The sequence below is a fragment of the Pseudolactococcus raffinolactis NBRC 100932 genome (assembly GCF_001591765.1).
GTDB classification, from domain to species: Bacteria; Bacillota; Bacilli; order Lactobacillales; family Streptococcaceae; genus Pseudolactococcus; species Pseudolactococcus raffinolactis.
Genome location: NZ_BCVN01000006.1, coordinates 1 through 57,671, shown reverse-complemented (window position 1 = coordinate 57,671; position 57,671 = coordinate 1). Strand labels below are relative to the sequence as shown.

Annotated in this window: 51 protein-coding genes, 2 pseudogenes, 1 riboswitch and 1 other annotated feature (1 of these 55 running past the window's edge); of the genes and pseudogenes, 16 read left to right on the top strand and 37 right to left on the bottom strand. The window is 40.3% G+C overall.

Annotation, left to right across the window (positions count from 1 at the left end; genetic code table 11):
* Positions 1-1,077, bottom strand: the 5' portion of a protein-coding gene (murT, locus tag LRA01S_RS03600; RefSeq protein WP_061774272.1) for a lipid II isoglutaminyl synthase subunit MurT. It extends 270 nt beyond the left edge of the window; 1,077 of the gene's 1,347 nt are visible here — the first part of the coding sequence; it begins with the start codon at positions 1,075-1,077; its stop codon lies off the left edge, out of view.
* Positions 1,078-1,135: 58 nt separating this feature from the next.
* Between murT and LRA01S_RS03595 the strand changes: the two genes are divergently transcribed.
* From LRA01S_RS03595 to rnhB, 12 genes and pseudogenes are all read left to right on the top strand, one after another.
* Positions 1,136-2,002, top strand: a complete 867-nt coding sequence (locus tag LRA01S_RS03595; RefSeq protein ID WP_174519818.1) for an NAD(P)-dependent oxidoreductase — start codon at positions 1,136-1,138, stop codon at positions 2,000-2,002.
* 88 nt (positions 2,003-2,090) lie between these two features.
* Positions 2,091-2,594, top strand: coding sequence for a GNAT family N-acetyltransferase (locus tag LRA01S_RS03590; protein WP_061774270.1), 504 nt, complete (start codon positions 2,091-2,093; stop codon positions 2,592-2,594).
* A 238-nt stretch (positions 2,595-2,832) separates the two neighbouring features.
* Positions 2,833-3,589 (top strand): annotated as a pseudogene (locus tag LRA01S_RS03585) (ABC transporter ATP-binding protein); the annotation flags it as partial.
* Positions 3,590-3,825: 236 nt separating this feature from the next.
* On the top strand, positions 3,826-4,644 hold the full coding sequence (locus LRA01S_RS03580; protein WP_061774269.1) for an ABC transporter permease: 819 nt from the start codon (positions 3,826-3,828) through the stop codon (positions 4,642-4,644).
* A gap of 2 nt (positions 4,645-4,646) precedes the next feature.
* A complete protein-coding gene (locus LRA01S_RS03575) occupies positions 4,647-5,432 on the top strand; it encodes an ABC transporter permease (protein WP_061774268.1) in 786 nt (261 codons plus the stop codon).
* 43 nt (positions 5,433-5,475) lie between these two features.
* Positions 5,476-6,345: a putative PEP-binding protein gene (locus tag LRA01S_RS03570; RefSeq protein WP_061774267.1), complete on the top strand. Its 870-nt coding sequence runs from the start codon at positions 5,476-5,478 to the stop codon at positions 6,343-6,345.
* 36 nt (positions 6,346-6,381) lie between these two features.
* Positions 6,382-7,101 carry an HAD-IIB family hydrolase gene (locus LRA01S_RS03565; protein ID WP_061774266.1) on the top strand — a complete coding sequence of 240 codons (720 nt, stop codon included), beginning with the start codon at positions 6,382-6,384 and terminating at the stop codon, positions 7,099-7,101.
* A 22-nt stretch (positions 7,102-7,123) separates the two neighbouring features.
* On the top strand, positions 7,124-7,435 hold the full coding sequence (locus tag LRA01S_RS03560) for a DUF3784 domain-containing protein (RefSeq protein ID WP_061774265.1): 312 nt from the start codon (positions 7,124-7,126) through the stop codon (positions 7,433-7,435).
* A 95-nt stretch (positions 7,436-7,530) separates the two neighbouring features.
* Positions 7,531-8,043 (top strand): GNAT family N-acetyltransferase, encoded by a 513-nt coding sequence (locus LRA01S_RS03555; protein ID WP_096824035.1) that lies wholly within the window; start codon positions 7,531-7,533, stop codon positions 8,041-8,043.
* A 231-nt stretch (positions 8,044-8,274) separates the two neighbouring features.
* Positions 8,275-8,802 carry a flavodoxin domain-containing protein gene (locus LRA01S_RS03550; protein ID WP_061774264.1) on the top strand — a complete coding sequence of 176 codons (528 nt, stop codon included), beginning with the start codon at positions 8,275-8,277 and terminating at the stop codon, positions 8,800-8,802.
* Between the two features lie 300 nt (positions 8,803-9,102).
* Complete coding sequence (gene ylqF, locus LRA01S_RS03545; RefSeq protein ID WP_061774263.1) at positions 9,103-9,978, top strand: ribosome biogenesis GTPase YlqF; 876 nt, start codon at positions 9,103-9,105, stop codon at positions 9,976-9,978.
* Complete coding sequence (rnhB, locus tag LRA01S_RS03540; protein ID WP_061774262.1) at positions 9,965-10,735, top strand: ribonuclease HII; 771 nt, start codon at positions 9,965-9,967, stop codon at positions 10,733-10,735. Before ylqF ends, rnhB begins: the two co-directional genes overlap by 14 nt.
* On the opposite strand, the gene LRA01S_RS03535 is transcribed toward rnhB, so the two are convergent.
* Positions 10,732-11,487, bottom strand: coding sequence for a mechanosensitive ion channel family protein (locus LRA01S_RS03535; RefSeq protein ID WP_061774261.1), 756 nt, complete (start codon positions 11,485-11,487; stop codon positions 10,732-10,734). The two genes, rnhB and LRA01S_RS03535, sit on opposite strands and share 4 nt — an antisense overlap.
* A 143-nt stretch (positions 11,488-11,630) precedes the next feature.
* Here LRA01S_RS03535 and LRA01S_RS03530 point away from each other — a divergent pair, with 143 nt between their 5' ends.
* Together LRA01S_RS03530 and brnQ are read left to right on the top strand one after the other, a co-directional pair.
* Positions 11,631-12,662 carry a branched-chain amino acid aminotransferase gene (locus LRA01S_RS03530; RefSeq protein ID WP_061774260.1) on the top strand — a complete coding sequence of 344 codons (1,032 nt, stop codon included), beginning with the start codon at positions 11,631-11,633 and terminating at the stop codon, positions 12,660-12,662.
* 158 nt (positions 12,663-12,820) lie between these two features.
* Positions 12,821-14,170, top strand: coding sequence for a branched-chain amino acid transport system II carrier protein (brnQ, locus tag LRA01S_RS03525; RefSeq protein ID WP_061774259.1), 1,350 nt, complete (start codon positions 12,821-12,823; stop codon positions 14,168-14,170).
* Positions 14,171-14,237: 67 nt separating this feature from the next.
* Here brnQ and LRA01S_RS03520 read toward each other — a convergent pair whose 3' ends face one another.
* From LRA01S_RS03520 to LRA01S_RS03365, 32 genes and pseudogenes are all read right to left on the bottom strand, one after another.
* Entirely contained in the window at positions 14,238-14,879 is a 642-nt protein-coding gene (locus tag LRA01S_RS03520; RefSeq protein WP_082785373.1) for a VTT domain-containing protein, read from the bottom strand.
* A 138-nt stretch (positions 14,880-15,017) separates the two neighbouring features.
* The gene (gene xerS, locus LRA01S_RS03515) at positions 15,018-16,088 is read right to left on the bottom strand and encodes a tyrosine recombinase XerS (RefSeq protein WP_061774257.1); all 1,071 of its coding nucleotides are present in this window, start codon (positions 16,086-16,088) and stop codon (positions 15,018-15,020) included.
* A gap of 118 nt (positions 16,089-16,206) precedes the next feature.
* Positions 16,207-16,551 (bottom strand): MazG nucleotide pyrophosphohydrolase domain-containing protein, encoded by a 345-nt coding sequence (locus LRA01S_RS03510; RefSeq protein WP_061774256.1) that lies wholly within the window; start codon positions 16,549-16,551, stop codon positions 16,207-16,209.
* Positions 16,552-16,698: 147 nt separating this feature from the next.
* Complete coding sequence (locus LRA01S_RS03505; RefSeq protein ID WP_061774255.1) at positions 16,699-16,986, bottom strand: hypothetical protein; 288 nt, start codon at positions 16,984-16,986, stop codon at positions 16,699-16,701.
* Positions 16,987-17,389: 403 nt separating this feature from the next.
* Positions 17,390-18,844 (bottom strand): helix-turn-helix domain-containing protein, encoded by a 1,455-nt coding sequence (locus LRA01S_RS03500; protein ID WP_061774254.1) that lies wholly within the window; start codon positions 18,842-18,844, stop codon positions 17,390-17,392.
* A 324-nt stretch (positions 18,845-19,168) separates the two neighbouring features.
* Positions 19,169-19,534, bottom strand: a complete 366-nt coding sequence (rplL, locus tag LRA01S_RS03495; RefSeq protein WP_061774253.1) for a 50S ribosomal protein L7/L12 — start codon at positions 19,532-19,534, stop codon at positions 19,169-19,171.
* Positions 19,535-19,649: 115 nt separating this feature from the next.
* On the bottom strand, positions 19,650-20,150 hold the full coding sequence (gene rplJ / locus LRA01S_RS03490) for a 50S ribosomal protein L10 (protein ID WP_061774252.1): 501 nt from the start codon (positions 20,148-20,150) through the stop codon (positions 19,650-19,652).
* Positions 20,151-20,176: 26 nt separating this feature from the next.
* Positions 20,177-20,311: a sequence feature (ribosomal protein L10 leader region), on the bottom strand.
* 58 nt (positions 20,312-20,369) lie between these two features.
* A complete protein-coding gene (locus tag LRA01S_RS03485; RefSeq protein WP_061774251.1) occupies positions 20,370-20,963 on the bottom strand; it encodes an ECF transporter S component in 594 nt (197 codons plus the stop codon).
* 64 nt (positions 20,964-21,027) lie between these two features.
* Positions 21,028-21,156: riboswitch (FMN riboswitch) on the bottom strand.
* A gap of 171 nt (positions 21,157-21,327) precedes the next feature.
* The gene (locus LRA01S_RS03480) at positions 21,328-22,047 is read right to left on the bottom strand and encodes a pseudouridine synthase (RefSeq protein WP_061774250.1); all 720 of its coding nucleotides are present in this window, start codon (positions 22,045-22,047) and stop codon (positions 21,328-21,330) included.
* A complete protein-coding gene (scpB, locus tag LRA01S_RS03475; RefSeq protein ID WP_061774249.1) occupies positions 22,037-22,609 on the bottom strand; it encodes an SMC-Scp complex subunit ScpB in 573 nt (190 codons plus the stop codon). Before scpB ends, LRA01S_RS03480 begins: the two co-directional genes overlap by 11 nt.
* Entirely contained in the window at positions 22,610-23,350 is a 741-nt protein-coding gene (locus LRA01S_RS03470) for a segregation/condensation protein A (protein WP_061774248.1), read from the bottom strand.
* A gap of 15 nt (positions 23,351-23,365) precedes the next feature.
* On the bottom strand, positions 23,366-24,088 hold the full coding sequence (xerD, locus tag LRA01S_RS03465) for a site-specific tyrosine recombinase XerD (protein ID WP_061774247.1): 723 nt from the start codon (positions 24,086-24,088) through the stop codon (positions 23,366-23,368).
* Complete coding sequence (gene cbpB, locus LRA01S_RS03460) at positions 24,069-24,536, bottom strand: cyclic-di-AMP-binding protein CbpB (RefSeq protein ID WP_061774246.1); 468 nt, start codon at positions 24,534-24,536, stop codon at positions 24,069-24,071. Before cbpB ends, xerD begins: the two co-directional genes overlap by 20 nt.
* The gene (locus LRA01S_RS03455) at positions 24,533-25,051 is read right to left on the bottom strand and encodes a metallophosphoesterase (protein ID WP_061774245.1); all 519 of its coding nucleotides are present in this window, start codon (positions 25,049-25,051) and stop codon (positions 24,533-24,535) included. Before LRA01S_RS03455 ends, cbpB begins: the two co-directional genes overlap by 4 nt.
* 7 nt (positions 25,052-25,058) lie before the next feature.
* Positions 25,059-25,736, bottom strand: a pseudogene (locus LRA01S_RS10740) (nucleoside-triphosphate diphosphatase); the annotation flags it as partial.
* A 245-nt stretch (positions 25,737-25,981) separates the two neighbouring features.
* Positions 25,982-26,776, bottom strand: coding sequence for a glutamate racemase (gene racE / locus LRA01S_RS03445; RefSeq protein ID WP_061774244.1), 795 nt, complete (start codon positions 26,774-26,776; stop codon positions 25,982-25,984).
* 165 nt (positions 26,777-26,941) lie between these two features.
* A complete protein-coding gene (locus LRA01S_RS03440) occupies positions 26,942-27,178 on the bottom strand; it encodes a YneF family protein (RefSeq protein WP_003140136.1) in 237 nt (78 codons plus the stop codon).
* A gap of 64 nt (positions 27,179-27,242) precedes the next feature.
* The gene (locus LRA01S_RS03435; RefSeq protein WP_061774243.1) at positions 27,243-28,493 is read right to left on the bottom strand and encodes a diaminopimelate decarboxylase; all 1,251 of its coding nucleotides are present in this window, start codon (positions 28,491-28,493) and stop codon (positions 27,243-27,245) included.
* Positions 28,494-28,579: 86 nt separating this feature from the next.
* Positions 28,580-29,926 carry a methylenetetrahydrofolate--tRNA-(uracil(54)-C(5))-methyltransferase (FADH(2)-oxidizing) TrmFO gene (gene trmFO, locus LRA01S_RS03430; RefSeq protein WP_061774242.1) on the bottom strand — a complete coding sequence of 449 codons (1,347 nt, stop codon included), beginning with the start codon at positions 29,924-29,926 and terminating at the stop codon, positions 28,580-28,582.
* Positions 29,927-30,126: 200 nt separating this feature from the next.
* Positions 30,127-37,704: a beta strand repeat-containing protein gene (locus LRA01S_RS03425; protein ID WP_144259878.1), complete on the bottom strand. Its 7,578-nt coding sequence runs from the start codon at positions 37,702-37,704 to the stop codon at positions 30,127-30,129.
* Entirely contained in the window at positions 37,623-39,971 is a 2,349-nt protein-coding gene (locus tag LRA01S_RS03420; protein ID WP_061774240.1) for a KxYKxGKxW signal peptide domain-containing protein, read from the bottom strand. The genes LRA01S_RS03425 and LRA01S_RS03420 overlap by 82 nt, the downstream gene beginning before the upstream one ends.
* Positions 39,972-40,249: 278 nt before the next feature.
* On the bottom strand, positions 40,250-41,206 hold the full coding sequence (locus tag LRA01S_RS03415) for a sensor histidine kinase (protein WP_082785370.1): 957 nt from the start codon (positions 41,204-41,206) through the stop codon (positions 40,250-40,252).
* Positions 41,203-41,859 (bottom strand): response regulator transcription factor, encoded by a 657-nt coding sequence (locus tag LRA01S_RS03410; RefSeq protein ID WP_061774238.1) that lies wholly within the window; start codon positions 41,857-41,859, stop codon positions 41,203-41,205. The genes LRA01S_RS03415 and LRA01S_RS03410 overlap by 4 nt, the downstream gene beginning before the upstream one ends.
* Positions 41,860-41,958: 99 nt before the next feature.
* Positions 41,959-43,935 (bottom strand): FtsX-like permease family protein, encoded by a 1,977-nt coding sequence (locus tag LRA01S_RS03405; RefSeq protein ID WP_061774237.1) that lies wholly within the window; start codon positions 43,933-43,935, stop codon positions 41,959-41,961.
* Positions 43,935-44,687, bottom strand: coding sequence for an ABC transporter ATP-binding protein (locus LRA01S_RS03400; RefSeq protein WP_061774236.1), 753 nt, complete (start codon positions 44,685-44,687; stop codon positions 43,935-43,937). Before LRA01S_RS03400 ends, LRA01S_RS03405 begins: the two co-directional genes overlap by 1 nt.
* On the bottom strand, positions 44,687-45,043 hold the full coding sequence (locus LRA01S_RS03395; protein ID WP_061774235.1) for a YxeA family protein: 357 nt from the start codon (positions 45,041-45,043) through the stop codon (positions 44,687-44,689). The genes LRA01S_RS03400 and LRA01S_RS03395 overlap by 1 nt, the downstream gene beginning before the upstream one ends.
* 193 nt (positions 45,044-45,236) lie before the next feature.
* Positions 45,237-46,064 carry a prephenate dehydratase gene (gene pheA, locus LRA01S_RS03390; RefSeq protein ID WP_061774234.1) on the bottom strand — a complete coding sequence of 276 codons (828 nt, stop codon included), beginning with the start codon at positions 46,062-46,064 and terminating at the stop codon, positions 45,237-45,239.
* On the bottom strand, positions 46,061-46,543 hold the full coding sequence (locus LRA01S_RS03385) for a shikimate kinase (RefSeq protein ID WP_061774233.1): 483 nt from the start codon (positions 46,541-46,543) through the stop codon (positions 46,061-46,063). Before LRA01S_RS03385 ends, pheA begins: the two co-directional genes overlap by 4 nt.
* A gap of 76 nt (positions 46,544-46,619) precedes the next feature.
* Positions 46,620-48,140 (bottom strand): signal recognition particle protein, encoded by a 1,521-nt coding sequence (gene ffh, locus LRA01S_RS03380; RefSeq protein ID WP_061774232.1) that lies wholly within the window; start codon positions 48,138-48,140, stop codon positions 46,620-46,622.
* A gap of 140 nt (positions 48,141-48,280) precedes the next feature.
* Positions 48,281-48,610: a putative DNA-binding protein gene (locus tag LRA01S_RS03375; protein WP_061774231.1), complete on the bottom strand. Its 330-nt coding sequence runs from the start codon at positions 48,608-48,610 to the stop codon at positions 48,281-48,283.
* A gap of 220 nt (positions 48,611-48,830) precedes the next feature.
* Positions 48,831-49,250, bottom strand: a complete 420-nt coding sequence (locus LRA01S_RS03370) for a hypothetical protein (RefSeq protein ID WP_061774230.1) — start codon at positions 49,248-49,250, stop codon at positions 48,831-48,833.
* 98 nt (positions 49,251-49,348) lie between these two features.
* Positions 49,349-50,737, bottom strand: a complete 1,389-nt coding sequence (locus LRA01S_RS03365; protein ID WP_061774229.1) for an FAD-dependent oxidoreductase — start codon at positions 50,735-50,737, stop codon at positions 49,349-49,351.
* 389 nt (positions 50,738-51,126) lie between these two features.
* On the opposite strand from LRA01S_RS03365, the gene LRA01S_RS03360 reads away from it, so the two are divergent.
* Both LRA01S_RS03360 and LRA01S_RS03355 read left to right on the top strand, forming a co-directional pair.
* Positions 51,127-51,831 carry a response regulator transcription factor gene (locus tag LRA01S_RS03360; protein ID WP_061774228.1) on the top strand — a complete coding sequence of 235 codons (705 nt, stop codon included), beginning with the start codon at positions 51,127-51,129 and terminating at the stop codon, positions 51,829-51,831.
* A gap of 70 nt (positions 51,832-51,901) precedes the next feature.
* The gene (locus LRA01S_RS03355) at positions 51,902-53,401 is read left to right on the top strand and encodes a sensor histidine kinase (RefSeq protein WP_239519171.1); all 1,500 of its coding nucleotides are present in this window, start codon (positions 51,902-51,904) and stop codon (positions 53,399-53,401) included.
* Positions 53,402-53,470: 69 nt separating this feature from the next.
* On the opposite strand, the gene LRA01S_RS03350 is transcribed toward LRA01S_RS03355, so the two are convergent.
* The 3 genes from LRA01S_RS03350 to glpK are packed head-to-tail and all read right to left on the bottom strand — an operon-like array spanning position 53,471 to position 57,548.
* The gene (locus LRA01S_RS03350; protein WP_061774226.1) at positions 53,471-54,184 is read right to left on the bottom strand and encodes an MIP/aquaporin family protein; all 714 of its coding nucleotides are present in this window, start codon (positions 54,182-54,184) and stop codon (positions 53,471-53,473) included.
* Positions 54,184-56,022: a type 1 glycerol-3-phosphate oxidase gene (gene glpO / locus LRA01S_RS03345; RefSeq protein ID WP_082785374.1), complete on the bottom strand. Its 1,839-nt coding sequence runs from the start codon at positions 56,020-56,022 to the stop codon at positions 54,184-54,186. Before glpO ends, LRA01S_RS03350 begins: the two co-directional genes overlap by 1 nt.
* Positions 56,023-56,051: 29 nt before the next feature.
* The gene (gene glpK, locus LRA01S_RS03340; protein WP_061774225.1) at positions 56,052-57,548 is read right to left on the bottom strand and encodes a glycerol kinase GlpK; all 1,497 of its coding nucleotides are present in this window, start codon (positions 57,546-57,548) and stop codon (positions 56,052-56,054) included.
* Between the last annotated feature and the right edge of the window lie 123 nt (positions 57,549-57,671).

Below are 57,671 nucleotides of genomic sequence, written 5' to 3'. Positions count from 1 at the left end.
CCAACTGGTATCAATCCCATCCGCATAGTTGGCATTGAGTAAAGCGACTAAGGCGAATGGATATGGGGCTAATTTCATCATATCTAAGACCTGGTTAGCACCTACTGGATTTTTAATGAGGACTAGTGTACATTTTTTATCGCCAACATTGAAGCTTTCCTGACGACCAAAGACAGCATGAGAGTTGTTAAAACCTTGCGTGATCAAAGAAGATTCAAGACCGAAAAACTCAGCAACTGACACCGCAGCAAGGGCGTTGTAGATATTATAGAGACCACCGACATTGATTTGATAAGTCGCACCATCAATGACAAATTCTGATGTCGTATTGGTGATATTGGTTAACTCTGTTAAGCGATAATCAAGTTCAGGACGGTGGAAGCCGCAGTTCTGACAAATGTAATCGCCTAGATTGGCATAGGTGTTCATCGTATAGTCTAGGATATGGTGACAGTTGGGGCAGACGATGCCTTCTGTATTATAATGTGCGCGCTTAGGCGCATGATGCTCGTGGTCAAAACCATAATACTTAACAGGGTTAACCAAGGCTTTCGAGTTAAAAAGTGGGCTATCGCCATTCAGAAGAACAGTCGCATTGGGCGCTTTAGCGGCCCCTTTAATAATGAAGTCGTAGGTCGTGTAGATTTCACCATAACGGTCCATCTGATCGCGGAAAATGTTAGTGAAAACAAAGAGGCTCGGCGTGATGTATTCGGTCACTGCAGGTAGGCTAGCCTCGTCAATCTCAAGCACGGCGATATTTTTACCTGTTTTGTTTCGCTTGGCAGACAGGAAAGTCGACACAATGCCGGTGATCATGTTAGCGCCTGTCGTGTTGGTCGCGATTTGGCCAAAGGCATTTTCTAAAATCCCCACAGTCAGTGCTGTTGTGAGGGTCTTGCCGTTGGTACCGGTCACGACGACAATCTCATAATCACGCGCAATCGTGTCAAGGATCTTAGGATCTATTTTGAGCGCCAGACGGCCAGGGAAAGTCGACCCACGCTTGAAGAATTTTTGAAGTATAAATTGGCTGGATTTTCCGGCGAAAACCGCTAAACTTGATTTAAATGTCATGAGACTATTTTACCACATTTTGTGTTAAAATTTGAGTGGAGGTATCATCATGACAGAAATTAAGAAAATTGGTTTTATCGGTTTGGGCGTAATGGGGCATGCTATCGCAGCTAACCTCATCGCTGACGGTTATGAGCTCTACGTTTATAACCGCACAGCTTCAAAAGCAGATGACTTGGTAGCCAATGGTGCTAGCTACTTGACAACGCCACGTCAAGTCGCAGCAGCAAGCGACCTTGTTATCACCATGGTAGGTTATCCAACAGATGTAGAAGAAGTTTACTTTGATGACACAACAGGTATTTTCTCAGGCATTTCAGCTCAGAAGATCGTAATTGATATGACGACTTCAACACCTACCTTGGCTAAAAAGATTGCTGAAAAAGCAAGTGAACTAGATGTTTTGACACTAGACGCACCAGTTAGTGGTGGCGATATCGGTGCCAAAAATCGCACATTGACGATTATGGCAGGTGGCGACCAAGTAGCATTTGATCAAGTCACAGCGATATTCGATAAAATCTCTAAAAAAGCACAATATTTTGGCCCTGCTGGTAGTGGGCAACACGTCAAAATGGCCAATCAAATTGGGATCGCTGGCACCATGACTGCTATGTCAGAATTACTGGTCTATGCTAAAGCGGCAGGCCTAGATTTGCCAGCAGTCATTGAAACCTTGTTAGCTGGCGGCGCCAATACCTGGTCACTCGCGAATTATGGGCCTCGTATCTTAAAAGATGATTACTCTCCAGGATTTTTCGTCAAACATTTTATCAAAGACCTGAAGATTGCCTTGGATGAGTCACAAAAAATGGGCTTAGACTTACCTGCAACACAAGGTGCCCTAGCCTTATATGAAAAACTAGCAGACAAAGGCTTTAATGACGCCGGAACACAGGCTTTGATTAAGCTTTGGTGGGACTGAATTAATTTAAGATAAACATCTATTTTAAATTTGACATATTTATAATTATGTCAAATACATAATTTATTAAAAAGAGGAGCCGATAGCGATGCAAATCAGACCGTTAGAAAGAAATGACCTACCATTTATTCATCAACTCGATAATCACCAGAGTACAATGGCACTTTGGTTTGAAGAACCTTATGAATCCATTGATGAATTGAACAGTTTATATGACAAGCACATCCACGATATTAGTGAACGTCGTTTTGTCATCGATCTCGACGGTGAGTTTGCAGGTGTGATTGAATTAGTGGAAATTGATTACATTCATCGCACGACAGAAATTCAGATTATCGTGCGAAAAGCCTACCAAGGTAGAGGATTAGCAAAACAAGCCATTCGTAAAGGCTTGAATTACGCTTTTAATATGCTCAATATGCATAAAGTTTACCTTTATGTTGATGTCGATAATCATGTTGGGATTCATATCTATGATGGCGCAGGCTTTATCCAAGAAGGCCGTTTGCGTCAGCATTTTTATGCCAATGGGGAGTATCATGATAGCTTGATTATGGGGATTTTTCGAGATGAAGTTAAGATAGAGGGTTAACTAGACGATTTCAGCTATTTGGAATTTTGAGAACATCCAGAATTGGGTGTTTTTTGTATTTCTGTCATTTATATCGGCACAAATCGTTCAGATGAATCCTTAAGATTTTTCTGATACCATCAAAAGTATCAGAAAACTAATAAATTTTTGACATTATAAAACTCAAAAGTTATAATATGAAAAGAAAGCGCTTACTAATTAGTAAGAAGAATGATAATGGAGATGGAAAATGGACAAGATGATCGTTGTAGAACACCTAGATAAAACTTTCAAAAAAACTGTCAAACAGCCCGGCCTAAAAGCGGGATTCAAATCTTTATTTAAGCCACAAATTGAAACTTTTGAGGCTGTGAAAGACTTAAATTTTGAGATTCCAAAAGGTGAAATCTTTGGCTTCATCGGGGCCAATGGTGCAGGTAAATCAACAACGATTAAAATGCTGACGGGGATTTTGACACCAACCAGCGGCACTTGTCTGATCAATGGTAAAAATCCACAGAAAAATCGAACAGCATATGTCAAAGATATTGGTGTTGTTTTTGGTCAGCGGACACAACTCTGGTGGGATCTTGCCTTGCAAGAAACTTATAGCGTCCTCAAGGAAATTTATGACATCTCAGACACGGAATTCCATAAAAGAATGGCTTTTCTAAACGAAGTGTTAGACTTAAATGCCTTTATCAAAGATCCTGTCCGCACCCTTAGCTTAGGTCAGCGGATGCGAGCGGACATTGCCGCAAGCCTACTCCATAATCCAAAAGTTTTGTTTTTGGATGAGCCAACGATTGGGCTTGATGTTGCGGTTAAAGATAATATCCGCAAGGCGATTAAGCAGATCAATCAGGAGGAGCAGACGACGATTTTATTGACGACACATGATTTGAATGATATTGAGTTGCTTTGTGATCGAATTTTTATGATTGATCGGGGGCAGGAGATATTTGATGGTTCCGTGTCACAGCTCAAACAGCGTTTTGGGAAGATGCACGAAGTGAGATTTGAGATGACGCAGCAGTTAGAGGTTGAGCGGCTAGATTATCACCAGCATTTTTCTGATTTAGAGGTGATAAAAGATGGCTTACAGGTGACGATCCAGTTTGATGCGACTAAGGTGGCGATTCCTGACTTTTGGTTAAGTTTACGCTGAGTCGAGCGAATGTGAAGGATATTGCTGTCAAGGATGCGGATATTTAAGAAATAATTCGGCGCTTTTTCAGAAAGGAGATTGAGAATGTTTAAACGTTTTCGGCAGTATCGTCCTTTTATAGATGCAGGTATCCAGGGTAGCATGGCATTTCGACTTGATTTTCTGCTCTTTCGTTTAGGGGATATTTTGGGTGCTGTGGTCACTTATTTTTTGTGGCGTGCTATTTTTGATGCCTCAACACACGCAACTCTGAACGATTTTACCTTACCTGAAATGAGTTTGTATGTCTTCTTGAGTTTTTATGTAGGGACATTTACACACTCTCATAGCAACGATGACATAGGTGATGATGTGAAAAGTGGCACGATTGCCATGCGTCTCTTAAAGCCAATCAGTTTTTCGGCAACTTATTTATTTGAAGAAATCGGTCGCAAGTTGGTTCAAATATTTATGATTACTGTACCAATTTTAGGTGGGATTTTACTCTTTCAGCTTTTCCATGCCCAGTCGCTGCCTCTTAATCCTGTCAATATCTGCTTGTTTCTCATCAGTTGTCTGTTGGGTTACTTATTGAATTTCTATTTTAACTTATGCTTTGGTTTTTCTGCATTCGTTCTAAAAAATCTCTGGGGTGCGAACTTGATGAAAAACTCAATTGTTAATTTTATGTCAGGTACCTTGATCCCACTCAGTTTTTTCCCCGACATCGTCTCAAAAATCTTGTCAATCTCACCATTCGCTTCGTTGATTTACACCCCCGTCACTATCTACCTAGGCCGATATACACTAACTGTAGCACTTGAGCTCATCGCCTTACAAGTTTTTTGGGTTCTCTTTTTCTACGGTCTATCTAAACTCATTTGGCGTGTCTCAATCAAGCATTTAACCGTCCAAGGAGGCTAAACATGAAGAAATTTCTCAGATTAGAAGTCATTTTCATCAAACAATACCTCAAACAGCTCATCGAATATAAAAGCGATTTTTTCGTTGGGATTATTGGGATGTTTCTCACACAGGGCTTGGAAATTCTCTTTATTAGCATCATCTTCAGCCAAATTCCTTCTCTAAACGGCTGGACATTTAAACAAGTTGCTTTCATTTACGGGTTTTCACTGATTCCTAAAGGCATCGACCATCTCTTTTTCGACAACCTCTGGGCAGTGGGTCAGCGCCTAGTCTGGAAAGGCGAATTTGATAAATACATGACACGCCCCCTTAATCCTTTGTTCCATGTTCTAGTGGAACACTTTCAAGTGGATGCCTTCGGCGAATTGATCATCGGTATATCCCTTTTAACGCTGAATATCAGTGTGGTGCAGTGGGATTGGTTGAAAGTTTGTATTTTTATCATCTCTATCCCGTTTACAACCTTAATTTACACGAGTCTAAAAATCATCGCGGCCAGCATGGCCTTTTGGAGCAAACGAGCAGGCAGTGTCATGTATGTCTTTTATATGATTAATGATTTTTCTAAATATCCACTTAGCATCTATAACAAAGGCATTCGCGCCCTCATCACTTTTGTCCTTCCCTTTGCCTTTACCGCCTTTTATCCCGCAGATTATCTCATCACAGGACAAAACTTTGCCTTTCATATCGGTGGCCTATTTGTCATCTCAATCTTGTTGTTTTGCCTTGCCCTAAAAATCTGGGATAAGGGAATTAGCGTTTATGAATCTGCTGGGTCTTAATGCAGTCTCTCTTTTATAAGCATACAGAAGGGACGGTGAAAACTTGAAAAATGAATTAGCTCTAAGTGGTGAGAGGATATGTGAAAAGGTTTATCCAGATTTATTTGAGAATATCGGGATGATTAGAGGAGAGTATCTCATAAGAGAGCTTAATCAAAGTGTTCTGAATGTAGTGACTCAAAAAAAGATAGGTCAATATCTAGAGGAGTTATGTCAACTATACGCTGATGAATTAGTTTGGTATAGATTCTCTGAGCTAACCATAACCGAAGCTAATGTTTTACAAGGAACAAGAACACAATTAGAAGATCAGCATCCTTTGTTTGGTTTAAGAGGCCTGAGAAGACTACTTGAGTTCTCAGATGAATTTCTAGCAGAGCTAAAGGTGATGGTTTCAGTCTATCAATCCCATCACAATCTGTGTGTTTTCCTACCTTTTGTTAATGATGCCGCCCAACTTTCAGAAGCTATCAAGTTTATTAGAGGCAATGGTTTTCAAGGCGATATCGGTTGTATGATTGAATTACCTTCAGCATATTTTGACTTGGATAATATTTTACAAACCGGCATCAAAAAAATAGTCATTGGTATGAATGATTTGACTTCATTTATTTTTGGAGCTGTTCGAGAAGATCAGTGGCATCAAATGGACAGCCTTATCATGTCTCAAATTATCTCTGATATTAATGATAAAGCGACAATGATGGGGGTTGAGATAGTAGTAGCAGGGTATTTATCGAAAAACCTAGTCAAAACTTTGAATGGCAAAGGGATTAAGTGCGTGATACATTACAACTTGATTCCCGAAATATTTGGTAGGGAAATTGCTCATCCCAACCATCTAGTTGATATCAAAAAACTAACGAAAGAAAAAATCAGAGCGCATGAGCTAGATTTAAGAGCACCAGATTAACGATAGACAGATAAGAGATGTACAAAGAGGAGAAGCATGACAAAACTACTAATCAGTGATATCGACGGAACGCTCATCAGACAAGGCAAAGTTGTACTTGATCGACAAAAACTAGACAACTTCAGAAAGTCCAATACCTTTGTGCTCTGTACAGGTAGAAACTATGATAGTTTTCATCACTTTACGCAAAAGTATGCTTTTGATACCTTTGACTATGCTATTTTGTCCAATGGGGCTATGCTGATCGATCAAGAGTTTAACATTTTGTATGCGAGCGAAATCAGCTTGGCAGTTTTAAAAGCACAAGTTGCTGAACTAGCAACCATAGAAGGCATCAATCGCCTATTCTTAGTCATCAATTTAAAAGAGCGAATCTTTGACTCGGTTCAGGATCTATTAGAAGCTATAAATGACATTACAGAAAGTGATAGCTTATTAGGCTTGACAATGGCATTAACAAGCAATCAAGCCGCTCAAGCTTGCTTTGATCAGATAAAAGAAAATCCTGACCTTTCCATTCAACATAATCATAGTTACATTGATATCATTAGTCAGGGAACAAATAAGAAAAGTGGGATTGCGACCCTGCTCTCTAAATTAGAAAGCAGCAGGGTTCAAGTAATTGGCGATGGCGAAAATGACATCCCCATGTTTGAAACAACTGATGAGAGTTTTAGCTTTTATGATGCGCCAGATAGCGTTAAAGAAAAGGCAAATTATTTAGTTGACTGCTATGATGAGATTTTTGAAACTTGATTGCTATGAAAGAGGAGAGTAAATGGTAATTGGACATAATGAATGGCTAGCACTCATCATAGGTGTCATATTAATGATGACGGGTAGTCAACTTTTCAGAGGAAAATGGCTCTTCTTAATTGCTGGTTACAATACCTTAAGTCAATCAGATAAAGAGAAGCTAAATAGCAAATTCATCGGGAAAATAATAGGTATTTTACTATTGCTTTCTTCAGTTATAATAGGTGCAATGGTACTTTATTCTAAAGGGAAAACAGTCTGGTTTATCTGCCAAATTTTGCTGATTATCATTGCGATGATTTATGTAAATGGCAGAAAAAGCAAAAATCAATAAGCCACTTTAAAACTAACTATGATCATAATTAGTTTTATTGCGACTATCTTGAATTGCAACTTTGCTTTTCAATGAATTTAGCAAAGGAAAATGTTATGAATCAGATTCTATACAGAAAACTACAGACAAACGAAGCGCAGTTATTTTGGAACATGATGAATGAATTGGATCATGAAACAAAATTCATGATGTATGAACCTGGCGAAAGAGAAAATACTGCTTCAGAAATCAAAGAAATTGAAGTCTTGATACAAAGTGCAAAGGACAATAAAAACTATTTGTTTATTGCAGAAGTCAATCATCAGATTATCGGTTATATTTTAGCCTTGCGCGGCACGCCTAATCGCGTGAAACATACCGCTTATATTGTAACGGGGATAAAAAAAGACTACCGTGGAAAAGGCATCGGTAAGACATTCTTCACATCCCTAGATAATTGGGCAAAAGGGAATGGCATTAAACGTCTTGAACTAACTGTCATCCGCACCAATCTTGTGGCCAAACGATTATATGAGCAAAAAGGTTTTGTGGTCGAAGGAACTAAGAAAAATGCTATGATGATTGATGGTGACTTTGTTGATGAATTTTATATGGCTAAATTGTTATAATCTTGATTGCTTTGTATATGAGGTCTGGAACAAAAGTCAAAATCTAGAATATTTTAGTTCATTTCTAAATTCAGAATATAATTTACTATCATGCCTTTTTCGTTCATGATAGAGGGCATAAAAGTAAAAATAAAGTTAAATAATTCCAACATTGCGTAAAAGAACGCACTTCTGACATGGTTGACAAACACATCAATTATTTCATGACAAGTATAAACGGAGATCATTCAAATGAATAATATTGCAGTTGTCTATCAAACACATTATGGTACGACCCTAAAATATGCTGAGTGGATTGCTGAATCACTTGATGCTGATTTATTGAATAGGAAAAAAGTATCTGTATCTGATTTAAGTCAATATGACATGATTATTTATGGGGGTGGTTTATATGCAGGTAGCATACTTGGCGTAGATTTGGTTTCAAAAAGCAAGTTCAAACATCTTGTAATATTCACAGTTGGACTTGCTGATCCTAAAATCATGAATTATTCAGAGATTATGGCCAAAGGCTTCCCAAATCAAGCATATCAACCCAATCAAGTTTATCATTTTCGTGGAGGGATTGATTATCAAAAACTCAGTTTCCTCCATCGCGGTTTGATGGCATTACTCAAAAAGACGGTTGAGAAAAAATCTGATTCGGAGATGTCTGCTGAAGGTAAAGCGATACTAGAGACCAATGGTGAAAAGGTTGATTTCACAGATAAAAAGATGATTTCACCATTGATTAGCTATGTAAAGAATGTAAAGCTGTGAAAGTATTTTGCTAATCATTAACTATTAGCATTTTGATAACGATATGACATATCTTTTTCTACTATTATTACCTAGTAGTACCCACGAAGAAAACCCCTGAAAATAACTGAAAAATATGGTAAAATTAGTATCGAGTATCGAGATACATTTTATCATTTTTTTAATGGCTTGAACAAATTCAGTTAAAGCATGCGAAAAAATAACAAAAGAATTGGGTTTAGTGAACTAAAATTTTACCCATTAAATACAAAAAAGAGATTCTAAGGCTATCAAGCCTTGGTACACAAGGAGTTATAAGAAATGGTAGTAATCCAATGGTTTCCAGGTCACATGTCCAAAGCACGTCGACAAGTTCAGGAAAATTTAAAACATGTTGATTTGGTGATGGAGTTGGTGGATGCTAGATTGCCTCTATCAAGCCGAAATCCCATGTTAGATAAGATTATCGGCACTAAGCCACGTCTTGTCATCATCAATAAAAAAGATTTAGGCGATGATTTGGAAATTCAAAAATGGGTTCATTATTTTGAAGCACAGGGCATTTTAGCCGTTAAAATTAACGCCAAAGAGCAGCAAACTGTCAAAAAACTGACCAAGGCTGCCAAAGAAGTCCTTGCAGACAAACTCAAACGTGCTTCTGAGCGTGGCATTCAAAATAAAGCCATCAGAACCATGATCATCGGCATTCCTAATGTCGGCAAGTCAACCCTCATGAACCGCTTGGCAGGTAAAAAAATCGCCATTACAGGTAATAAGCCAGGGGTCACTAAAGGGCAGCAATGGTTGAAAACCAATGAAGAATTGGAAATCTTAGATACACCAGGTATTCTTTGGCCAAAATTTGAGGACCAAACAGTCGGCTTGAAGCTCGCCTTGACGGGTGCAATTAAGGACGACCTGATTCCCAAAGATGAGATCACGATTTTCGGTCTGGATTTCTTCAAATCTAACTACCCAACTGAACTTCAAAATCGCTTCAAATTAACAGATGAACAGATGAATTTATCTGCTGTTGATTTAATCGTCTTATTGACTCAAAAATATGGCTTCCGAGATGATTACGACCGTTTTTATGACATGTTTATCAAAGATGTCCGCGACAGCAAGCTCGGAACCTACACCCTCGACCGTGTGTCAGACCTTAACAAAGAGGACGCGCAAGATGACAACGATTAAAGCAGTGGGAGAGCTACTCCAAGCAGCGCAAACCCTGTCAGACCCTCTATTTGACGAATGGTCGCAGGATACACGCCAAGGCGTGCAAAAATTAATCGCCAAACGCCAACGTGAAATTCAAGCTGCCCTTGATGAAGCAGCCCGACTTGAAACTTTGCTAGCCTATGAACGCGAACTCTATGCCCAAAATATCTCCTTAATCGCTGGCATCGATGAAGTTGGCCGTGGCCCATTAGCAGGTCCTGTCGTCACAGCAGCCGTCATTTTACCCGAAAATTGTCAAATTCCTGGCCTCAACGATAGTAAACAGATTCCTAAAGCGCAGCATCAGGCCGTCTATGACCGCGTCATGGCTGAAGCCCTCGCAGTGGGTATCGGGATCATCGACAATCACGTCATTGATCAGGTCAACATCTACGAAGCGACCAAACTGGCCATGTTACAGGCGATTGAGCATCTTGAACTTAAGCCAGAACATCTGTTGATTGATGCCATGAGTTTAGAGAATGATATCCCGCAAACTTCTCTGATCAAAGGAGATGCTAAATCCATGTCCATTGCAGCAGCATCCATTGTTGCCAAAGTGACACGAGATCAGATGATGACAGAATACGATCAAACCTACCCTGGCTATGATTTCACCCACAATGCTGGTTATGGTACAAAAAAACATCTGGAAGGGCTTGCTAAGCAAGGCTTCACAGATATTCATCGGCAATCATTTGAACCAATCAAATCAATGGTTGGGCGTGGTTAATCGTCTAATCCGTAATACTGAGATAAAATCTGAGCTTTCTGTTCTGATATCTCACGATAGGTGCCGGTCAGTTGAGACCGCAAATACACTTTTTCATCAACTATCTGAACCCCCACAAATGCTGCGTTCGGATAGTTTTTGTTGACACTGAGCATCCGTTGTTTGACGTCTGTAACATTTTCCTCAGTAACTGGCACATCTAAGAAAATGTGGTGATCAAGTCGTGAGAGGTTGGCAAGTGCTGTAATATTTCGATTGGGTACAAACACTAAGGCACCAGCGCTAGTTTTGAGGGTGAGGGAGCGAATCCCGATGACCATGACGGTACCTGTGATATCCAGGTTCTTGAAGTTGACAGTATCGCCAACGTTAACTTGATGTTCAACGATGATGAAGAAGCCGTTGATGATGTCCGTCATCAGATCTCGTCCAGCAAAGCCAAGACCAACACCGACAATCCCAGCACCTGCAAGCAAGCTCGCGACGGGCAGACCGAAGATCCCTAGGATCGTGTAGATGTAAAGGAAGACAGTCAGGTATTGGAAGACAGACAGAGTCAGGCGTGAAAGGGTTAAAACACGCGCGCTATCGGCGATATTAATACGGCTATAGTTGTCAAATAAATGCTTGATGATCCGCTTTAAAATGCGATAGAAGATGAAAAATAGGACGCTTGCAATTATGACGTAGATGATTTTTTCTACGGCTGTATCGAATAAGGTTTCTAGGTGTAGATATTTCAAAAGAGACACTCCAAATCAATAATTTTCAGAAAATTCAAGTAAATTGTTGCAAAAAAGCACAAAAAGGGCTAAAATAAGTATAACAAATTTTTAGACGAGATGGGTTTCAAATATCCATCCTTTGTTTGCTTGATAGATGAAAGAGGTTATTTATGACGCTTAATATTGATTGGGAAAATCTTGGTTTTGAGTATATGAACTTGCCCTATCGCTTTATTGCCCGCTTTAAGGATGGTCAATGGGATGCGGGAAGTTTAACGGAAGATGCCACACTCCATCTTTCAGAGTCATCACCTGCCTTGCACTATGGCCAACAAGCTTTTGAAGGCTTGAAAGCCTACCGCACAAAAGCAGGTGAGATTCAATTGTTTCGTCCTGATCAAAATGCGGAACGTTTGCAAAAAACGGCAAGACGTTTAATGATGCCTGAAGTCCCGACTGACCTCTTTGTTGAGGCAGTTAAGGCTGTCGTAAAAGCAAATCATGAATATGTTCCACCCTATGAAAGTGGTGGTAGTCTTTACTTACGTCCACTCTTGATTGGTGTTGGTGACATCATTGGTGTGCAACCCGCCCAAGAATATATCTTTACGGTCTTTGCCATGCCTGTTGGCAATTACTTTAAAGGTGGCTTAGCGCCAACTAAGTTTATCGTCTCACGAGATTTTGACCGCGCTGCGCCCCACGGCACTGGTGCAGCCAAAGTTGGTGGTAACTACGCTGCAAGCCTCCTACCAGGCCAAGAAGCGCATGATGCTGGCTATTCTGATGTCATTTATTTAGACCCAACCACACATACAAAAATAGAAGAAGTTGGCTCAGCCAATTTCTTTGGGATTACTAAGGATGGTGAGTTTGTGACACCGCTTAGTCCATCAATTTTACCATCAATTACCAAGTATTCTCTTCTCTATTTAGCAGAACATCGTTTAGGATTGAAAGCTTCCGAAGGTGATGTCTATGTGGATGATCTAGATCGTTTTGCTGAAGCTGGAGCCTGTGGAACAGCAGCAGTTATTTCACCAATAGGTGGCATTAAAAATGGCGATGACTATCATGTATTCTATAGTGAAACAGAAGTCGGACCAGTTACTCGCCAACTCTACAATGAATTAGTCGGGATTCAAAAGGGTGATATAACAGCACCTGAAGGTTGGATTTATAAAGTTGAGATTTCGGATTAAATCACATCACAAGAAACGTTTTACATAATTAAATTTATGTAAAACGTTTCTATTTTCCCTGATCATATCATCTTCAAACCAACTGACCGAGCCTTATTGTAATTTATGTAACATTTTGATATCCTATATAAGATACAATTATTTTATAAGGGAGTTTTATGGATAAGAAACTAAAAATCAGTGATTATTTACTGATTGGTTCAATGTTATTTGGGTTATTTTTTGGGGCAGGAAATCTCATTTTCCCTGTGCATATGGGACAAGAAGCAGGAGCAGCAATCTTCCAAGCTAACCTTGGCTTTCTAGTGACGGGGATTGGCTTACCATTCTTAGGGATTATCGCTGTTGGTCTTTCTCAAAGTTCTGGTCTTTTTGATATGGCATCACGTATCAATCGCAAGTACGCTTATATTTTTACAACGCTATTATATTTAGTGATTGGTCCATTCTTTGCTTTACCACGCTTAGCGACGACATCTTTTGAGGTTGGCTTATCACCTTTCTTGTCAGCTGGTGCACAAAAACCATTGTTAGCACTTTTCAGTCTTTTATTTTTTACAGCTGCTTGGTTCTTTTCACGCAAACCATCAAAAATCCTAGATTATATCGGTAAGTTTTTGAATCCACTGTTTCTAATTTTACTAGGTCTTTTATTGGTCGTTGCCTTCTCTGGGCCGATGGGTGGTGTCAGTCATGCAAAAGTTGGGACAGCTTATCAAACCTCACCATTTATCGCTGGCTTTACTCAAGGGTATAATACACTTGACGCGCTTGCGGCGCTAGCCTTCGGGATTATCATCGTCACAACCATTCGCCAACGTGGTGTGACCAATCCTAAGGTGATTGCGATTGATACCATCAAAGCAGGTGGGATTAGTGTGCTACTCATGGGGATTATTTACACCTGTCTGTCTTACTTGGGGACGATGAGTCTTGGTAAGTTTGCGATGAGTGAAAATGGTGGGATTGCCTTATCTCAGATTTCGAATTACTATTTGGGGACTTTTGGGACGATTATCTTGGCCTTGATCATTATTATCGCTTGTTTGAAAACAGCGGTTGGCTTGATCACAGCATTCTCAGAGACATTTGTTGAACTTTACCCTAGATTCTCTTACCGTTTTTACGTAATTTTGGCGAGTGTCTTGCCGTGTTTGTTTGCCAATGTCGGGTTGACCAATCTGATTCAAATTTCGATTCCGGTTTTGATGTTCTTATATCCGCTTGCCATTACTTTGATTATTTTGGCTTTGTTGAGCCCATTATTCCATTATTCTAAACGGGTTTATCAAGTGACGACTGGCTTTACGCTGATTGCTGCGATCTTTGATGGTCTTAACGCCATTCCGATGGGAGATCATCCTAACGTCTTGATGGCAAATTTACTGGACTTCGCTAAACACACCCTTCCTTTCTTTTCGATTGGAATGGGATGGATTGTCCCTGCAGCCATTGGCTTGGTCGTGGGTTGCATTTGGCAAGTTGTCGAAAACAAGTCAACAAAATAAGGTTTATAACATAGAAAAAGTCACTTAAGTTGTCATAACTTAGGTGACTTTTAATTTGGCCTTATTTTTAGGCTTTAGCACGTGTCATTGATTTGATGAAAGCAACAAAGCTTGGAAGTAGGGTCACGACGATGATGCCTAAAATGATCACTGAAAAATGGGTTTTGACAAAAGGAATGTTACCAAACAAGTAGCCCGCGCCAGTTGCAATGAGTGACCAAGACAAAGCAGCGATGAAAGCACGCTTAATGAAGTCGCTGGCTTTGAACTGACTAATCCCTGCTACAAATGGGACAAAGGTCCGAATAATCGGGATGTACCGACCAAGAATGATGGCAAGCGAGCCATTTTTCTCGAAATAGAGTTCTGCATCCTCAATATGCTGAGGCTTGATGAGTTTACTGAAAAACTTGTGATTAATCATCTTGTAACCTGCCGTATGACCGATGAAAAAGTTACAAATATCGCCTAAAAAGGCTGCGAAGAAGAAGAGGACCAGGAAAATCCAGACGTTGAAGTGCATATCTGGGTTAGCAGCCAAAGCACCAGCCGCAAAAAGCAAGCTATCACCTGGCAAGAAAGGCATGATAACAGCGGCAGTCTCTATAAAAATGATGAGAAAGAGCAGTAGGTAAGTCCAGGCACCAACAGATTGTGCCATGGTATAGATGTGTTGATCGATATGTAAAATAAAGTTAATGAGCATGATGCGCTTTCTATTTTCAATTAAAAATTTGGTGCCGGCATCACATCTTTATAATAGAAGGAGTAGATGCCGGCAGATTTATAGCAGATAGCTTAAATTATAGCATTTTTTGAGTATTTCGCAACTTTGAAACGCACTAGTTCACAACTTATCCAAAGCATCTTTTTGTTCTTCATCGACGATATGCGTATAAAGGTCAGTCACCTGTGTAGAAGCATGACCGAGCTGATGGCTGACCAGAACCTGAGAGTTGGTCTCAGCATACAATCTTGTGGCCAAGGTATGGCGAAGTTTATGAGGCGTCACGCGGACTTTGAAGACTTTGGAGTATTTGGCAACCATTTTTTCAACACTGGAGTTGTCGATACGATTAGCTTGTTCTTTATATAAAGTCAAAAATAAAGCCACATCACGTTTACCTGCCTGATAACGTTTCTCCCGAATGTCCAAATATGCCGTTAAATAAGGCTTCGCAAAACCAGCGATATTGACAGAATCACGTTTCCCACCTTTTCGTGTCACCTCAACAACCATGGTTTTCAGGTTTAAATCATTGAGATCAATATTCACCGTTTCAGACAAGCGAATCCCTGACGCTAGAATTAACGCGATAATGGCTAAATCCCGTTCTTTATTCTTGATAAATGAAGATTTGGCGCGATTTGAAAGACTAATTTCATACTCAGTATCAATAAAGTCTAAAAATCCTTGCGTTTCATCCCCTAAAAAGAGTTTATTTTTGATATTTTCAGCACGTGAAGCCAGTGTCTCTTTTTTCTTTTGAGTTGCGACTTTCTTCATGACATTGCGATAGAAGTAGGGCTCACCATTTTCATCTTCAACCTCCTCAGTCAAGTACTTATAGAGGCTTGATAGGGCAGAAAGTGTCCGATTTATCGTCGTTTGGGACACACCATAGGTTGTCGAATAGGTATTCAGCTTAGGGCGCTCACGCAGATATAAAATATAGTTCTCAAGGTCATGCTTGGTTAATTTTTCCAAGGTTTCTAAGGAAATATCAGCCATTTTCGAGGCATTTGAGATGTCAGCATCCATGAGCCAGCTAAAAAATCGCTGATATTCTTTGAGATATTCATACAAGGTATTGAGTGAGTATGGGACGGCGGACTTAGAACGGTAGTATTCCAATACAAAGTCTGGCATCACAATTTTTAAGTCCTCAATATTTTCAATTAGGCGTTCTCGTTTCATAAGACTAGTATAAGGGATACACCGACATTTGTCAAGAAAATTACAGTTTTTCGGAAAGATGTCTATTGTTATTTACAAGGGCATCCTTGATGTCCGAATTGTAACCAGATCCTACTCTCTATTTTTTAGATAAAAATTCTGCCAAATTCGGAGACTCATTGTATTTCACAGATGCCCGTTTATCCTTTTCAATAATCGCTTTTCCTAAATCAATCCCATTGACATTGGCGATCTCGACAACATAATGAACCACATCAGCTAATTCATTTTCTAATGAGGCATCATCTGTGTTGGCTTTATTACCTTTTAATTGACTTAAGACTTCAGCAACTTCGCCAATTTCTTCAACTAATTTGATAAATAAATCACTTGTCGACGGGCTACTGATATTTTTTCTTTGACATATTGCTTCGTATTTTACATCTAAATAATCTTGTAAAGACCTAAAGGTTAATTCTATCATGTTTTCCTATTTTCCTTTATTTATTGATACCATAATATTTGCTACCAGTCTATCATATTATCTATCGATTATAAAGCTAAAACTTATCTATTAATAATCAAATAAAGAAAACGTCCATTTAAAAACGAACGTTCTTAATCGCATTAATCACTTGAAGGCTTGATCAACCAAAGTCCAGGTCACGACAGATTCAAATGTCCCTAGTTTTGCTTGATTTTGTGGTATATCTAGCGTTACATGCTCGGGATCCCATGTTAGATCACTCCAACCTTCATCTGTAAAGGGTAACGATGGATTTTTAGGCATTACAGGGCCAGCAGTGTCACGATTCTCCGAAAAATTCATGATAGCATCTGTTTCCTCAGCCTGTCCATGCACACTCAGTAAATTAGTAGCTAACAGAGATAAAAACAAAAGACCAACTTTCTTCTTCACAATACGCCTCCTTTCAAAAATAATCCTTTAAGAGGGATAGGGAGCATAACTTTTAGTGCCTATCTAAAGTTTCTCCGTATTTTTTGATCTCATGCAACTTAGCTCTAGAGCAAGTCAAGCACGTGGTACAGTAAGAGCCTTCAAAAAAATTTCGAAGGCGCTTAGTCATCACGTCATATTCTCTTAAAACAAAATAGAGGGGAAGTAATCTGTTTGTTTCAATCAAACATGAAGTAGGTCAATAGCAAGAAGCTTGCCATCAACATTTCTTATTCTATCCTATTTTATTTATTAAGTAAGGTAAATTTTTTGTTAATTAAACAAAAATAATACCCATTTAGTTCAGGGTATTATGTCAATTATCGTTTTTATGTTAAAGCCATTCGACTGCTGGAGATTGTTTTTAACGTGAAATACGCCATTTGATAATCATATTCTCTATATTCATCCAGTCTCGATAATCAAACGGTGAGTTCACAAAGCAGATAAAGGCTGGAGGGGTTTCTCGATGGGGTAACTCTAACTCGCTGATTACAATATCAGCTTCTTTAAGTGTATTGACGAAATCAATTTGGATCATTAATTGTCTATTTTTTAGATTTTCCATAGCCATTGATTGTGTGATTGCAGAATAGCACAACAGAAAAACTTTGCATGGAATCTCTCTTGAAAAAAATACAGAATTGAGGATACGCTGTAAAAAGAAAGGCATATTAGGATGTTGCAAGAATAATTCTCGATAAACAGGCGTCTCTTGTAATCTATCAACCATACGGTGCCAAAGAAATATATATTCACTTTTTTTCTCGATAAATCGTTCCTGCTCAGTCATTAAATGACGAAAACAAAACGATACATGAAATATTTGATGCCAAACAATACATTGCTTATGCGCATAGCAAATAAAACGTTTCTCTATTGCGGTAAGCGTCATACCACCCACCTTCTCAATTGTATCAATAAATAGTTGACATTCCTTTGTTTGGCAGTTGGTGGGGCCTAAGGTATTGGCCGGTTGATAGATTAGCGTACAGAATAAAAAATATAAAAAATCAATTTCTCTATTTTTTTGTTGTGCTGTCAAGTCAATGTCTAAAAATAGCAGCTCTACCTTTTGTGTAAATACAGTCAATGGTAAAACAGGACATTCAAAATGGTTTGGAAATACGATGTCATCAGGCAATAAATGCCCTTTTTTAATTCTATCTAAAACAATGCGATAAAAAATTTTTATTTTTAAGTTGGAGGATTGGAAAATATAGGGGAATTCTTCGAGTACACTATCTAAAAAGAGGTTCAGTTGTGAGTTTTCAGTTTCGAAGAAATCAATATATTTACACTGAAATTGAGAAAGAACCATACAAAAAAACATAAATCTGATTTGCTTTTCTTCTCCGGAAATCATTTTTGATGCCTTCTTCTTAGTACAAAGTTGAAGCGAAAAATGTTGCAAATATTCTCGACATTTGACGAGTTCTTTTTTACCTGTCTCATAACTCATAAATTTTGCTTCAGTTTCTTTCATCAAGTTAGAAAATCGTTCATGGTACACTTCTTGAAAAAAATGAAGAAAAAAACTATCCGCAATATAAGCATTTTTCAAGATTTGAAAAGAAATAGACTGGTTAAGCTCTAGATATACTTTATCAGTTGTTTTATAGAGTGAGTATCCCTCTTCTCCAACAACAAGGTTTAAAATATCCCTAAGTTTTAAGATGGCATAATTGATCGTCGTTCTAGATAATCCTATATCGTCGACAATCTCTTCAAAATTCATAATTCCATGTTCTTTGTTCAATAAAGCACTACATAATTTAAAAACTTGTTGCTCTTTTTCAGTTAAAATGAAACGTTCCATTTTTTCACATCCTTAAAAGATAATCTACACTATCAGTCTAATATCTTGTCACAAGGCAATATTATACCACCTTTAAGCCATTTTTCAAATTAATTTATGAAAAACAATTGATATATAATCGTAAAAAAAAATTAATTAGTTTCATAATTTAAAGAAAAAAGCAGATACATTCATATATTTTATACGCAATGTATTTTTTATTAGTCAATATAAGATAACATTAAAATAATTATATACAAAAAGGCCATTTCAAGAAAAAATGACCTTTTCAATCTTGATTAACTAAAAAAAGATACCCCGAAGAGTATCTTTATAATCAAAAGATTATTTAAGACCTGCAGAACCGCCAGCAGCGCCGATAGCTTCAACGATTGCTTCAGCTTCAGCTTTTGGAAGACCTTCTTTGATAACAACTGGAGCGCTGTCAACAAGATCTTTAGCTTCTTTAAGTCCAAGACCAGTAGCTTCGCGAACTGCTTTGATTGTAGCAACTTTTTTGTCGCCAGCTGAAGTCAACTCAACGTCAAATTCAGTTTTTTCTTCTGCTGCAGCTGCACCAGGACCTGCTATAGCTACTGGAGCTGCTGCAGATACGTCAAATTTTTCTTCGATTGCTTTTACAAGCTCAGAAAGTTCAAGAATAGTTGCTGTTTCAAGTTCAGCAACGATGTTTTCAATGTTCAATGCCATTGTTGGAATCTCCTTAGAATTTTTTATTTAATATGCAAGGTTAAGATGCGACTTGCGCGCATTTAAGTAGCAAGTATCAATTTTTTTAAAGGCTTCAATGAAGCACTTTGAAAAATTATGCTGCTTCTTCTGCTTTGTCTGCAACAGCTTTGACAGCGTATGCGACATTGCGAACTGGTGCTTGAAGTACTGAAAGGAGCATAGAAAGCAATCCTTCGCGGTTTGGAAGTGATGCGATAGCAGCAATTTCTTCTTTTGAAGAAACTTTGCCTTCGATAACTCCAGCCTTAACTTCGAGTGCGTCAGCTGTTTTAGCGAAATCAGATAAGATTTTCGCTGGAGCAATTGCGTCTTCGTTTGAAAAGGCGATAGCAGATGGTCCTACGAATTGATCCGTAAGGTCAGCATAGCCAGCTTTTTCAGCAGCACGACGCAAGATTGAGTTTTTGATGACTTTGAACTCCACACCTGCTTCACGTAATTGTTTACGCAATTCAGTATCTTGTCCAACTGTAAGTCCACGAGAATCTGCAACGACGATACCAGATGCATCGGCAAATTTTTGGGCAACAACGTCAACTAACTCAGCTTTTTTAGCGATTGTAGCTTCACTCATTGTTTGTTTTTCCTCCTCTATTATTTGATGACGTAAAAAAACTCCACGTCAACCATAGACATAGAGAGTACAAAAATTCATTATTAACTAATAAATAAATGTCCTCGGTTGGATTTACGACGAATGTCACCAACTGTCTTCGGTCATGTTGTTTTCACAACTATTTTATTATAGCAGAGTTTTTTTACTTTGACAAGTAGTTTATTTAATTTTTTTAATTTAGTGACTGACTTTTGTTTTTTTAGACATATTTTCTAAAATAGATTTGATGGCAACGAAGATAATCGCAAAACTGACTGCGAAGATGGCACCTTCTAACAAGTTAAAAGGCACAACCATAGCCAACAAGTACTTACTTGCACCAAAGATTTGATTGATATCAAAATGTGCAAACTTCGCATACAAAGGAATAGCATAAACAAAGTTAGCTACTACCATTGCTGCAGTCATCACAAGTGTCGCTAAAATACTCCCCATGACATATGCTCTTGTTCCGCTATCTTTCTTAAAGAAGATGGCAAAAATCAAAAGAAACGATCCAACTGCCACAATATTAAGTGGCAAACCAATCCAAGTACTAACACCTTCATTATTCAACAATAATTTGAGCACAGAGCGTAAAACTAAAATCAAAAAGGCAGCAGGCAAATCAAAAAGATAGAGACCTACTAAGATCGGAATAATTGAGAATTCAACTTTGAGAAAGTCCGCAGCCGGAATTAGCAGGAATTGCGGGAAAATCATCAAAATGAATGAAATAGCGGCAAGCATGGCAATCAATACCAGTTTGCGAGTACGAGTTGTGTTTGTCATTTGGGGCACCTCCTAAATTTTATTTAGAAGACTTGAAAAAGCCATAGGTAACTATGGTATTTTTTCTTGTCTCCTCTTTATCCTGACTTTAACAGTTGGTATCGGAATTTCACCGATTCGGGCTCGAGTTCTATACTCAAGCTTCATGGACTTTACCACCAGTGGGGAAACGATCCCCGCCCTGAAGACTCCTTAACTATATCAAAAAAAATTCTAAAATGCAAGTTATAAATTCCTAAACTCTTTTTTGATCTGTTCTTAACATTGAATATTTCAATAATAACAAAAAAGATGACCTCCACCATCTTGATTAATTAAAATGTGTTCATGACAACTGCGTTTTATTGACATAATTATTTTTATGTCAAATACCTTTAGCAGCGTTAACCAATTGGCTGACTTCTTTCTTAGACAATCGACGGAATTCCCCCGGTTGTAAGCCAGTCAAGTCAAGTGTCCCATATTGGACACGTGATAATTTTTGAACAGGTAAACCAACAGCTTCAAACATCTTTTTAACTTGATGATTACGTCCTTCATGGATCGTCAACTGCACAACAGATTTTTTAGTTGAAATATCTTGTTTGATAATCTGATAAATGGCAGGTTTTGTTTTACGGCCATCAATTTTAACACCTTGGGTCAATGGTCGCAGATTTTCTTTATTGGCTTGCCCTTCTACTTTTGCAATGTAGACTTTTTCAATTTCATGACGGGGGTGTGTCATCAAATTAGCAAATTCACCATCATTGGTCATTAAAATCAAGCCACTTGTATCCCAGTCAAGACGACCAACAGGATAAATCCGCTCTGGAATGTGACGGAAAAAGTCCATCACCGTCTTGCGATCTTTTTCATCAGAAACAGATGAAATCACACCACGTGGTTTATTCAACACATAGTAGACAGGTTCTTCTTTATAGATTTGCGTTTGTTTTACTTCGACTGTATCGCCAGACTTAACTTGATAGGCTAGGTCCGTCATCACATCTCCATTGACTGTGACATCACCTGCCTTAATTAATTCTTCCGCTTTACGACGACTGGCCACACCTGCATGTGCCAAATATTTATTAATTCTCATTTGTAGTGATTTCCTTTTCATTGAAAATATCGACATCATCAATATTCATTAGTGATTCTTCGTTTATTTCGGGCAATTCTTCTAGGGTATTGATACCGATATAATCCAAGAAATGGTTAGTTGTTGCATAAAGATTGGGGTTGCCGATGACTTCTTTTTTACCAATCACTTCAATCAAATCAAAAGCTTGAAGTGTTGCCATCGTCCCTGACGAATTAACACCTCGAATAGCATCAACTTCTATACGCGTCAGTGGTTGTTTATAGGCAATAATTGCCAACACCTCTAGGGCTGCTTTGGAAAGCGATTGATTCATAGGTGTTTTGGCGTAATGTTGAAGTAATTCATTAAGTTCAACTTTTGTTGCCAAACGAAATTTACCAGCCGTTTCGATAATTGTCAGAGCAGATTCAGAATCTGACTGATATTTCTGAGATAGTTTCTCGATTTGTTGTGTGATGGCACTTGGTGTGATATTTAAGAGACTGGATAAGTCTCTTAGGCTTAACCCCTCTTCACCAGTCACAAAAAGCAAGGCTTCAAGTTCCGCAGTTTTATTCAATTAGAGGACCTCACTTTCTGTTTTGGTTAGGATAATGTCGCCAAATGTTTCATCCTGTTGAAAATTAAGCGCATGATTCTTGATTAATTCTAACATAGCTAGGAAGACTGTCACCACTTCATCTAAAGAATGAGATGGCTCGAAAAATCGAGTGAAGCTAACAGACTTTTCATGCTGAAATAGGGTTAGAATATCTTTTATTTTATCTTCAACTGAAAATTCATCTGAATTGATCGTATGATGATGATCTCGAAACTCAGCTTGTTTACGTTGGATCACAGCAGAAAAGGCAAAATATAAGTCTAGTACATTTTTATCTTGAGCTAAAGCAACTTCTTCTGCTGAAATTTCAGTCTTGCCTTTAGAATAAAAATGACCACGATCAAAATGTTTATCAGCTAGAGCTAGGCTCAGGGCCTTGTATTTTCGATATTCATCAATTTGTGCTAAAATTTCTTGTTCTAAGTCAATTGTTTCTTCTTCGAAGGCTTCAGAAACAGTTGGCAAAAGCCGACGTGACTTAATCAAGACCAATTGGCTAGCAATGACGAGATATTCTGAAGCTAGATCAAGCGCCTTTTCTTTCATGACATCCAGATAAGCCAGATATTGTGTAATGACTTCAACTAAAGGGACTTCATAAATATCGACCTTGTATTGATTGACCAGGTGTAATAATAAATCTAAAGGTCCTTCAAAATCATGGATTTTGATATTAATTTCTTCTTTTACATAATTCATTTTATGTAAATCCTCTTATCTATAGTATTTATCAAGAGAATGAATGGATTTCAATCCTAGATTCTTGGCTAAATCATAGATAGAGACCCTTTCTGCCACGCGTTGTAGAATATATTGCTCTCGAAGTTGAGCGGATGTCAAGGAGCTTGTCTTTTTAAGCTCATAATGGAGAAACTGTCGGGATTTCGAAAACAATTCGTCCGCATTTTTTATCGGCCGTACCAATCTAGCAAATTTATCTCGAATAGGCAAAATACGCTTGAGCCCACCAGTAGCTACGGTTAAAATTTTAAAATCCCAATTAAACTCTGACCATTTTAAGCTTTGTATTTCTGACGGCTTCAAGCCAAACTCTAAAATCAATAAAGCAATTAAATCACCAGGCTTCTGAACTTGTTGATAGTATTGACTGACATCCAACAACTGCGGGCGTTTCTGGTCAGCATTCTGCTCATCTTGATGTTGATAAGGCACAAGGTATAGCTCATAAAAGCGAGGCAACTTACCATTTTGATACAGATATTTCAAAAAAGTATTGATATTGGTGATTTTTCGATGCTGAGAAGATGTCGCAAGTGCCTGCAATTCAAGCTGATAAAGATTTAACTGAGTTTGGGTTAAATCCTTGCCAGCTAAAAAGGTCACAAAAGCACGTAAATCATAAAAATAAGCGAGTTTTGTATTCTCAGATGCCTTTTGTCGACTATCGATAAAGGCTTTAATCGTTTGTTCGTTCAATAATCTCGTAATCCTTTGTAAAAGTATGGGCAAATGCATTAACTGCTTTTAGAATTTCTTGTCGTGGGATAATGCCGTAGAACTCAGTACCTTTCAAAACAGGTAAAAAGGGTTCTCCAACTAACAGATGTAGGATATCTTCTAGCTCGTAATCTTTTTGAACCGTAGCAATTTCTCGATTGACAATTTCTGATATGGGGGTTCTGTCTGATTTTTCATAGAAAAAGTCATGTTGCATTTCAAAGTTGATAATATCCGTCCATCCTAGGATACCGACAAATTCACGATTCTCGTTAATGACAGGGACTTTAGAATACTTATACTGGCTCAGTAAAATTTTAGCATGAGAAATGTTGTGCTCATCCAATAAAACGGCTACTTCACTTGCTGGTTTTAAAAAGGTATCACTTTGTTTCATAAAGAAACATTCGATGTTTTTGTCAATCATTTGCTTGACCTCGGTAATTCAAATTGTAGAGTTGGTATAGGCTGATGATTTATATCTAGATAACTGATACAGTAACTCTCTTGAGTTGGCTCGATGATCGCATACATTTTGATATTGTATTGACCACGAGGTTGTGAAACACTACCAGGATTTAAGCACAAGATACCTTCTTCAATAGTAGCAATCGGTGTATGAAGATGACCAAATAAAGCCATCTCACACTTATTTTCGTGAGCTACTGCTGTCAAACGTGCCAATCCAAAGTTAACACTAAACAGATGACCATGGGTCACGAAAATGTCTACCTGATCTGCACTTAAAACAGTCACGTCGGGGAAACCATCATCAAAATCACAATTGCCTTTAACAACTGTAATCCCTTCCCAAATACTGTCAGTTGCATCCAACTCCGAGTCGCCACAATGGATAATGGCACTCGCTTTGTCTTGATACTTAGTCTTTATTTCTTGAACAATTTTGGATTCACCATGGGAATCACTCATAACAATTATCATAAAAACCTCATTGTCTTAGCCATTCAGGCCATTTTTTCAACAAATTTTTCAGGGCACGAGCACGATGAGACACTTGATTCTTTTGTTCAAGCGTCATCTGAGCGGCAGTTCTGCCAGTTTCTTCATCAACAAACAAAGGATCATAGCCGAATCCATCATCTCCTTTTGGAATTGTCGCAATTGCGCCCGGCCACTCGCCTTCAACTACTAAAGAGTCTTTTTCAGGAGCTGCGACGACCAAGGTCGTATGGAATTTAGCTTTTCGTTTCTCAGGTGAGATGGCAGTGCTTGCTAGTTCATGTAAAAGTTTCGCATTATTAGCAGCATCTGTCGCATGATCTCCAGCAAATCTGGCAGACCAAACACCTGGCAGGCCACCTAAAACATCAACCATTAAGCCGCTATCATCAGCTAAAACCATTTCACCGGTCAATTCAGAAATCGTTTCAGCTTTCAGTCTCGCATTTTCTTCAAAGGTCATGCCAGTTTCAGCGACATCAGGTAGTTCAGGAAAATCATTGAGATTTTTAATCGCATACCCCAGTTGACTAAACATGGCTTTAAATTCACGTGTTTTACCTTCATTACGCGTAGCAATGAGTAACGTTTTCTGCGCTTTAGACTTAAGACTTACCGTCTCTGAATGTAGGGTTTGCCCAGACAACTCAACCGTCAACACCTGCCCAAGACTGTATTGATAATCCTGACCTGTCACATCTCGCAAAACTTGGAAAAATAAATCCATGACATCAGCAGGTGCTTCATCTACTGCGATAATTTTCAGTCCTTGTTCTGCAGGAAAATATTTGAAAAACACTGAGTACAAAGGAATTTCTATGGGTTCACCAAAAATATTTTCAATCTTCAGTACTCTTTGATCCTCTAATACAAAGGCAAAAATATCTCTTGTCGTGTGCTTATATAGTTTTTTCATAATTTCAAAGTCCTTGATTCAATAGGGATTTGCAGCCAATTTTCAGCAATTTCATCAAAAGCTTGACTACTTGCTGTTGTATAAAAGTGATGGGATTTAGTAACCATTGTGCGTTCTCGATTAATCTCAAAATAATTAAGCAAAACAGAGATATCTCGCACACACTCAGCGCCACTATCAATGAGTTTCACCCCATCGCCCATGACATTTTGAATAATGGGCCTTAATAAAGGATAGTGTGTACAACCCAAAATTAATGTGTCAACTCGACCGACGAGCGGTCTCAATGTCTCATAGACAATTTTCTTAGCAACACTCGATGTCGTTTCATTCGACTCAACAATCGGGACGAATTTTGGACATGCCAAGGAAGTCACCGTCAGATTAGGCGACAAGAGCTGCACTTTTTTTCGATAAATATCGGAAGCGACCGTCATAGCTGTACCAATGACGCCAATACGGCCACTTGTCGTTGCTTTAATCGCAGCGCTAGCCCCAGGTAAAATAACACCTAAGACAGGGATATCAAGCTTATTTTTGACCTCTTCCCATGCTACAGCAGTTGCCGTATTACAAGCAAAAACAATCATCTTGACATCTTTTGATAAAAGAAAATTGACCAATTCCCAGGTAAACTGTCGAATTTGATCCGCTGGTCTTGGACCATAAGGTGCACGTCTTGAATCTCCGATATAGATGACTTCTTCATCGGGCAATTGGCGCATTAACTCTTTGACCACTGTCAGACCGCCAACACCTGAGTCTAAAAAACCTATCGGGCGATTATCCATCCTACTTACCTCACAAAAACAAAAGCCGAGAAAATCTCAGCTTTTACGGGAATCTCTAAAAAGTATAGCTCAGTTTTGAGGAAAAGATGCAAGAACGACAAAGCGTACTAGTCTATCTCTTGCAATGAAACCCAAAATATGAGTTTTTAGAGAGCCCCTTAAACCTTATTTTTTCTTGTCAGCTTGTTTTGCAGCTGCGCGAATTTGACGCAAAACTTGTTGCACTTGTGTTTCGCTTGGTTTGCGACCCATTGAGCTCATCATCGTCCGAACAGCATCTTCGTTCAATGGTGGGTTTTCCATCAACATTTGTTTCACTTGACGACGGCTTAAAAACAAGCCTAAAGCAAAGCCGCCAAGAGCGGTAACGATCATTAATAAAATAGCAAGTAAAATTGGCATTTTTATCTCTCTTCTTTTTTGTTATTCGTCTAATTATATCAGATTTTACATAAACTGTCTATTTTCAATCAAAATCAAAACCGTATAAAGTTGCAAAATAATCTTCTGCTGTCTCCGCTCTCCGAATTTGGCGCGTGGTGCCATCTTCTTGCAGCAAAATCTCTGCGGAACGGAGTTTGGCGTTATACTGATACCCCATCGAAAAGCCATGAGCGCCGGTATCATGGATGACCAGTGTGTCACCGACATGGACCTCAGGCAGCTGTCTTTGTTTGGCGAATTTATCGTTATTTTCACAGAGTGAGCCAACGACATCATACGTGTGCGTTTGAGGCGCTGTTTCCTTACCTGCGATACTGATATGATGGTATGAGCCATACATGGCCGGTCTTAAAAGGTTGACAGCACTGGCATCGACACCCACGTAATCACGGTAAGTCTGTTTTTTGTGGATGACCTTGGTGATGAGGTGGCCGTGAGGGGCGAGCATAAAACGCCCGAGTTCCGTGAAGATTTTGACTTGACCGAGACCATTAGGTGTCAGCACTGCTTCATAGGCTTGACGCACACCGTCACCGATTTTAGCGATGTCATTTTCAACTTCATCAGGCTTGTAGTTAACACCAATACCACCAGATAAGTTGATGAAATCAAGGTCAACATCCGTCGCTTGGACCACTTCCACTGCCAGTTCAAACAATTCTTTAGCCAAAACTGGATAATAGTCATTTGTCAACGTATTAGAAGCTAAGAAAGAATGTATCCCGAATTTTTTCACGCCAAGTGATTTCAAGTCTTTAAAGGCTTGAATCAACTGATCTTTAGTCATGCCAAATTTTGATTCCTCAGGATTATCCATGATGTCTGTCCCTAAGGCAAAAACACCACCAGGATTATATCGGCAAGAAATTATCTTAGGTATGGTCGTGACATTTTTCAGGAAAGCGACATGTTCATAGGCATCCAGATTGATTGTGGCATCTAGTTTTCTAGCATACTGGAATTCTTGAGCAGGTGTATCATTAGATGAAAACATGATGTCTTGCTTTTCAAACCCAAGTTTGTGAGACATTAGTAATTCAATTTCTGAGGAACAGTCAACCCCACAGTTCTCTTCTTGGAGAATTTTTAGAATGGCTGGTGTTGGTGTTGCTTTGACTGCGAAGTATTCCTTAAATCCTGGATTCCAACTGAAAGCTTGGTTGACAGCGCGCGCTTTTTCGCGAATGCTTTTTTCATCATATAAGTGAAAAGGCGTTGGGTATGTTGCAGTAATTTGATCAAGTTGTGACGATGTAACAAAGGGTGTTTTCATGGTTGCTCCTCTTATCTTCTCTCTAACTCATATCTGGTGCTAGTCTTCATTAAATAACCGTTTTACATAATTATAATGATGTAAAATTAGACGTTTAGGTAATCCGACAAGTCTTCCAAGGCACGTTCAGCGATAGCAGTATAGCGTTCTTTCTTATCGCGAATCCGTTCACCGCCAAGTTCCTTGATAATCCCAAAGTTGACATTCATGGGTTGGAAATTTTTACTATTAGCGTGCGTCACATAGTAGGGCAGGGCACCAATAGCAGTCGTCTCAGGGAAAATAACTGGCGCTGCATCTTTGAACAATTTAGCGGCGTTAATTCCTGCCACCAAACCTGAAGCCGCTGACTCAACATAGCCTTCGACACCTGTCATTTGACCTGCAAAGAAGAGATTATCTTTCTTTTTAGACTGGAAAGTTTGGGTCAAAAGATTAGGCGAGTCCATATAAGAGTTACGGTGCATCACGCCATATCTGACAAACTCAGCATTTTCAAGACCTGGAATCATGCGGAAAATCCGTTTTTGTTCCCCCCACTTCAGATGCGTTTGGAAACCAACGATATTATAGAGACTCGCTGCTGCATCATCTTGGCGAAGTTGCACTACGGCGTAAGGGACACTTGTTTCATAAGTTGTCCCATCTCGTTTGGTCACAGTATAGGTCTCATTCAGATTTTCAAGACCAACCGGTTTCATCGGGCCAAACAACATAGTCTTAAAGCCACGCGCCGCCATAACCTCAATCGGCATACAGCCTTCGAAATATTTCTCTTTCTCAAAAGACTTAATTTCAGCAACTTCCGCATCGACCAGCGCTTCTTGGAAGGCTTGAAACTCTTCTTTAGTCATTGGGGCATTAAGATAAGCGGCCTCACCTTTGTCATAGCGTGACTTCAGATACACTTTACTCATGTCAATGCTACTGATATCGACAATCGGTGCTGCTGCATCATAGAAATAGAAACCATCCCCATCATTTAAAGCATGGATTTTAGCCGCTAAATCGTCAGATGTCAAGGGGCCTGAGGCAATGACTGTAATTGCATCATCTGGGATTTCTGTCACCTCTGCTCTGATGACCTCAATCAAGGGATGATTGCTCACCTTTGATGTCACGAGTTCAGCAAAACCTTCGCGATCAACTGCAAGTGCGCCACCAGCAGGCACGCGCGTTTCGTCTGCTGAGCTGATGATCAGGCTATCAAGCTGACGCATCTCTTCTTTCAATAGACCGACCGCGTTGGTGATTGAATCACCACGTAAAGAGTTTGAACACACAAGCTCAGCAAAGTTACTTGTTTTGTGTTGTGGCGTTGGTTTTACCCCGCGCATTTCATAGAGTTTAACGGGAATCCCACGTTTAGCAATTTGGTAGGCTGCTTCTGATCCAGCAAGGCCAGCACCGATAACATTAATATGGTTAGACATCTTATATTTCCTTTTTTAGTTGATTACTATCCATTATATCATGTTACAGTGAAATTTTTGAGGGAATACTACAAAACTACATCACACTATTAGTGTTAATTTTTTTTGACTCATCTTGACTAACATGAGTCAAGATAATTCTTGTTGCTAATACAAAAAAGACTCACAAGTTTAATGTGAGTCCTTCATGTGTTTATTCATCAACTTTTTTTGTTCATTTTTTTAAAACCTAAGAAAATCAAAATTGGTATCATTAAGAGAATGGCGCCGAGAAGACCATATTGGTTGATTTTTTCACCAAAAGTTCCAAGTTCGTGCCCTTCAGGACCTTGAGCAGGTGGTATTGAAGGACCCTCATCGTCTTTATTTTTCGTATAAACAACAATGAAATTTTGTGGCGTCGCATCTGTTCCATCGGTCAAATCATTATGATCATAAGTTGGAACAGCTTTGAGCGCTTCAGCCAATGACTGATAAACTTCTCCATTTGATGCAGTCACCTTATAAGTATAACCTGATCTATACAAATCATTATCGGTTTTATTAAACGTCAATTTAGAATCACTATCGCCTGTTACTGTGTCAAGTGTTTTCCCATCAACGATTAAGTTAGCCGTTTGTTTGACTGGTTTATAGGTAACGGTAAAGTTTTGCGGGATTGAATCGATACCCGTATCTGTCGGAATGGCATTATCATCATAAGTCGGATTATTTTTCAGTGCATCAGCCAGACTATCATAAACTTTTCTATCCGGCCCAGTAACTTGATAGATGTAACCACTACGTTTCAGATTTGAATCATTAGCATTAAGTGACACATTCGAATTACTTGGACCATGTGCGGTTTCAATCATTTGAGCACCTTTAGGGTCACTGCTGTCACTCATCACATTGACGGTTTGGAGTTGTGCAGTGTAGATGACATTAAAGACTTGATTGCTACTTGGATCATTATCAAATACATGGACGTCATTTGTTGCTGCCTGTAAACTTTGATACTCTGTACCATTTGGTGATTTAACCACATAGGTGTAGCCGTTTCTAGATAGATTTGGCAATCCTGACGCTGTTGTTTGCAACTGGGTATCAACAACATTGACGTTATAAAAGTTTGGAACTTTAGGTACCAGAGATAGCTGCATACTCGCTTGATAAAGCGGTGACGTAGTTAATATCGAATTCCCATTATCATCTAGACCTGTCAAACCAGTTACGGTTGGATAGACTTTATTGCCAGCAGGGTAATTGATCGTTTGGACGACCATGCTTTCTGGCATTGGAGTATAGCTTGCAGTAAAGACTTGTGGGACATCATCTCCTGCGATTAAGCCTGGGTTCTCAGGGTCAATGCCTGGATTCGTAGGCGCAATGCTTCTCATTAAGCCTGATTTACTGCCCATTTTCAGTGCTTGCATTGGTGGTACCGTTGTATCTATGGTAAATGTATTTGTCGGTGTACCATCGTATGTGGCATTGGCTGCTAGCGCATTGGCTAAGGTATCATACCAGACACCATCCGGCCCATAAATCTTGTAGGTGAAGCCTTTTCTGACTAGAATTTGTTCACTATTTTCTGCAAAGCTCAAAGTGCCAAAGGAATAGCCATCAGTGGTTGTCATTATGGCTTGGCCGCCCGTTACGTCAGGATCAGTCGCATCTGTCTGAAGTACAGCGACTTGTTTGAGTGGCGCATAATACAGGTTGACGTGCTGATTCACACCGTCTGCTGTATCAAATTTTGATGTAGCCGTTTGTTGCGACTCATCGATCAGCTTGTAGCCTGGATAGTCCTTTTGCAATTTTGAGTAATCAATGGTTGCATCCGATACGCCTGAGAGCGTTGTTGGATTCACTAGATTTGTCCAAGTTTTACCGCCATCACGGCTGATTTTGAAGTCAACGATGACCTGTTGCGGATTAGCTTGGTATTTCAAGACAATTTGCTGTTCCTTGTTTGGATCTGTGTCGTAGCGTTTATTTGTCGTTCTAGCATCATCAATCAAGGTATAACCTGGAATATTGGCGTCAATGGTCGCATAGTCAATCACACCATTTGACGTACCTGTCAAATCAGTCGATGGCTTCAAAGGATTGCCACCGCTATCTTGGTAGACAATTTGCGCTTTTTCTGCAAGCGGCTCATATATCATATAGACGACTTGATCAATGGCGTCGTTGCTGTCAAAAGTTGGTGTTGTTGTCCGACCATCTGTTGTCAGGGTGTAACCAGAATACTTAACTGTTAAACCACTATAATCAATCGCACCACCAGTTGTGCCTGTCAGGGGCACATCTGCAATTGCTTGACCGTTACTATCCACGATCGAATTACCAGAGGCGTCAACAAATTTAACGACTGCTTTTTGTGTGTCTGGCGTGTAGCGATATTCGATGGTTGTTTGACCACTGACCGTTGCATTTGGCGTAAAGACTGGTTTATCTGTTGTAGCAGTTTTAACACCATTAACCCACATGCTATCAAAGGTATAGCCAGCAATTGATACCGCACCACTTATTGGAATAGTCGCATCGGTTTGACCTTTTACGGTGCTGGTCACTGTCCCTGTTGGGACGTTGCCATTGAGGTCGCTGCCACCTGCGGTTGTCGTGTAATTAATCGTTGCTTGGGTCGTTTGTGCTTGATAGTAGAAATAAATATCTGGCGTTACCAGTTTACCGTTAACCGTTGTCCACATGACAGGCTGGGTATTGGTATTAGTCAGACCTGCTTCAACCAAGGCATAGCCAACTGGTGCATTGGGTGCCGTTGTCGTTGTTGCCGCTTGATTGCTGACACCATTTAGCGTGATGACACCGGGTGTTAAACCGGGCACCGTTCGATCCACGAGCCGATCATCAGCGTTTAAATAGTGAACAGTGACTTGTTGCGCATTAGCTGTATAAACAAATTTGACTTTATCAGGCGTTGTGCTACCACCACTGAATGTGAGATTTGCTAAACTAGCACTTGGGTCAGTCACACCAGCGGCTGTTGTATATTCGATATGATCAAAGGTATAGCCCGGAATGTCAACTTCACCGCTTGTCGGAATCGGCTGATCCGTCGTGCCACTCGCATTTAAAGCAACAGGCGTGCTGGCGTACTGCGAAATATCATTGCCAGCCGCATCCACATAGGACATGGTCGCGATGTTATTTTGATTTGCCGTATAGGTTACTGTGATGGTCGGTGTTACCAATGAACCATCTGCATTAATGGTAAAATTCGGCGTGACCGTGCTGACATTTGCCGTATAGCCAGAGATTGTAGGCACTGTAATGGAATCCCCTGCTGCATTTGACACCTTAGTTTGTGAAAGTTGAGCCGCAGTTGGCGCCCAGCCTGTGGTATTGGCAGTTGTGACAGCCCCATCTTTAGGGGAGCCATCATTGGCATCGTAGACATAATTGATGGCAACGGTTTGCGCTGATGGTGTATAGTTAATCGTGAGATTATTGGCACCTGCCACATAAGGCATTGCCGTATTGGGTTGCATCGGCGCATTGGTTGTTGCACTATTATAGACATAGTTGGCATAAGTATAACCCGGAATCGCAATCGCTCCACTATTGGCAAAGGTTGAACCTGCTACGCCCTGACTTGATAGAATTGGGCTTAAATTATTGGCATGAATCAGTCCCATTAAGTCATAACCATCCGTCGCGGCATACTGAATGGTCACTTGACTGGTTTCTGGTGAGATATAGTACCAATAATCTTTTTTAGCCAGACTACCATCAGTGCCGGGTGCCCAATCAATCGTTTGTGTCGCAGGACTTACTTGCCAGCCTGCCTCAACTGATGTTGGCAGAGGGGCTTCTGTCGTGACATTTGGACTCGTCGCATTGCTGTAACCATGGACTGTCACCTTATCCAATCCCGGTACTGCTTCGTCATTGTCATCAGTGAACGAAATCGCAGTACTGCCATAAGTACCACTATAGGCATCTGGCAACTGGAAGATATAATGCACCGTTACGACTTGTGGATCTGGCGCATAAACGACTTCTAATTGATCCGGATTGCCTGTTGCACTAAAGGTTGCTGTGCTAATCGATGGCACCTTACTACCATTTGATGTTTGCGAAATAATGGTATAACTCGGAATCTCAGGCGGTGTCACACCAATGGCTTGGTCTGTCACACCTGTTGCGGTTGTCGGTGCCCCATTAATTTGGCTTGAACTTGCATCTGTTAGATTACTTGTATCCACCTCACCAGAAGCATCAATACTGGCAATTTTATAGGCAATCGTGGCATTTTGGTTGTTAGCCGTGTAAGCCACATTGATATCTGGTGTGATTAGCTGACCATTTTCACTACCATCTGCTTTGATGGCGAAATCAGGTGTTACTTGATCAACGCTTGCTGTGTAACCCGGAATCGTTGGCACAAGGATTGACGCCCCTGTTGTATTAGATGGACCAGTTACCGAATTTGTCACGGTTTGCGTGCCAAAATCTTCTGATGGTACCTCCCCATCTTTCGGAGACTTATCATCACTACTATAAAGATAGTGAATGTTCACGACTTGCTCATTTGGTGTATAAACAAATTCAATCTGATCTGAATTAATCGTATAAATCGCCTGATTTAAATCAGCCAGATTAGTCTGCAGATTCCCTCCGTTATACTTGAAACCTTTCAGCGTATAGCCTGATACACTAGGGGCAGTCGTCATAATGACGCCATCTGTGTAGCCATTCTGACTGGTTGGATTAGTGCCGATATAAGGCGTGAGGGAATTGCCAGCTTCATCAACATAGGTAATCGTTGCAGAATCTGGACTAGCGCTGTAAGCCACTGTAATCAGCGGCTCAGTTGGATTGCCATTACTATCCACCGTGAATTTTGGCGTGACCGTTGTCACGTTTGGCGTATAGCCCGAAATCGTTGGGACAGGGATTGGCGTGCTGCTTGGTGTTGTGTTGACATCTGTTGTATAAGCCGTGCCATTCGTCACACCAATCGCTTGTCTTGGGACATTTTGCGGGTCGGCAAAGTCACTTGGTGGCACTGCTTCATTTTTAGGTTCCCCATAGACGTAGTTGATATGAACCGTCAGCGGGTTAGCCGTATAGCTGACCAAATAAGTCTGAGGTTCACTATCTGATGTGCTGGTGCCATTTGGCGTGGTATCGTAGATACCGTCTGCAGCTAGGGCATCAGTAAGTGTCGCGTAGCTCGTGCCATTAGGTGCTTTGACCTGATAGCTATAACCCGCTCGCGCAAGATCACTGTCCGTTTTGAGGAAAGTAATCGCCTGAGCCGTCATCCCATCTCTGGTATCGACTGTTTGCGCCCCCGCTGGATCCGTCGCATCTGTCTGCAAAATCGCCGTTTGACTACTTGGCGTATAGCTGACCGTGAAGACCTGCGGATTGGTGTCGGGTTGACTGCTGGTCACCGTGTTGTTATTGTAAGTGGCGTTGGCTGCTAGGGCTAGCGCCAATGTCGGATAACTTGCAGAAACGTTAGCACCATTTGAGTTGGTATAGCTGACGGTCACATTGTAATTGTAGCCAGATCTGACCAAATCAGTATCGGATTGGTCAAACTGAATCGTGCTAGCCGTTGGCCCTTTTGCCGTTTGATAGAGTTTACCGCCCGCATTGGCAGGGTCTGAACTATCTGTTTTGAGAATTGCCTCTTGTGTTTGTGGCGTGTAGGTTACCGTATAAATTTGCGGTGCTGTATCGCCATCTCCTGTGTTATAAATCGGGCTACTTGCATTTTTGTTGCTGGTATTATCATAAGTCCCCTCGATATTTGTTACCACCTGACCACTCGGATCCGTGATGGTGTAATCATAACCAGGTCGTGCGAAATTATCTGTTGAAACACTATAAGTCTCAGATGTTCGACCATCTTGGTAGAGGGTTGGGGTACTTTTCGGATCTTGAACGAAGTTGACCTGAACACTTTGAATATCACGCGCCAAATACACGATATAATCCGTTGTCCCCGGCACAAAGGTCAAGCGTTTCGCCGTGTCACCACCATTTAAGAGGTCGTTATCCCCTGTCAGACTAGAAAGCGCGGCGTTCATTGGGTCGAGGCTCCAACCACTTGGGACGTTGATATTGCTAGTCGTCACACCAAAGGTTTGAATGCTACCAATCGCACCGGTCACGGTTTGGGCAGGGAGACCTGGGACAGGATTGGTCGTGAAGCTGTACTTACCTGTGTCATCATAGATCGCTTCGTCATAATGAATGACGTGCGTGGCGTTGCTCGCGGCGTAGCTTACGGTATAGGTGATGTTGGTGCCATTACTTGTAAAGCTAGACGGCAAGGTGCTACTGGTGTAGCGGTTGCCATTACTGTCGGTAATGGTCCAAGTGTAGCCTGAAACGGCTGGCACAGAGAGGGCATAAGTCCCGTCCGTTTGGGTGTTAATGGTCACACTCGGCGGTAGGATTGGCGCCGTATAAGCGGCTGTGTCGACTGATAAACTAGACGAGACATTGGTATTGGTACCCGTCGCATAGGTGTAGTTGACCAAGACATTGGCGCTTCTAGGTGCATAGGTAATGGTATAATCCTGCGGTGCGCTATCTGTTGTCGCTGTCCCGTTATTAGTCGCATCGTAGGTGATGGTAAATTGACTGTTGGTCAGACTGACAACATCGCCTTTAGCGTCTGTCACAGTTGCCAGATACCCATTAATCTGAGGGACGCTGACAACTTGTGAGCCTCCCGTCACACCTGTATAGGGGGCGTTGTTCATATCCGTCAGCGTATTTTGACCGTTGGTCACACCTTGACGACTTGGCGCACCTGTGACTGTGATGTCAGCTTGTTGGACATCCTTGGTATATTGGTAGACAATGGCGGCTTGGTAATTGGGCACGAGACCGCTTGCTGTATTGGTCATATTATCCCAAGTCCAGTTGATATGGTAAGGCGGTGTTTTATCTTGTGTTGTGCCGTCCGGTTTATCACTCCAATAAAAATTTGAGACGTGATAGCCTGCTGGTACCACATTGACCGTTTGCAAATTGCTGGTTTGCACCTCACTTGTTGTGCCAAACAAAACATCAAAGCCAAATCCTGAACCACTGACTTGGTTGGCAAAACTGCCCGGTAAAGCAGTCAGGGCACCAATCGCTTGGTCATCACTATCGACTTGTTGTGAATAGTAATTGACCTGTGCTTGCCAGCCGGTGTAGGTCACCGTAATCACAATCGGCGTTGACCCAAATGAGCCCGCTGGAACCGTCGTCATGACTTGCGGGGTACTGCCATTGATTGAGACATAAGATGAATAGCCTGAAATCTGGGTAATCGGTACCGCATCATAACTGCCGTCTGTCACATAAGGTGCTCCTGTTGACGAGGTCGTAATCTGACTACTTGATGTGCTACCATTTGGATTGGTGTAGTTGACGGTGATAGATTGGTCTTCGGCAACGTAATTAACCGTTGCCGTCTGTGGTACACTATCGATTTGACTGCTACCATTGCTGGTGTTATCCGCAACGATACCTGTGATGGTATTGCTCGTTTGTGTCGAACCATCTGGATAGGTAATGACGGCTGTGTAGCCATCAATCGCAGGCACTGTCAAATCACTAAACGTCGTCCCAGTCGTCCCAAGGCGCATTTTATCCGTACTGGTTAGCTGACTTGAGAGATTATGACCGGCAGGGAAAATATAATTCACGTTTAACTGCTGGACATCTGCCGTCACCATCAAGGTGTAGTTTTGTGGGGTACCGTCACTTTGAGTTTGTAAGTTATTGGTGTCATCAAAATTGCCTGAAATAGACGCCAAAGGTAAGGACAGCGCCTGACCGTCTGGCGCTTGCCCACTAATGAAGTGATAACCTTGCGCAGGTAATCCCAGCAGGTCAAAGCTAAAGCTATCGCCGTCAAACCTGTTTGTGTCAGTTTTGTGGGTGGCTGAGCATTGTTTTCATAGGTAATCGTCACATCTGCTTCTTGATAATCTTTGGCAATCTCAAAAAGCAAGGTCGCATCATCGCTACTGTTTACATCTGAAGCTGTTAATGCAGTTGTCGGCACTGCTGCCGTCGTCGCATCACCGTCTTTACTCCAATAGACATTACCCGTTAAATGATAACCATCAGGGATGACCTTACTAGCTTGTAGTTGAGGTGTTTCCGTATCAGGAGCTGTCGTGACAGCCGTTGTCAGTCTTGACGTCAAAGTCTGACCAATCGTCGGTTGCGTTGGCGTCAAACTATCACTAGATTTGAGTGCGCTCGCCATCGACGTGTCCACATTGCCCGCTGTCGTTACCGTCCCATAATTAATCGTCACAGCATTCGCTGTATAATGAACCACAAAAGGCTGCGGCGTCGTATCACTTGTCACATTGTAGCCATTTGATGTCGCATCAAAATCAGGATTGGCCGTAACCGCAGCTGCTAAGGTTGCATAAGGCTTATTATCTGGGCCAGTAACCGTATAGGTATAGCCCGCTACCGCCAAACTCGCATCAGTCGACGTAAACGCAATCGGCTCATTCGACGCCCCATGATAGGTCGCATCACTACTTGGCAGGGTAATGGGCACAGGCACATTTGGCGTATCAGAAACAGCAGTCAAGGGCGCTGACTGAAAATCCCCTTGATATTGCACGTTCATGGTATTACCGGGCACCGTTGTCCCACTATCGTCGATCTCATCAGACCCCACCGTCACATCTGTTGTCCCATTAGGCACTAAGGAATAACCCGGGAAACTTGGCGCCGTAAAAGCATAGGTATCACTTGTCGCATTAGGCGAGCCACCCGTAATCCCGATCGTATCCGTTGTGTTGGCGATAAATGACGTCGCAGCTCGCAAAGGTTGATTATTTTGGTCAAGATAATTGACCGTTGTTGTCCCTGTTCCGAGTTCTAATGTGAAACTTGTAACATGCGTGCCCATTTGGGTATAACCACCATCATAACCCGCCATAATGCCTAGAGACATGGAAGTATGCGTCAGGTCGACAATCCGTGTAAAAGTCTGAGTTGAATTTGTGGTCACTTGAATTGTTATCGTACCAGAATTATCCCCATTATAGACATAACTAGCAGTCACTGGTGCCGTCAGATTGGGACCGCCACCTGAACCACTCCACTGATAGCTGGAATTACCAGTGGCAGCATTTGTCCCATTTAAAACAGTCGTGCCAAGTTGTTGGTCGCTGGTCGCATTAGCACTGTCTAAAAGACCATCAGCTCCAGTGTTTCGCCAGCCAATGACTTGGTTACCTGTTTTACTACCAGAAAGTAGACCACCCACAGGATTGACCCCAACTGAGGAGTCGCCAAATCCTACCGGTGTGTAACTCGCATAGTTGGAGTCTTGACCTTTGCTGTTATTATAAAAATCAATGCCCCATGTCAATGAGTTAGGCAACCCATTAATCCCTAAGCCACCACCATACTGATTACTGCCCCCAGCTGTTGCCAGTTGATTGGGTGCAGTTGGTGATAGCACAAGACCGATAAAATCACCGACATTATAAACCAAATAAGCACCACCGGCAGAGTTTAATCGTGTCAAATCAAAATTAAAATTCAACGTCCAATCCTTGGTCATGTCAATCTGTTGATTAAAAGCCAGAGCACCTGTTTTCCCAGTAGTACTTGAATTTGTTGGTGTCAAAATCGTATAGGCTGTGCCGTTAATCGTCGTATTATAAGCTAAATTACTTTGCCCAGCTGCACTAACAACAAAGGCACTTTGATAATTACTATTATCATAAGTTGCCGCATGACTTTCACCTACACCTGATTGTGCCGTATCGGTCAATTCATCAATTCTCGGCGATGTGATTGTCGCATAAGGCACGACACCCGCTACTTGTTTAGACGTTTTAGGTAACGTCAGTGATTTGCCATATAAAGTCGGAAAAGTTGGCGTAACAATACTGTCATCAGCTGCCACATTACTTTCAGCAAAGGATAGACCTGGTGCAAGCGTCGCAAAAATGATCCCAGTCACGACCCATCTTTTTTTGACTTTATGAAGCACAAAACGCTTTTTACAGTCGGCCTCATTTAATTTAAAAGTTCCTCTCTTCATATTCATACCCTCTATTCTCATAAATCTAATTAATTATAAATTATCCCTAATCGTCATACGAACTGCATTAAGTCATGTTTTAAAACAATCTGTATATTGTTATTTTAGCACATAAACTTATTTTTCTCTATTATTTAATGCTATTTTAGACAAACAAATGACATAAACAACTTAATTTAAGATAACATATTTCGCATACTTTTAATTTAACGAAAAAAACTTTAATTTTCTAATTATAAGAGATCAGATAACAAAAAAGAACTCGCGACTTCTCATCGCTAGTTCTTTTCAATACAGACTTCCGTTCCTTGCTCTACTTGGCTCGTAATGGTGACTGTCAACTCCAGTCTATCCATAATGCCTTTAGTTAGATAGAGACCAAGACCTGTTGATTTTTGATTATTGCGCCCATTATAGCCGGTAAAACCATGCTCAAAGAGCCTAGGCAAATCCTCTGGTAAAATACCAATTCCTGTATCTTTAATCGTTATGTTATCATCGAATTTAATCGTAACACTGCCCGTTTTAGTATACTTTACAGCATTATTAATAAGTTGCTCTATCGCGACTGACAACCACTTGCGGTCACTGGTAATTTCCCAGGAACCTGTGATGCTAACTGACAGGTTTTTCATGATAAATTGATTGGCATATTTTTTAATGATGTCGCGCGTGATATCTGCTACATCAAAGGTTTCAAAACGAAAATCTGTCGACGTATTTTGTAAACGCAGATAGCTCAGTAAAATATTGAGATAGTTGTCCAGTTCTAGTAATTGATTCTGAACACCTGATTTTGTCAGGTGATCTGTTTGCGCCATCAAGTCAAGCGCTGCCAACGGGACTTTCATCTGGTGCGTCCAAAGCTTGGTTAAATCTAATAAGTCCTTGTCGAATTTCAACAACTCTTGATACTTCTCCTGACTCCATTGATCAAGGTTAACAATCAGCTGCTGATAATCTTCTCCAATCAAACTTGAATCAGGAAAGTTTGGTAGATTTTCTACGCTAGTTCTAGTTAAAAATTGGTGGAGCTGGATAAAGCGATGGCAGGCGAGACTCTGATAGATCACGAAAATCAGGGCAGGCAATAAAAAGGCGACTTTAAAGGCAGTTAACTCTATTTGCTGTAAAAATAGGACGAGCGCAATCAAACTTTCTGTGAACAAAAAAATGAAGATCTCGCCGGATTTTTCCTGACAAAAGCGAGCAATAAGTCGTAAATATACCATCATTTAACCACATACCCTACGCCACGAACTGTATGGATATGATCAAAGTCTACTTGCAGAAGTTTCTTGCGTAAGCGACTCATGTTGACGTTTAAAGTATTGTCGTCTATAAAATCGTCACCTTCCCAAAGTTTTTTTAGGAGGTCATGTTTGTCAACGATATTACCTGTATGTTCAAGTAAAGTTTTTAAAATAAGCGTTTCTGTTTTGGTCAAATTGACTTTTTCTTGGCCGTCTGAAAAATTCCCGTCCAAATCCAGCGTGAATCGCTCAAAACTTAAATGGTTGACTTGCACTTTTGTCCGTCTCAAAAGAGCGTTAATTTTAGCAATTAACACCTCAACAGAAAAAGGTTTGCTGACAAAATCATCTGCTCCCATATTCATGGCCATGACAGCGCTCATCTCATCAGAGGCAGACGAAATAAAAATAATCGGAAGATCATTTGATTTTCGAATTTCAGTCGTCCAATAAAAACCGTTAAAATAAGGCAGAGTAATATCCATCAAGACCAAATCAGGCTGATATTCAGCAATCTCTGCTGCCACCGCACGAAAATTCATCACACTCGTGACATGAAATTCTTCTTGAAGTTTTTCACGTAATAATTTAACAATTGTCTCATCATCTTCAACAATAAAGATTTTATTTTTCATAGTCCTATTCTACCAGAAATCAGGCGTTTATGGCACCTCAAACTCACGGATTGATCAAAAAAAACACCTCCAAAATCTGGAGGTATCAATAGTAACAAATTATCTTTCAACGATTCGATAATAAATTTTCGATGTTTTACGATAAATCAGATAATAGATGATAGAGATAACTAAGATCGTGATCCCGCTGACAGTAGCAATCATGCCGATATCCGTAATCCCAAAGATATTGATTAGTTTAGAAATCATGACAAAGGCTGCAGCAAAGTGAATAATGCTGACGATAATTGGCATGAAGAAGACAACCATAACTTGTGAATCAATTGATTTTTTAACTTCTTTTTTCGTTAAACCAACTTCTTGTAAGATTCGGTAGCTACGTTTATCTTCAGCCCCTTCAGAAATTTGTTTGTAGTAGATAATCAAGGCAGCGCCAAGAATGAAGGTAATACCAAGCATGAACCCGATGAAGAGGAAACCGCCCGTGAATTCCATGATGCCTTCTTTGCTTTCTTTCTCAGTTGCAACAATTACGCGATTAGGTTGATTGACATCGTTAGGCGCTTTTTTGCTAAGGACTTCACGTTCTTTAGCAGACAAGTTAACTAACCATTCTGTGCTAATTTGTGTAGAAAAATCAACAGCACCTGGATTTTTCTTGATCTCTTCTTGATTATTGAGGTCGTTCAATTTTGTAAGTTCTTGCTCATCAGAGACGACGAAGACGAAGACATCAAAGACTCCTGGAAACTTAGGTAGATTTTTAAGCGACGGTACTTCTTTGACAATCTCTAATTTTTCACCAAACCAATCCACTGATTTGACATCCTTATCACCAAATGCTTTATAAAGGATAGCCTGATTAGAGGCTAACTCAGGTAAGTCATTGCCTAGTTTGACCATATCGTCACGTGTGACGAATCTTAATGCAGCATAATCATTGAGTTTTGGCGAATTAGCGGGTAGTGCTGCCTGTTTATCTGCATTAACACTAAAATTCGTCATAACTGTAAATGAAGAATAAGGTGCTGCTTTTGAGGTATCAACGTCATTTTCTTGAATGAACGTGTTGAGTGCTGCCTTATTTTCGTCGATATTTTTGCCACTGATACTAATATTGGTATTCTTTGGAAATTGTTCTGCTACAACTTTTTGAACACCGACGTAAAGCGCAACAGATGTCGCAAGTGTGACGAATGTCATGGTCACGAGAATCGTGATATTGGCAAGACCAACTGCATTGGTTTTCATGCGATAAAGCATGCTGCTGGTCGTGATGAAGTGTTCAGGTTTGTAATAGTAGCTTTTGTTGGCTTTTTGACGTTTTAAAACGAAGATAGTCACGCCAATATAGAGCAAATATGTCCCTATAATGACAAGAACCACAGCGATGAAAAATTTCAGCAAAGCTTCAATCGGTCCTTGCACGCTAAGCGCTAAGTAATAAGCAACAGCCAGCATAAGGATACTAAGGATAGACATAATCAAACGGCCACGTGGTTCACGCTCACTACGTGTATTGTCTTTTAAGAGACTAATGGCTGAGTTACGTTTGATGGTCACGATGGCAAAGAACATGAGCAAGGCAAAGATGGCTGCAAACACTAGTATTGTTAACAAAACAGCTGGAATGGAAACTGTTAAATTAAAGTAGTTGCCACCGATAAGATGGACGAATATCAGAAAGAGAAATTCTGAAAAAATCAAACCTAAGATAGTACCCGCGACCAAAGTCATGACGAAGGTCATCAACAACTCCCAGAATGAGATGGTGGCGATATTGCGCTTGTTCAAGCCTAAGATATTATAGAGTCCAAATTCTCTCGTCCGTTGTTTAAGTAAGAATCTGTAACTATAACTCACGATAATGACTGAGAACAAGACAATAATAGCAAGACCAAATTTCATCAATGTTCTGACTGCATCAGCCCCTCTTAATTGATCCAAACTTTTGGAAAAGGCAAGGTTTGACAGAATTAATGTAATGGCAAACATAGAAGTTGTTGCTAATAAAAACGGAGAAAAATTTGAGAAAGATTTTCGAATGTTTTGAAAAGCGAGTTTGAGATAAAACATTATTCTCCTCCTAACAGACTCGTGATAGCTGTCGTGATATCACGATTAAACTCGTTGTTGGACTTACCAGCACGATAAAGTTGATGGAAGATTTGACCATCTTTGATAAATAGAACACGACTGGCATGGCTAGCAGCAAGACTTGAGTGGGTTACCATGAGAATGGTTTGACCTTCATTGTTAATCTGTTCAAATAATTCAAGCAAACCATCTGAATTTTTTGAGTCAAGTGCTGCTGTTGGTTCATCCGCTAAAATCAATTTAGGGTTGGTAATCAAGGCACGGGCAACCGCCACACGTTGTTTTTGACCGCCAGACAATTCAAAAGGTTGTTTATTTAGTAAATCCTCAATATTCAACTTAGGTGCTAAGGCTTTCAAACGTTTTGCCATTTCACCATATTTATAACGACCTAAAACAAGTGGCAAGAAAATATTATCACGCACACTCAAGGTGTCAAGCAAGTTAAAATCTTGAAAGACAAAACCTAGATGATCACGACGGAATTCCGCTAATTGTTGCTCTTTAATTGTGCTTATTTTTTTGCCTTCTAAGACAACTTCACCACTGCTTGGTTTTTCTAAGGTTGCTAAAATGTTCAGCAAGGTTGTTTTACCACTCCCACTTTCACCCATGATGGCGATGAATTCACCTTCTTCAGCGATAAAATTTACATCACGCAAGGCTTGTGTTTTTTCTTTTGAAAAACGTGTTTGGAATGATTTTTCTAAATGATTGACTTCTAAGAACATTATTTGATCTCCTTTAAGATATTCGCTTTGATTTCTGATTTTTTGACTTCTTTATAACTCGTCACACCTTTTGTCTTGTGAACCGTTAATGCTAAGTAGGCATCTTTTCTAAGGTTATGATCAGCCGTAAATTTAACCGTCTTTTTATCAAGTTTTTTGTTAACAGCTGGTAGCTCATAATTATAGGTAGTGTAAATATGTCCACTACTATCTGTATCTGCTGTAGTTCTACCATCTTGTGTGATTTTAACATAGTAAGTATCGCCACCATAGCTCTTTTGATAAACCATGTAAAGGCCTACACCTATAACGGCAAGCACTGCAAGCACTGCAAGCACCGAAAGTAATTTTTTCATTGTATCTCCTTTGATTCTAAGTTACTGAAACTTTTTGTTTTCGTATTGACACTCTTATTATCGCATACGACGTAGCTATCATTCTTACAGCTCAAACCTTGTTTCTTACGAAAATGTAAGCAAGTAGATGAATGGCCGTAGGTACAAAAAAACCAACAGATTATCAAGGCTCTGTTAGTTTAATTGACTGTTTTTACATCTTATAAACCTTATATTTCCCCAAACGCTTGACCGTTATACCAAGTTTTTCGAGCGCATGAATCAAATAGAGATAGTTCTCAGAAAACTGGGCATCAATGAGAAAGAAATACTCCCCCAGAAAGGTTTTCAGTGGCCGTGATTCAATTTTGGTTAAGTTAATTCCGAAATCTGCAAAAATTTGTAAGGCTTTATATAAGGCACCAGGTAAATTATCTGGAAGTGTCAACGCTAACGTCATCTTCTCCGTCACAACTGGTAGAGGAATATGTGGTGTCGTTTGCCCTAATAACCAGAAGCGCGTGAAATTTTCATCAATTTCTTGAATATCCTGAGCGATAATCGTCAACCCATACTCCAAACTACTGGCAACTGGCGCAATCGCCGCAAAATTTTTCTCAGGATGCTCTGCAACAAATTTTGCTGCGTAAGCCGTGCTATCTGTACTCTCAATTTTAGCGTCAGGAAAATGGCGCTGCACATATTTCAGCGATTGGGCAATGGCTTGGGGATGAGAAAAGATTTTCTCGATTTCTTTATCAGCACGCGTTGCCATGAGCTGTTGTTTGATAGGCTGAACAATTTCAGCCTGAGCTCGAATCTGCTCAGCCTGTAAAAAGAGATAATCTACAGTCTGATGGACACTTCCTTCAATCGAATTTTCGACTGGGACAATAGCATAGTCAACCAGATCCTGCTCATAACTTCTAATGACTTCAGTAATCGAATCAAAAGCGACAAGTTGATGACTGCTATCTGGAAAGGCAGCTCGGGCTGTCGCATAAGTAAAGGACGCTTTAGGACCCAAATAACCAATTTTCATCGTCGAATTTCCTTTACTATCTCCTTAGGTGTCTTACCTGAAGTCTTGATGACTTGAGTTGCGATAGCTTCATATAATGGCGCACGTGTTTCAAATAGAACCTGAAGTTCCTCGCGAGACTTATCGACAAATAGCGGTCTCACATTGGTCGTATCGTCTGAAATTTGCTGATAGAGAGTATCAAAATCCGACTTGAGATAAATGATCTCTGCCTCGGATTCACTTAAAATGCGGCGATTGTCATCGGACGTAACGACACCGCCACCAGTTGCAATCACGCCATCGCTTTTTGACAACTCCTCTAAGACCTGTGATTCAATTTCTCGGAAGGCCACTTCCCCTGACATTTCAAAAAATGTTGAAATCGGCATGCCAATACGATTAACGATCACCTGATCCATATCAACAAAATCAGTGGCTAATAATTGGGCAATGGTTGTCTTTCCTGACCCCATAAAGCCTATCAAAAATGTCGTCATTTATCTCTGTTTCCGTTCTGTCTCAGCCATCTCACAGTTTTGGTATCAAGCATACACAAAATCAGGTATTGATCGCTTATTTTTTCTTCTTCTTGCCTTTTTTCATTTTCTTCTGGGCGCGTTTCATAGCAGCAGTCATAGCCATCTTACCGACTTTACCTTTGAGGCCGCCACCAAACATAGCGCTCATATCAGGCATGCCAGCGCCCCCCATATCACCGAGCGCACTCATATCAGGCATACCACCTGGCATATTGGGCATTTGACCGCCCATACCACCAAGCATGGCTCCCATATCACCATTCATCAAGCCACTCATCATTTTTTTAGACTCGTTAAACTGTTTAATGAGTTTGTTAACTTCAATAAATGTATTCCCTGATCCCGCAGCGATACGACGACGACGTGACGGTGATAAAATATCCGGATTAGCACGTTCTTCAGGGGTCATTGACAAGACAATGGCACGTTTTCTAGCAATATCTTTTTCGTCAACCTTGATATTGGCAGCACCTGGAATTTCAGACATACCGGGAATCATCTTCATGATTTCATCCAATGGTCCCATAGACTGAACTTGGTCTAACTGCTCTATGAAGTCGTTAAAATCGAAAGTATTTTCACGCATTTTTTCTGCCATTTTGGCAGATTGCACTTCATCGTATTGGCTTTGCGCTTTTTCGATCAAGGTCAACATATCACCCATACCAAGAATGCGTGAACTCATCCGGTCAGGATAGAAAACTTCTAAGTCGGTTAACTTTTCACCTGTTCCGACAAATTTAATCGGTTTACCTGTGATTTCTCGGATTGATAATGCAGCACCACCACGTGTATCACCATCTAATTTAGTGATGATGACACCTGTAATCTCCAATGTTTCATTGAATTTCTTAGCGACATCAGCTGCGACTTGACCAGTCATAGCATCGACAACCAAGAGAATTTCAGTTGGTTGTGCCAAATCTTTGATTTGTACCAACTCATTCATCAATTTTTCATCGATTTCGAGTCGACCAGCCGTATCAATCAAGACATAGTCATGACGCTTTTCAGTTGCTAAAGCCAAACCGTTACGGACAATCTCTACTGGATTAACGTCAGTGCCTTCGTCATAAACCGGCACATCAATCTGACTACCTACTGTTTTCAACTGCTCTATGGCCGCAGGCCGATAGACGTCGGCTGCAATCATCAAAGGTCGTGCGTTTTCAGTTTCTTTTAAACGTTTGGCTAGTTTACCTGCAAAGGTTGTTTTACCTGCCCCTTGAAGACCTGCCATCATGATGATGGTTGGGATTTTTGGTGACTTCGCCAGTTCTGCTTCGCCACCACCTAAGATGGCTGTTAATTCTTCGTCAACGATTTTGATGACTTGTTGCGCCGGTTGCAAAGCTTCAGAAACTTCAACACCAATCGCACGTGTGCGAATATTTCGGATGAATTTCTTAACGACAGGTAGCGCGACATCGGCTTCCAGCAGCGCGACACGAATTTCTTTGGTAATTTCTAAAACATCATTTTCAGTGATTTTTTTCTTACCTCGTAAGTTTTTAAAAACGCCTTGTAATCGTTCAGTTAAATTTTCAAATGCCATAATTTTTATGATGAGTTATACTCAATTAAGCAAATAAAGCGAACATTTTTGGCTATTTCTCGTCGCCTCAAATTGACAAAAAATATCTCAAAAATATTGTACACTTTCTTTACTTAAATGAGTATAAAACTCCCTATCTCCTATTCATTTTCTAAACTTTGTAAAATCGTGATTTGCTCAACCAGATAAGTATCCTCTGCATATTTCGCCAAAAGATCAGCAAAAATTTGCTCGCGCACAATGTAATCCGAATACATGTGAAGCTTGGTTTCGTATGTTTCCAAGACTTTTTCAGTCCGCTTGATATTATCATAAACAGCTTGACGACTAATCTTATATTCTTCAGCAATTTCCGCTAAAGAATAATCATCTGCGTAGTAAAGCTCGACATAATTCATCTGCTTTTCTGTCAGCAAAGTCGCGTAAAACTCGAACAATGCATTCATCCGGTTGGTTTTTTCAATTTCCATTCTTCTATTATACCAAAAAAACTGAGATAAACTCAGCTTTCTTGTGTCTAAATGTACATCAGGTGCAAATTTTACTTGTGCTATCATTTGGTACTGCTTAAGCAATCATCTTTTTAAAATGATAGAAAAGAAATGGTAAACTTAACAATCAGAAAAACAAAGATAACTAGAATGACAAGATTGATAAAGGTACTGAACATAAAGTCATGGCGATTTGATTTCATGGCTTCAGCTCGCGTTGCCTCATCTTCATCTCCTTAACATCACTTATCAGGTGTGCACGTAAAACAGTTTCAAATATTTTTCTAAACGAACGCAGAAAAGGTTGACACCAAACCATGTGTAAAAATAAATAGGGGATTAAAAATAACAGTGCAGTGATCATGAGTACCCCAACCACTCGTGGTCCTAAAACGGCAAATGTTTTAACCTCAAATATACTGACCTTTGATGTTAATAAATAAATCCAAACAATCACCGGTAAAATCAAAGCTAGCGCTGCAGCAACAATCGCCTGCCTCGCATGAACTTTTTCATGAAATTGTCTTAGTCGCTCATTTCTAGCATACGAGACTTTTTCTAATTCCTCCAAAAGTACAATAGAGGCATAACAGTAATCCAAATCATTCAGTTTTCCCAAAACAACCTCCTTAATCATTTGTCAATGCATCACGGTTACTAAAAGGGCCGTCCGTCTAATCTATCAAACGTAACCCCTTTAATTAAGATAGGCATCTTTTAATATAGTTTTTCTATTTTTTCTTGTTGGCGAACTTTATCAGCAACCAACTTCATGAAGCTTTTCGGATTTTTAAAGCCATGTTTATAATAGAAATCAATATATTCAATGTCATCAATCGTTGTTCCGTTTTGAATTGCCAATGAAATGATATCTGCTTGGGCTGCAATTTCAGGGGAAACACCTTTACTTTGCAAACCTAAAATTTTGTGCGTCCCTTTCTCATAGATGACCCATGTTTCGTAGTAGCCATCACTGTTCACATAGTCATTTCTGACATAAACAGATTTACAATCAAATCCTTGTTCTTTTGCTTTTTCAAGACTCAAACCTGTCATACAAAGTGTCATTTCTTCATCGAAATTTAGCTTATAAGTCCCTTGAGATTTGTTCAATTTAATCTTAGGTCCCATCAAGTTAATGGCTGCTACATCACCTTCACGAATGGCATCACTGACGTGGGGCACATAAGTTGGATTTTTCATATTTGTAACATTGGTTGTCGCACAATCACCAACAGCAAAGACATCTGGATGGCTGGTTTGCATGTAGTCATCAACAAGAATTGCACCTTTATCACCTAGCTCTAATTGTTCAGCAGCTAGGAAAGTATTGGGACGGAAGCCAGTCGCATAAATGACACCGTCTGCCACAAATTCTCGACCATCACGTGTGAAAACACGGCTGATGATTTTACCGACATTACCTTCGTGAGCATTGGTATTTTCAATTTTTTCTTCTTTGATATCTGTTACAACAGAGTTTGTCACAATATCAATGCCTCTCAGAGCCAAGGTTTTTTGCACGTCTTCTGCCACGTCTTGGTCTAAATAACGATTTAAAATATTATCAGAAGCATGGATGAGGGTGGTTTCAATCTTAGCGTTGTTCATCAACTGCGCAATCTCAACACCGATGGCGCCTCCACCAATGATAATGACACTACGAGATACGCGCATGAAGCGCTTGATTCTTTCGGCATCCACATAATTTTTGATGATAAACAATTTCTCACGAAATTCACCTTGTACAAGTGGGAGAGATGGATAAGAGCCCATTGCTAAGATGAGCTTGTCATAACGATCTTCGCTCTCGCTGTTTTCGACCAAATCGACGACTTTAAACACTTTTTTAGTCATATCGATATCAGTCACAGAAAATTGTGTGCGAACTAAAATGCCAAGGTTTTCAAGTTCGGAAACAGTGGTATAGCTCGACATTTTCAAGAAATTTGTATTCCCTGATAAATAAAGCGGAATACTTTGGGCAATAAAGCCGATATTTTTATTTTTTTCGTAAATAACAATCCGAGCATTCGGATATTCTTCACGGGCTCTTGTCGCACAAGCAATTGCAGCATGCGATCCACCAATAATTCTAATTTCCATACAGTTCCTCTTTTCTGACATCTCAATTCAAGACACTAACACTCAATAACTTCCGATTATTAAAATTATAAGATAATTTTAGAAAATAAAGTTTAATCTGAGTTTATAGCGATAATTTATTACAATTTAATTATATCAAAAAAATATAAAAAGGTGTTCTTAAGCTCAAGTATAAAATAGGTAGAGGTTGACAAGGTTCTTGTATACTTATCTCCATCTTCTATAAGTCAAGATTTTTAAGTATTTTTATCCTCGTTTTTTGGGGCATTTAGAGTTCTCATTTCTCTCTCTTATAACTTTTCCAATCAGTCATTCAAAAAAGTGTCACAATTTAAAAGACTCAGTAACTTAATGTCAAAAATTGCCAATTTTTTGTTATAATTTAAGGTATGAAAACAATTATGATTGCAGATGATGACAGCGCCATCTTGGCTCTCTTATCTTATACATTTGAATCCGACGGCTTCAAAGTATCTCTGGTTAAAAATGGTCTGGAGGCACTAGGCCTCGCTTCAAAGCGAGACTTTGATGTCATTTTACTCGATATGATGATGCCTGAGTTATCCGGTCTAGCGGTGACTGAAGCATTGCGCCAACGAGCCAATTACACCCCCATTATCATCTTGACGGCACGTGATGATGATGATTTGAAAATTACTGGGATTAATTCTGGGGTGGATGATTATCTGGATAAGACGACGCCACAGAGAGAAATCGTGGCGCGCGCCAATGCTCTGATTCGACGGAATCAAATCTACCAAAAGCCTGGGCAGGTAGCCGAATCGCTAGACCACTATAGCTTTGATGGCTTGGAAATTGATCTCAAGACTAAATCAGCAATGCTAGCAGATGATAGAATTGATCTGTCAAAACGAGAGTTCAATCTTCTGGTCTTTTTAATTCAAAATCGGGATCAAATTGTCAGTCGTGAGGCGATTTTAACTGAATTTTGGGGCGAAACGCAGGATTATGAAACTCGTGTCGTCGATGTAACAATTAGTAACTTACGCAAAAAACTACATAACCAATTTATCAAAACAAAAAGAGGGTTCGGGTACCAATTTAGTGAACATCATACCAAAGACATTTTATAAGAAAAAGAAACGATCAAAACTTAGACTGGTTTTGATTTGTTCTTGTCTCTATTTTTTAACGACAATTTTAGTGATTTTGCTCCTCAATACACATACGGTCACAACTGACACCAATCATTTATCTGATCGTGCCTATACGATTTGTGATATTTTGAATAAATCACCTGAGACCAAATTTGGTGAGACAGTCAAAATTTTAGCGAAAAATAATCAAGCTGAGGCGGTTCAAAACATCAAAAAAGGCGCAACCTTTTCGAGAACCATGACCGCGAAAAAAATGACGATCACGGTTCCCAATTATGAAAAGGCAGTCTTGAAAAACTATATTCAAGTGACCAGTCAGCGCTCTTCGACGCTATTTGAGACAGTTGTCGTGATTATTTTCGCTGGCTTGATTTATGTGATTGGCTTAGGTCAATTTTACCTTGCTAATAAAAAACGTCTAACCTTTGAAGCGGATACCATTGCCAAAATCAAGAATATCAGACGTAGCCCGCTGACACAAAGCTATTTGATTTCCGAAGATGATAATAAAATTACGACAGAGCTCAATCACTTGGGCGAGACGATTCAGCATCAGGCCGAGAGTTCGACGCCTGCCAAGAAAAATCTCTACGCTTTCATCGAGTTTTTCGAGTTTCCTATTTTCATCTATGACTTGAAAGGGACGATTCGACGGAGTAATGCTAGCTTTCAAAATGAATTCATGGCGACAAAAAATCTAGATATTTTCAGTCCTTACAGTGATGTCCTTCAGTTTTTGGTCAATAAAATGTTGAAACCGACGCGGCAAGAACAAACTTTCTACTTCGAGAAAATCAACGCCTACTACGCGGTCACGGTCCAGCCCATCGAGGCCTTAGAGCGCCGCCTCATGGTGACCATGATCGATGTGACGGCCTATAAAGTCACGACACGCGCTCACAACGACTTCATCGCCAATGTCTCACATGACCTCAAAACACCGCTCGCAGCTATCGCTGGCTTTGCCGATATCTTGGCCAATGACTCTGCCAAACTGCCACCTGAGAAAATAACAGGCTTCGCCAAACATATCGTTAAAGAAACGAAACGCCTGTCAAGTTTAGTGACAGATACACTAGAGATGACTCGTCAACCAATCCATCTCAAAAAGAAAAAACTTAATCTGACGGCATTGACCCGAGACGTGCTTGAAAATTTCAAGCTGGTCATTCAGGACAAAGCGCTGCATGTCACAACACAATTTGATGAGGTCAATGTCAAATCCAATGACAAGCATCTCTATGCTGTCCTTAAAAATTTGATTGAAAATGCCATCCATTATACACCAACTGGTGGTAAAATCTATATCTGTGTGACTAAAATCGCAGGCAAAGCGACCTTTTCTATCTCTGATAACGGTCCTGGTTTAACAGAAATCGAAAAAACACGAATTTTTGAGCGTTTCTATCGCGCTGATCAAACCCGTGATGCAGACGGTACGGGACTTGGACTTGCCATTGTCAAGAAAAATCTAACTGAGCTGGACGGACAGATTGATGTCGTCAGTATTGTTGGCAAAGGCACGACTTTCACTGTGACTTTGTAGTAATTTGAATCAACACATATAAAAACGTGATGACATCAATGATGTCATCACGTTTTTTTCTATGATCTATCACATGAATTTGAACAAACCAACGGCTAATAGACCACCAATGATTGGTGCTACAACCGGTACCCAACTGTAAGCCCAGTCAGAATCCCCTTTATTTTTCATCGGTAAGATGAAGTGAGCAATACGAGGTCCTAAATCTCTGGCTGGATTGATGGCATAACCTGTAGGTCCACCAAGTGATAGACCAATAGCTAAGATTAAACCACCGACTGCAAAGACGTTTGTGCCATCTGCAAATTTATTTGCGCCGAAGGCAAGAAGACCTAAGACAAGGACAAATGTACCAATCACTTCGGTTACCACGTTTGATGGGTAGTTACGAATCGCAGGTCCTGTAGCAAAGGTACCAAGGATAGCCCCTTTATCTGTTGTGGCATCAAAGTGTGGCAAATATGCTAGCCAAACTAGGACTGCCCCAACGATGGCACCAAGCAATTGCGCGATAATGAAGGGAAAGACTAGACTCATCTTAAGGCTTCCATTTACTGCCATGGCAATGGTGACAGCCGGATTAAGATGGGCTGGACCATTGATCCCTGCAACATAAACGGCGATTGTCACGGCAAGTGCCCAACCAAAGGCAATGACGATCCAACCGGAGTTTTGCGCCTTACTTTTGTTAAGGTTAACGGCTGCACAGACCCCGTCCCCCAACAAAATAAGGATGAGTGTGCCGATGAATTCACTAAAAATTTGTACCATATCTGCTGACATTAGTTTGCCCCCACTTTCAAATCTTTCAAGTCTGATGCATTAATGACTTGGTTTAATTCAACTAATTGTTCTGCTTTCTCATCTTGTGACCAATCATAGTAAGCCGCCATGGCATCAACAACTGGATGTTTAATGGCATCTAGTCGATCACGTTGGAAGAGAATGTGATTCGTCCGACGCATGAGGTAATCACTTGGTGTTAGCGTCATTTCACCTGCCATTGCATAGCGCAGCATGGCTGATTCTGCCAATGTCAAATCAACATATGGCGACATTTCTTTAGCCATTTCAAAGATGATCAAAGCATTCATACCGTAGAAATCAGCGATATAAGTTGCTTCTGCTTCTGTTAAACCGGCTACAACACCAAGCTTAGCATTAGCTTCGACTGTTTCACTGACTTTCGCTGGATCAAACTCACCACCAGATACGGCATATTCTTTAGAATTGATAGCTTCATAGGTTTGATCAAATTCATCTGACAAGATATTCTTGATTAACTCAAGCGCCCCCTCAGCCATCTTACGATAATCTGTAATTTTACCGCCTGCTAGTGTCACTAAGTTATCTGACTCGCGTTCCAGAGCACTACCACGTGAAATCTGAGATGGTGACAACTCCTTTTCACCACGAGAATTTTCAAGGTGATTTAAAACGTCCTCAACATCACCACGACTGGCTTGATCTTGTTTGTAGGCACTAATAATGTTTAAGACTTTATCAAAACTTGTATCAGACAAGCTACCATTATCACCACCATTGTAGTCAGATCCTGAGTTGCCTAGTAAGAGTGGCCGTAAACCAGCCCATGAACTTTCAATATCGTTGATGGTCAAGTTGGCATCTGGATAACGTTTGTTGATGACTTCCAGGAGATAGTCAACATCTTCTTGTGTGACTTTAGGATCTGTATAGTCACCTTGATAGTCTGTATCCGTTGTCCCAAAATAGGTTTTATCTTCACGTGGGATAGCAAAGACCATACGGCCGTCATGCTTTTGTGTGTCAAAATAAGTTGGTTGTGGGACAGGTAATTTCTTAGCATCTACAACCAGGTGCACCCCTTTTGTAGGACGCATGTGTGGAATGACAGCGCGTGTGTAGTTCAAGTTACGAATTTTGTCGACCCATGGCCCACTAGTATTGATCACAACTTTCGCATGCACTTCAAAGGTTTGACCTGAAAGCAAGTCACGCGCTTTAACACCGTTGATCTTACCATCTTCATACAAGAAGCCAACCACTTTAACTTTGCTGGCAATATATGCGCCATCTTCTGCCGCTTTTTTGATATTCTCAATCACTAAACGAGCATCGTTATTACGGAAGTCGAGGTAGACTCCAGCGCCTTTTAATCCTTCTTTTTTGATGTAAGGCTCGCGTTCCAGCACTTCTTTGGCAGTCAAGGTATAATTTTCATATTTCGTGCCTTTGACACCTGCTAGCTGATCATAAAGATCCATAGCAATTTTGACTGAGAACATGTCAAATGTCGTTGGTCCTTCATCGTCATAAATCGGTAACAACATTGGATCTGGTTTTGGAATATGTGGGGCAATTTGTTGGACAATAGCCCGTTCTTTGACGGTATCTGAGACAACTTCAACATCAAATGTTTTGAGGTAGCGAATCCCACCATGGACTAGTTTTGTTGAGCGTGAAGATGTCCCTTCAGCAAAGTCCTGCATTTCAAGCAAACCAGTTTTGATCCCTGAGGCAGCAGCTTGAATCGCCACCCCTGCACCTGAAATCCCGCCGCCGATGATCAGTAAATCTAGGGTTTCAGCTTGCATTTGGTCAATACTTTTTTGACGCGTTTCTTTTGAAAAATTTATCATTTTTTCTTCCTCTTCAATATCAGCTTCCATTACTTAAATGTCCGAGTTGCAATCACAGCTTTTTTCCAGCCTTCGTACAACTTCTCACGACGTTCTGGTGCCATATTGGCTTCGAATATTTTACCTGCTTCATAGAATTCACGAATTTCATCTGTATCTTGCCAGAAACCTACAGCTAGTCCAGCTAAGAACGCAGCACCAAGCGCTGTTGTTTCAGCATTTTTAGACCGTTGAATGGGTGTATCGAGTAAGTCAGATTGGAACTGCATGAGGTAGTTGTTAGCGGTTCCACCACCATCAACTTTTAGCACTGGAATATCAATTCCTGTATCATCATGCATGGTATCAATAATATCTCGAACTTGATAAGCAATTGACTGTAAAGTTGCTTTGATAATATCATTTTTCGTTGTCCCACGTGTCAGACCAAACATGGCGCCACGCGCATCTTGATCCCAGTATGGCGCGCCCAAACCGACAAAAGCTGGAACGAGATAGACTTCATCGTCATTTTGTGAGGCACGTGCTGCTTCTTCGGAATCACTAGCATTTTCAATAAACTGCAAACCATCTCGGATCCACTGAATTGCAGAACCTGCAACAAATATACTCCCTTCAAGCGCATAGTTGACTTGACCGTTGATGCTATAACCAACCGTCGTCAGCAAATTATTTTTTGAAAAGCTGGGGTTATGCCCTGTATTCATGACAATAAAGGAACCTGTCCCATATGTGTTTTTAACCATACCGGCTTCGAATGCCATTTGTCCAAATAGCGCCGCTTGTTGGTCACCCGCCATACCAGAAATTGGCACTTCACTGCCATAGAAATGGAAGCCTTGTGTTTGACCATAAATTTCTGAATTAGAGACCAATTTTGGTAACATTTTGCGTGGAATGTTCAGTAAATCCAAGATTTCTTGATCCCAGTCAAGCGTTGTCAGATTGAAGAGCATAGTCCGGCTTGCGTTTGACAAGTCCGTCACATGAGATTGACCGTCAGTCAATTTCCAGACCAACCAAGTGTCAATCGTTCCGAATAATAACTCCCCTTTTTCAGCTCTTTCCTGCGCCCCTTCAACATGATCAAGAATCCAACAGATTTTAGTTGCTGAGAAATAGGCATCAATGACAAGACCAGTTTTCTTGTGGAACCACTCGCTCTTACCATCCTCCTTTAACTTATCTGCAATACCAGAGCTTTGACGTGATTGCCAAACAATGGCATGGTAGATTGGTTTACCTGTGTCTTTTTCCCAGATGACAGTTGTTTCACGTTGATTGGTGATCCCAATACCAGCAATTTGAGATGGTTTAATTCCCGATTCAATAAAAGCACCTGCAATCACAGACTGAACGGAATTCCATATTTCATTGGCATCGTGTTCTACCCAACCCTCTTGTGGAAAGTGTTGGGTAAATTCTTTTTGAGAACTTCCAATCTTCAAGCCCATCTTGTTAAAAATAATAGCACGGGAACTTGTCGTCCCTTGATCAATCGCCATAATAAATTGTTCTTCTACCACTGTATCTCCTCCTTTATGTAAGCGCTTCCCTTTTGACTACATCCTTATCTTATCATGACAAATGAAAAATAGCCTATCAAGAATCGGCCATTTTTTAACGATTTATGACAGGCTAGTTTTTGA

What these genes read in the sequence shown, in the direction of transcription:
- LRA01S_RS03435 (WP_061774243.1), bottom strand. Translation starts at nt 28,493, where the DNA reads ATGAAAACACCCTTTGTTACATCGTCACAACTTGATCAAATTACTGCA.
- rplL (WP_061774253.1), bottom strand. Translation starts at nt 19,534, where the DNA reads ATGGCATTGAACATTGAAAACATCGTTGCTGAACTTGAAACAGCAACT.
- LRA01S_RS03590 (WP_061774270.1), top strand. Translation starts at nt 2,091, where the DNA reads ATGCAAATCAGACCGTTAGAAAGAAATGACCTACCATTTATTCATCAA.
- LRA01S_RS03410 (WP_061774238.1), bottom strand. Translation starts at nt 41,859, where the DNA reads ATGAAAAATAAAATCTTTATTGTTGAAGATGATGAGACAATTGTTAAA.
- LRA01S_RS03530 (WP_061774260.1), top strand. Translation starts at nt 11,631, where the DNA reads ATGACGCTTAATATTGATTGGGAAAATCTTGGTTTTGAGTATATGAAC.
- LRA01S_RS03415 (WP_082785370.1), bottom strand. Translation starts at nt 41,206, where the DNA reads ATGATGGTATATTTACGACTTATTGCTCGCTTTTGTCAGGAAAAATCC.
- LRA01S_RS03470 (WP_061774248.1), bottom strand. Translation starts at nt 23,350, where the DNA reads ATGAATTATGTAAAAGAAGAAATTAATATCAAAATCCATGATTTTGAA.
- xerS (WP_061774257.1), bottom strand. Translation starts at nt 16,088, where the DNA reads ATGAAACGAGAACGCCTAATTGAAAATATTGAGGACTTAAAAATTGTG.
- rnhB (WP_061774262.1), top strand. Translation starts at nt 9,965, where the DNA reads ATGACAACGATTAAAGCAGTGGGAGAGCTACTCCAAGCAGCGCAAACC.
- LRA01S_RS03580 (WP_061774269.1), top strand. Translation starts at nt 3,826, where the DNA reads ATGTTTAAACGTTTTCGGCAGTATCGTCCTTTTATAGATGCAGGTATC.
- LRA01S_RS03400 (WP_061774236.1), bottom strand. Translation starts at nt 44,687, where the DNA reads ATGTTCTTAGAAGTCAATCATTTAGAAAAATCATTCCAAACACGTTTT.
- LRA01S_RS03455 (WP_061774245.1), bottom strand. Translation starts at nt 25,051, where the DNA reads ATGATAATTGTTATGAGTGATTCCCATGGTGAATCCAAAATTGTTCAA.
- LRA01S_RS03420 (WP_061774240.1), bottom strand. Translation starts at nt 39,971, where the DNA reads ATGAAGAGAGGAACTTTTAAATTAAATGAGGCCGACTGTAAAAAGCGT.
- LRA01S_RS03485 (WP_061774251.1), bottom strand. Translation starts at nt 20,963, where the DNA reads ATGACAAACACAACTCGTACTCGCAAACTGGTATTGATTGCCATGCTT.
- LRA01S_RS03560 (WP_061774265.1), top strand. Translation starts at nt 7,124, where the DNA reads ATGGTAATTGGACATAATGAATGGCTAGCACTCATCATAGGTGTCATA.
- LRA01S_RS03480 (WP_061774250.1), bottom strand. Translation starts at nt 22,047, where the DNA reads ATGAGAATTAATAAATATTTGGCACATGCAGGTGTGGCCAGTCGTCGT.
- pheA (WP_061774234.1), bottom strand. Translation starts at nt 46,064, where the DNA reads ATGAAAATTGGTTATTTGGGTCCTAAAGCGTCCTTTACTTATGCGACA.
- LRA01S_RS03500 (WP_061774254.1), bottom strand. Translation starts at nt 18,844, where the DNA reads ATGGAACGTTTCATTTTAACTGAAAAAGAGCAACAAGTTTTTAAATTA.
- LRA01S_RS03550 (WP_061774264.1), top strand. Translation starts at nt 8,275, where the DNA reads ATGAATAATATTGCAGTTGTCTATCAAACACATTATGGTACGACCCTA.
- glpO (WP_082785374.1), bottom strand. Translation starts at nt 56,022, where the DNA reads ATGATAAATTTTTCAAAAGAAACGCGTCAAAAAAGTATTGACCAAATG.
- LRA01S_RS03565 (WP_061774266.1), top strand. Translation starts at nt 6,382, where the DNA reads ATGACAAAACTACTAATCAGTGATATCGACGGAACGCTCATCAGACAA.
- LRA01S_RS03555 (WP_096824035.1), top strand. Translation starts at nt 7,531, where the DNA reads ATGAATCAGATTCTATACAGAAAACTACAGACAAACGAAGCGCAGTTA.
- LRA01S_RS03375 (WP_061774231.1), bottom strand. Translation starts at nt 48,610, where the DNA reads ATGGAAATTGAAAAAACCAACCGGATGAATGCATTGTTCGAGTTTTAC.
- LRA01S_RS03405 (WP_061774237.1), bottom strand. Translation starts at nt 43,935, where the DNA reads ATGTTTTATCTCAAACTCGCTTTTCAAAACATTCGAAAATCTTTCTCA.
- brnQ (WP_061774259.1), top strand. Translation starts at nt 12,821, where the DNA reads ATGGATAAGAAACTAAAAATCAGTGATTATTTACTGATTGGTTCAATG.
- LRA01S_RS03365 (WP_061774229.1), bottom strand. Translation starts at nt 50,737, where the DNA reads ATGGAAATTAGAATTATTGGTGGATCGCATGCTGCAATTGCTTGTGCG.
- ffh (WP_061774232.1), bottom strand. Translation starts at nt 48,140, where the DNA reads ATGGCATTTGAAAATTTAACTGAACGATTACAAGGCGTTTTTAAAAAC.
- rplJ (WP_061774252.1), bottom strand. Translation starts at nt 20,150, where the DNA reads ATGAGTGAAGCTACAATCGCTAAAAAAGCTGAGTTAGTTGACGTTGTT.
- trmFO (WP_061774242.1), bottom strand. Translation starts at nt 29,926, where the DNA reads ATGTCTAACCATATTAATGTTATCGGTGCTGGCCTTGCTGGATCAGAA.
- racE (WP_061774244.1), bottom strand. Translation starts at nt 26,776, where the DNA reads ATGGATAATCGCCCGATAGGTTTTTTAGACTCAGGTGTTGGCGGTCTG.
- cbpB (WP_061774246.1), bottom strand. Translation starts at nt 24,536, where the DNA reads ATGATTGACAAAAACATCGAATGTTTCTTTATGAAACAAAGTGATACC.
- LRA01S_RS03575 (WP_061774268.1), top strand. Translation starts at nt 4,647, where the DNA reads ATGAAGAAATTTCTCAGATTAGAAGTCATTTTCATCAAACAATACCTC.
- LRA01S_RS03395 (WP_061774235.1), bottom strand. Translation starts at nt 45,043, where the DNA reads ATGAAAAAATTACTTTCGGTGCTTGCAGTGCTTGCAGTGCTTGCCGTT.
- ylqF (WP_061774263.1), top strand. Translation starts at nt 9,103, where the DNA reads ATGGTAGTAATCCAATGGTTTCCAGGTCACATGTCCAAAGCACGTCGA.
- LRA01S_RS03510 (WP_061774256.1), bottom strand. Translation starts at nt 16,551, where the DNA reads ATGATAGAATTAACCTTTAGGTCTTTACAAGATTATTTAGATGTAAAA.
- LRA01S_RS03385 (WP_061774233.1), bottom strand. Translation starts at nt 46,543, where the DNA reads ATGACGACATTTTTGATAGGCTTTATGGGGTCAGGAAAGACAACCATT.
- LRA01S_RS03350 (WP_061774226.1), bottom strand. Translation starts at nt 54,184, where the DNA reads ATGTCAGCAGATATGGTACAAATTTTTAGTGAATTCATCGGCACACTC.
- LRA01S_RS03360 (WP_061774228.1), top strand. Translation starts at nt 51,127, where the DNA reads ATGAAAACAATTATGATTGCAGATGATGACAGCGCCATCTTGGCTCTC.
- LRA01S_RS03440 (WP_003140136.1), bottom strand. Translation starts at nt 27,178, where the DNA reads ATGCCAATTTTACTTGCTATTTTATTAATGATCGTTACCGCTCTTGGC.